This window comes from Paenibacillus oceani (assembly GCF_014705615.1).
GTDB classification, from domain to species: domain Bacteria; phylum Bacillota; class Bacilli; order Paenibacillales; family NBRC-103111; genus Paenibacillus_AB; species Paenibacillus_AB oceani.
The window spans coordinates 1-57,671 of the sequence record NZ_JACXJA010000022.1; the positions used below are offsets into that span (position 1 = coordinate 1).

At 55.2% G+C, this 57,671-nt stretch carries 50 protein-coding genes; 31 read left to right on the top strand and 19 right to left on the bottom strand.

Annotation, left to right across the window (positions count from 1 at the left end; translation table 11 throughout):
* Positions 1-179: 179 nt before the first annotated feature.
* The 4 genes from IDH45_RS17065 (at position 180) to IDH45_RS17080 (ending at position 5,129) form a co-directional block, all read left to right on the top strand.
* A complete protein-coding gene (locus IDH45_RS17065; protein ID WP_190929339.1) occupies positions 180-914 on the top strand; it encodes a DUF2189 domain-containing protein in 735 nt (244 codons plus the stop codon).
* 109 nt (positions 915-1,023) lie between these two features.
* Positions 1,024-2,742: a beta-N-acetylhexosaminidase gene (gene nagZ, locus IDH45_RS17070; RefSeq protein WP_317891227.1), complete on the top strand. Its 1,719-nt coding sequence runs from the start codon at positions 1,024-1,026 to the stop codon at positions 2,740-2,742.
* A complete protein-coding gene (locus tag IDH45_RS17075) occupies positions 2,739-3,929 on the top strand; it encodes an anhydro-N-acetylmuramic acid kinase (RefSeq protein ID WP_190929340.1) in 1,191 nt (396 codons plus the stop codon). The genes nagZ and IDH45_RS17075 overlap by 4 nt, the downstream gene beginning before the upstream one ends.
* 66 nt (positions 3,930-3,995) lie before the next feature.
* Entirely contained in the window at positions 3,996-5,129 is a 1,134-nt protein-coding gene (locus IDH45_RS17080; protein WP_223836742.1) for a serine hydrolase domain-containing protein, read from the top strand.
* Between the two features lie 141 nt (positions 5,130-5,270).
* On the opposite strand, the gene IDH45_RS17085 is transcribed toward IDH45_RS17080, so the two are convergent.
* Positions 5,271-6,158, bottom strand: coding sequence for a hypothetical protein (locus IDH45_RS17085; protein WP_190929341.1), 888 nt, complete (start codon positions 6,156-6,158; stop codon positions 5,271-5,273).
* Between the two features lie 229 nt (positions 6,159-6,387).
* Here IDH45_RS17085 and IDH45_RS17090 point away from each other — a divergent pair, with 229 nt between their 5' ends.
* The gene (locus IDH45_RS17090) at positions 6,388-7,707 is read left to right on the top strand and encodes an AGE family epimerase/isomerase (RefSeq protein WP_190929342.1); all 1,320 of its coding nucleotides are present in this window, start codon (positions 6,388-6,390) and stop codon (positions 7,705-7,707) included.
* A gap of 114 nt (positions 7,708-7,821) precedes the next feature.
* Positions 7,822-8,949, top strand: a complete 1,128-nt coding sequence (locus tag IDH45_RS17095; protein ID WP_190929343.1) for an SGNH/GDSL hydrolase family protein — start codon at positions 7,822-7,824, stop codon at positions 8,947-8,949.
* 187 nt (positions 8,950-9,136) lie between these two features.
* On the opposite strand, the gene IDH45_RS17100 is transcribed toward IDH45_RS17095, so the two are convergent.
* The 3 genes from IDH45_RS17100 to IDH45_RS17110 form a co-directional block, all read right to left on the bottom strand.
* Entirely contained in the window at positions 9,137-9,715 is a 579-nt protein-coding gene (locus tag IDH45_RS17100) for a hypothetical protein (protein WP_190929344.1), read from the bottom strand.
* A gap of 63 nt (positions 9,716-9,778) precedes the next feature.
* Positions 9,779-10,099 carry a quaternary ammonium compound efflux SMR transporter SugE gene (gene sugE / locus IDH45_RS17105; protein ID WP_190929345.1) on the bottom strand — a complete coding sequence of 107 codons (321 nt, stop codon included), beginning with the start codon at positions 10,097-10,099 and terminating at the stop codon, positions 9,779-9,781.
* A gap of 54 nt (positions 10,100-10,153) precedes the next feature.
* Positions 10,154-10,702 (bottom strand): TetR/AcrR family transcriptional regulator, encoded by a 549-nt coding sequence (locus IDH45_RS17110; RefSeq protein WP_190929346.1) that lies wholly within the window; start codon positions 10,700-10,702, stop codon positions 10,154-10,156.
* Positions 10,703-11,029: 327 nt separating this feature from the next.
* Between IDH45_RS17110 and IDH45_RS17115 the strand changes: the two genes are divergently transcribed.
* Entirely contained in the window at positions 11,030-11,599 is a 570-nt protein-coding gene (locus IDH45_RS17115) for a hypothetical protein (RefSeq protein ID WP_190929347.1), read from the top strand.
* Between the two features lie 324 nt (positions 11,600-11,923).
* Here IDH45_RS17115 and IDH45_RS17120 read toward each other — a convergent pair whose 3' ends face one another.
* On the bottom strand, positions 11,924-13,045 hold the full coding sequence (locus IDH45_RS17120) for an SGNH/GDSL hydrolase family protein (RefSeq protein WP_190929348.1): 1,122 nt from the start codon (positions 13,043-13,045) through the stop codon (positions 11,924-11,926).
* Positions 13,046-13,296: 251 nt separating this feature from the next.
* Between IDH45_RS17120 and IDH45_RS17125 the strand changes: the two genes are divergently transcribed.
* Positions 13,297-14,187 (top strand): sugar phosphate isomerase/epimerase, encoded by an 891-nt coding sequence (locus IDH45_RS17125; RefSeq protein ID WP_190929349.1) that lies wholly within the window; start codon positions 13,297-13,299, stop codon positions 14,185-14,187.
* Between the two features lie 84 nt (positions 14,188-14,271).
* Here IDH45_RS17125 and IDH45_RS17130 read toward each other — a convergent pair whose 3' ends face one another.
* Together IDH45_RS17130 and IDH45_RS17135 are read right to left on the bottom strand one after the other, a co-directional pair.
* Entirely contained in the window at positions 14,272-14,676 is a 405-nt protein-coding gene (locus IDH45_RS17130; RefSeq protein WP_190929350.1) for a CBS domain-containing protein, read from the bottom strand.
* Between the two features lie 175 nt (positions 14,677-14,851).
* Entirely contained in the window at positions 14,852-15,670 is an 819-nt protein-coding gene (locus tag IDH45_RS17135) for a helix-turn-helix domain-containing protein (RefSeq protein WP_190929351.1), read from the bottom strand.
* A 126-nt stretch (positions 15,671-15,796) separates the two neighbouring features.
* Here IDH45_RS17135 and IDH45_RS17140 point away from each other — a divergent pair, with 126 nt between their 5' ends.
* A complete protein-coding gene (locus IDH45_RS17140; protein ID WP_190929352.1) occupies positions 15,797-17,122 on the top strand; it encodes an ABC transporter substrate-binding protein in 1,326 nt (441 codons plus the stop codon).
* 267 nt (positions 17,123-17,389) lie between these two features.
* On the opposite strand, the gene cyoE is transcribed toward IDH45_RS17140, so the two are convergent.
* Complete coding sequence (gene cyoE, locus IDH45_RS17145) at positions 17,390-18,349, bottom strand: heme o synthase (protein ID WP_190929353.1); 960 nt, start codon at positions 18,347-18,349, stop codon at positions 17,390-17,392.
* A gap of 274 nt (positions 18,350-18,623) precedes the next feature.
* Between cyoE and IDH45_RS17150 the strand changes: the two genes are divergently transcribed.
* The gene (locus IDH45_RS17150; RefSeq protein ID WP_190929354.1) at positions 18,624-19,613 is read left to right on the top strand and encodes a lipoate--protein ligase; all 990 of its coding nucleotides are present in this window, start codon (positions 18,624-18,626) and stop codon (positions 19,611-19,613) included.
* 438 nt (positions 19,614-20,051) lie between these two features.
* Here the strand turns inward: IDH45_RS17150 and IDH45_RS17155 are convergent, their stop codons facing one another.
* Positions 20,052-20,702 carry a transcriptional regulator gene (locus IDH45_RS17155; RefSeq protein WP_190929355.1) on the bottom strand — a complete coding sequence of 217 codons (651 nt, stop codon included), beginning with the start codon at positions 20,700-20,702 and terminating at the stop codon, positions 20,052-20,054.
* A gap of 586 nt (positions 20,703-21,288) precedes the next feature.
* On the opposite strand from IDH45_RS17155, the gene IDH45_RS17160 reads away from it, so the two are divergent.
* Both IDH45_RS17160 and IDH45_RS17165 read left to right on the top strand, forming a co-directional pair.
* On the top strand, positions 21,289-21,471 hold the full coding sequence (locus IDH45_RS17160; RefSeq protein WP_190929356.1) for a hypothetical protein: 183 nt from the start codon (positions 21,289-21,291) through the stop codon (positions 21,469-21,471).
* A 308-nt stretch (positions 21,472-21,779) separates the two neighbouring features.
* Complete coding sequence (locus IDH45_RS17165) at positions 21,780-23,630, top strand: hypothetical protein (RefSeq protein ID WP_190929357.1); 1,851 nt, start codon at positions 21,780-21,782, stop codon at positions 23,628-23,630.
* 132 nt (positions 23,631-23,762) lie between these two features.
* Here the strand turns inward: IDH45_RS17165 and nagA are convergent, their stop codons facing one another.
* Genes nagA through IDH45_RS17180 form a run of 3 tightly spaced genes read right to left on the bottom strand, consistent with a single transcriptional unit; the run spans position 23,763 to position 26,526 of the window.
* A complete protein-coding gene (nagA, locus tag IDH45_RS17170) occupies positions 23,763-24,932 on the bottom strand; it encodes an N-acetylglucosamine-6-phosphate deacetylase (RefSeq protein ID WP_190929358.1) in 1,170 nt (389 codons plus the stop codon).
* Complete coding sequence (gene nagB / locus IDH45_RS17175; protein WP_190929359.1) at positions 24,929-25,660, bottom strand: glucosamine-6-phosphate deaminase; 732 nt, start codon at positions 25,658-25,660, stop codon at positions 24,929-24,931. The genes nagA and nagB overlap by 4 nt, the downstream gene beginning before the upstream one ends.
* A gap of 8 nt (positions 25,661-25,668) precedes the next feature.
* A complete protein-coding gene (locus tag IDH45_RS17180; protein ID WP_190929360.1) occupies positions 25,669-26,526 on the bottom strand; it encodes a MurR/RpiR family transcriptional regulator in 858 nt (285 codons plus the stop codon).
* A 223-nt stretch (positions 26,527-26,749) separates the two neighbouring features.
* On the opposite strand from IDH45_RS17180, the gene IDH45_RS17185 reads away from it, so the two are divergent.
* On the top strand, positions 26,750-27,415 hold the full coding sequence (locus IDH45_RS17185; protein ID WP_190929361.1) for an HAD family hydrolase: 666 nt from the start codon (positions 26,750-26,752) through the stop codon (positions 27,413-27,415).
* Positions 27,416-27,669: 254 nt separating this feature from the next.
* Here the strand turns inward: IDH45_RS17185 and IDH45_RS17190 are convergent, their stop codons facing one another.
* The 5 genes from IDH45_RS17190 to IDH45_RS17210 form a co-directional block, all read right to left on the bottom strand.
* A complete protein-coding gene (locus IDH45_RS17190; protein ID WP_190929362.1) occupies positions 27,670-28,038 on the bottom strand; it encodes a spore germination protein GerPE in 369 nt (122 codons plus the stop codon).
* Between the two features lie 3 nt (positions 28,039-28,041).
* The gene (locus tag IDH45_RS17195; protein WP_190929363.1) at positions 28,042-28,218 is read right to left on the bottom strand and encodes a spore gernimation protein GerPD; all 177 of its coding nucleotides are present in this window, start codon (positions 28,216-28,218) and stop codon (positions 28,042-28,044) included.
* A 5-nt stretch (positions 28,219-28,223) separates the two neighbouring features.
* Positions 28,224-28,814: a spore germination protein GerPC gene (gerPC, locus tag IDH45_RS17200; protein ID WP_190929364.1), complete on the bottom strand. Its 591-nt coding sequence runs from the start codon at positions 28,812-28,814 to the stop codon at positions 28,224-28,226.
* A 224-nt stretch (positions 28,815-29,038) separates the two neighbouring features.
* Positions 29,039-29,260, bottom strand: a complete 222-nt coding sequence (locus tag IDH45_RS17205) for a spore germination protein GerPB (RefSeq protein WP_190929365.1) — start codon at positions 29,258-29,260, stop codon at positions 29,039-29,041.
* A gap of 12 nt (positions 29,261-29,272) precedes the next feature.
* Positions 29,273-29,494, bottom strand: a complete 222-nt coding sequence (locus tag IDH45_RS17210) for a spore germination protein (protein WP_190929366.1) — start codon at positions 29,492-29,494, stop codon at positions 29,273-29,275.
* 195 nt (positions 29,495-29,689) lie between these two features.
* On the opposite strand from IDH45_RS17210, the gene IDH45_RS17215 reads away from it, so the two are divergent.
* On the top strand, positions 29,690-30,154 hold the full coding sequence (locus IDH45_RS17215; RefSeq protein WP_190929367.1) for an Hsp20/alpha crystallin family protein: 465 nt from the start codon (positions 29,690-29,692) through the stop codon (positions 30,152-30,154).
* Positions 30,155-30,354: 200 nt separating this feature from the next.
* Here the strand turns inward: IDH45_RS17215 and IDH45_RS17220 are convergent, their stop codons facing one another.
* The gene (locus IDH45_RS17220; RefSeq protein ID WP_190929368.1) at positions 30,355-30,573 is read right to left on the bottom strand and encodes a spore germination protein; all 219 of its coding nucleotides are present in this window, start codon (positions 30,571-30,573) and stop codon (positions 30,355-30,357) included.
* Between the two features lie 423 nt (positions 30,574-30,996).
* Positions 30,997-32,526, bottom strand: a complete 1,530-nt coding sequence (locus tag IDH45_RS17225) for an MDR family MFS transporter (RefSeq protein WP_190929369.1) — start codon at positions 32,524-32,526, stop codon at positions 30,997-30,999.
* A 237-nt stretch (positions 32,527-32,763) separates the two neighbouring features.
* Here IDH45_RS17225 and IDH45_RS17230 point away from each other — a divergent pair, with 237 nt between their 5' ends.
* The 17 genes from IDH45_RS17230 to IDH45_RS17310 all read left to right on the top strand — a co-directional run bounded on the left by IDH45_RS17230 (position 32,764) and on the right by IDH45_RS17310 (position 57,152).
* Positions 32,764-33,459, top strand: a complete 696-nt coding sequence (locus IDH45_RS17230; protein ID WP_190929370.1) for a response regulator transcription factor — start codon at positions 32,764-32,766, stop codon at positions 33,457-33,459.
* Complete coding sequence (locus IDH45_RS17235) at positions 33,449-34,561, top strand: sensor histidine kinase (protein WP_190929371.1); 1,113 nt, start codon at positions 33,449-33,451, stop codon at positions 34,559-34,561. Before IDH45_RS17230 ends, IDH45_RS17235 begins: the two co-directional genes overlap by 11 nt.
* 211 nt (positions 34,562-34,772) lie before the next feature.
* A complete protein-coding gene (locus IDH45_RS17240; protein ID WP_190929372.1) occupies positions 34,773-36,056 on the top strand; it encodes a glycosyltransferase family 39 protein in 1,284 nt (427 codons plus the stop codon).
* Positions 36,026-36,736, top strand: coding sequence for a glycosyltransferase family 2 protein (locus IDH45_RS17245; RefSeq protein ID WP_190929373.1), 711 nt, complete (start codon positions 36,026-36,028; stop codon positions 36,734-36,736). The genes IDH45_RS17240 and IDH45_RS17245 overlap by 31 nt, the downstream gene beginning before the upstream one ends.
* 8 nt (positions 36,737-36,744) lie before the next feature.
* Positions 36,745-37,137, top strand: a complete 393-nt coding sequence (locus tag IDH45_RS17250; RefSeq protein WP_190929374.1) for a DUF2304 domain-containing protein — start codon at positions 36,745-36,747, stop codon at positions 37,135-37,137.
* A 20-nt stretch (positions 37,138-37,157) separates the two neighbouring features.
* Positions 37,158-37,475 (top strand): EamA family transporter, encoded by a 318-nt coding sequence (locus IDH45_RS17255; protein ID WP_190929375.1) that lies wholly within the window; start codon positions 37,158-37,160, stop codon positions 37,473-37,475.
* 7 nt (positions 37,476-37,482) lie between these two features.
* Positions 37,483-38,526, top strand: a complete 1,044-nt coding sequence (locus tag IDH45_RS17260) for a GNAT family N-acetyltransferase (RefSeq protein ID WP_190929376.1) — start codon at positions 37,483-37,485, stop codon at positions 38,524-38,526.
* Between the two features lie 280 nt (positions 38,527-38,806).
* Positions 38,807-39,472, top strand: coding sequence for a class I SAM-dependent methyltransferase (locus IDH45_RS17265; protein ID WP_190929377.1), 666 nt, complete (start codon positions 38,807-38,809; stop codon positions 39,470-39,472).
* The gene (locus IDH45_RS17270; RefSeq protein WP_190929378.1) at positions 39,465-40,340 is read left to right on the top strand and encodes a DUF3473 domain-containing protein; all 876 of its coding nucleotides are present in this window, start codon (positions 39,465-39,467) and stop codon (positions 40,338-40,340) included. The genes IDH45_RS17265 and IDH45_RS17270 overlap by 8 nt, the downstream gene beginning before the upstream one ends.
* A 180-nt stretch (positions 40,341-40,520) precedes the next feature.
* Positions 40,521-41,753, top strand: coding sequence for a Gfo/Idh/MocA family protein (locus IDH45_RS17275; RefSeq protein WP_190929379.1), 1,233 nt, complete (start codon positions 40,521-40,523; stop codon positions 41,751-41,753).
* A 49-nt stretch (positions 41,754-41,802) separates the two neighbouring features.
* Entirely contained in the window at positions 41,803-42,816 is a 1,014-nt protein-coding gene (locus IDH45_RS17280; protein WP_190929380.1) for a Gfo/Idh/MocA family protein, read from the top strand.
* A gap of 846 nt (positions 42,817-43,662) precedes the next feature.
* Positions 43,663-46,011, top strand: coding sequence for a helix-turn-helix domain-containing protein (locus IDH45_RS17285; RefSeq protein ID WP_190929381.1), 2,349 nt, complete (start codon positions 43,663-43,665; stop codon positions 46,009-46,011).
* A gap of 268 nt (positions 46,012-46,279) precedes the next feature.
* A complete protein-coding gene (locus IDH45_RS17290) occupies positions 46,280-47,878 on the top strand; it encodes an extracellular solute-binding protein (protein WP_190929382.1) in 1,599 nt (532 codons plus the stop codon).
* Between the two features lie 534 nt (positions 47,879-48,412).
* Positions 48,413-49,375, top strand: coding sequence for an ABC transporter permease (locus IDH45_RS17295; protein ID WP_190929383.1), 963 nt, complete (start codon positions 48,413-48,415; stop codon positions 49,373-49,375).
* Positions 49,369-50,274, top strand: a complete 906-nt coding sequence (locus tag IDH45_RS17300) for a carbohydrate ABC transporter permease (RefSeq protein WP_190929384.1) — start codon at positions 49,369-49,371, stop codon at positions 50,272-50,274. Before IDH45_RS17295 ends, IDH45_RS17300 begins: the two co-directional genes overlap by 7 nt.
* A gap of 18 nt (positions 50,275-50,292) precedes the next feature.
* Complete coding sequence (locus IDH45_RS17305) at positions 50,293-54,846, top strand: X2-like carbohydrate binding domain-containing protein (RefSeq protein WP_190929385.1); 4,554 nt, start codon at positions 50,293-50,295, stop codon at positions 54,844-54,846.
* A gap of 704 nt (positions 54,847-55,550) precedes the next feature.
* Positions 55,551-57,152, top strand: coding sequence for an amidohydrolase family protein (locus IDH45_RS17310; RefSeq protein ID WP_190929386.1), 1,602 nt, complete (start codon positions 55,551-55,553; stop codon positions 57,150-57,152).
* Positions 57,153-57,671: the final 519 nt, after the last annotated feature.

The following is a 57,671-nucleotide window of genomic DNA, read 5'->3' on the forward strand; positions in this document are numbered from 1 at the left end:
GCTCCTATTAAAAAATAGTTCCATTACTTTTCATTACACAAATTTCCCATCATTCAAACCATCTTTTTTGAGGTACCTAAGTAGTTACGGATCTCCACTCTTATTTTCGGTCATCCGGGTGTAAGAACGGGCAACCGGTTTCATCGGAAGCAAGTATACAGGTTCAAGGAGGAATCGAGATGCGCAAATTGAGCGAGATTGTCATCCAATCGGGGAAACGGATCTACCAGGACATTATTTCCGTTGCCCTGTTCAGTATCATGGGGGCGCTTGTGCTCGTTCCGTTCGTCTTTTTTTTACCGGTCGGCATCTCGTTGTTCGTGCTGCCGTTCGTTATCGTTCCGCTATGCGCCGGAGCGCTGCATGCCACCCACCGGATGATGAAGGGGGAGCGGCCGAAGGTGTCCGCGCTGTTCGCCGGCGCCTGGAAGTTCATCCTGCCCTCGTTCGTCATCGCCTTCGCTACCTCGATCTTTATCCTCATCATCGTCTCGACCTGGTGGTATTACGGCGGCAAGCCAGGCATGCTTTATTTTGCGCTTGCCGTGTTCCAGACGTACTTCGTGGCCATGGTGCTCGTCTCGCAGCTGTATGCGCTGCCGCTGATCGTGCAGCAGGGGCTGGGCGTATTTACGGCGATGGGGCGGAGCGTCAAGCTGTTTCTGGCCCATCCGGGCTACACGGTCGGAGCGTTTGTTCAACTGCTCAGCGTCACGGTGCTGCTCGGGTTGACCGTGATCGGGTTTGCCGCGCTTTATTTGGGGATGTATGCGATCTATTCGAATCTGGTGACGGCCAACTTGCTGGCGAAGCCGGAGGAGGACGAAGGCGAAAACGGCAAAACGGAAGACTATGCCGGCTTGCCTCACCGCGCGGGAGAGCGGCTTGACGCCATGTCGTTTCCCGGACAATGACAAATAGAGAAGTTGGACGGAACATCTGCTTGTTATCGGAATGGAGCGGATGTTCATACCCCTTCTATAGAGAGAAACGTGATGCATCGGAAACAGGAGGAGACATACGTTGAACACGAATACGAAACGTGCGCCGGAGCGCGGCGCCGCGGAGCATAGAGAAACGGAAACTTCGCGGGTCGAGGCGGCTGTCTCGGCCATGACGCTGCGCCAAAAGATCGGGCAGATGATACATTGCGGCTTCCACGGATATGAGCCCGGAGCGGATATCGAGCGGATGATCCGGGACCGTTATATCGGCGGAATCATTTTGTTCGCCCGCAATGTGCGGGATACCCGTCAAGTGGCGGCGATGAACGCCGAATTTCAGCGGATCGCCCTGGAATCCGGTCAGCCTCCGCTGACGATCGCGATCGATCAGGAGGGCGGCATGGTCGCCCGGCTGACCGAAGGTGTCGCGCTGATGCCGGGCAATATGGCGATAGCAGCAGGCGGAGAGCCGCAGAACGCTTACGAAGCCGCGCGGATTACCGCCGAGGAGCTGCTTGCGCTGGGCGTGAATCTGAACTATGCGCCGGTGCTCGATGTGAACGTCAACCCGGCGAACCCGGTTATCGGCGTCCGCTCGTACGGCGAGTCGCCGGAGCTTGTGGCCGAGTACGGCGCCATGGCTGTCCGCGGCTTGCAGGAGGCGGGCGTAACGGCAACGGCCAAACATTTTCCGGGTCACGGGGACACGAATGTCGACTCGCATCTGGATCTGCCGACGGTTGGGCATTCGCGGGAGCGGATCAACGAAGTGGAGCTGGTGCCGTTTCGCCGGGCGATTGCGGCCGGTATCGACGCGATTATGTCGTCGCATATTTATTTCCCGTCGTTCGAGACGCAGAAGCTGCCGGTTACGCTGTCGTACAACGTGCTCACCCGGTTGCTGCGTGAGGAGCTCGGGTTCGAGGGCGTCATTATGACCGACTGTATGGAGATGAAAGCGATCGCCGACCATTACGGCACCGTGGATGCGGCTGTTATGGCGGTAGAAGCGGGCGCGGACTGCGTGCTGATCAGCCATCGCCACGATTTGCAGGAGGGAGCGATCGAAGCGCTGGTCGCCGCCGTAGAGTCGGGGCGGATTAGCGAAGCGCGTATCGCCGAATCGGCCCGCCGCCTGCTCGCGATGAAAGCGAAGCGCGGTATTACCGCGGAGTCGGTAGTAACAGCCGCGGACAACGCGTATTACGCGGGCGAGGCTTTCCAATCCGTCGGCAGCCGCACGCATCTGGAGACCGCGCAGCGGATCAGCGAAGCGAGCATGACGCTGATCAAGGACGAAGCGGGATTGATTCCGCTGCGCCGGGGAGAGCGTACGCTCGTCATCAGTGTGCTGGCCGCCGCCGTGTCGGAGGTGGACGAATCGGTCGATCTGCCGGTAACGCTCGGTCAGGCGCTGGCCACGCAAGGATTGGATGTCGAAGAACGCAGCGTGCTGCTGGAAGAGGTCGGTTCGTCGCTAGCTGAGCTCGCGGCGCTGGCCGGATCGTTCGCGCAAGTGGTCGTCGGGACGTACAATGCATCGCTGCGGCCGGAGCAGGCCGCACTTGTACGGGCGATGATCGATGCGGACAGACAGCCGATCGTTGTAGCGCTGCGCAACCCTTACGATATCGCGGCGTTTCCGGACGTGCCGGCTTATGTCGCGGCTTACGAATCGCGCCCGCTGGCGCTGCAATCGGCCGCCAAAGTGCTGGCCGGAACGATAAAGGCTACAGGCCGTACACCGGTTACGATTCATCCGGATGATCCGGCAGGCTGGAGGAGGAACTCGAAATGATCGGAGAGCTGACGAACAAATCGAGCCGGCTCATCGTGGGATTGATGTCCGGCACGTCGCTGGACGGCGTCGACGCCGCAATCGTGCGAGTGGAAGGCAAGGGGCTGCAGACGAAGGCGGAGCTGGTCGGGTATACGGCAGTTCCTTATGACGACAAGCTGCGGGAAAAGCTGAAGGAGCTGTGCAGCGTCGACTACTCCGATGTCGCCAAAGTGTGCGGCATGAACTTCTATATGGCCGATGTGCTGGCCGAAGCCGCGATCCGGGCTGCCACCGAAGCCGGGCTGCCGATGGACGAGATTGACCTGATCAGCTCGCACGGACAGACGGTATGGCATATCCCGGTAGCCGACGAACAGGACTGGTCGCTCGTCCGGTCGACGCTGCAAATCGGCGATATTTCCGTAATCGCCAAACGGGCGGGGAAGCCGGTCATCGGCGATTACCGCACCGCAGACATGGCTGTCGGTGGTCAAGGCGCTCCGCTCGTGCCTTATGCCGATTTTATCTTGTTCCGTGACGAAGCGAAGGGCCGGATCGTGCAAAATATCGGCGGGATCGGCAACTGTGCGGGCATTCCGGCCGGCGGACAGCCGGAGCAGGTGATCGCATTCGACACCGGACCGGGCAATATGCTGATCGATCAGGCCGTGCACACGCTGTCCGGCGGGGAGAAAAGCTATGACGCCGGCGGCGAATGGGCGGCGCAAGGGAAGGCCGACGCCGCCATCGTCGCGGAGATGATGAGCCACCCGTACTTCGCCATGCAGCCGCCTAAGACGACAGGCCGCGAGCTGTTCGGCAAAGCGTATGCACAGCAATGGATGGAACGGATGAGCCGCCAAGGGCTCGGCGATGCGGATATCGTCGCCACGTTTACGGCGTTCACCGCTCATTCGATCGCGCAAGGCTACCGGGAGTTCGTCTTGCCGGCGTGCCCCGCATCCGAAGTGATCGTGTCCGGGGGCGGAGCGCACAACCGGACGCTGATGGCGATGCTGGCCGGTCTGCTGCCCGGCCTGTCGGTAACGACGTCGGACGCGCTGGGTATATCCAGCGATGCGAAGGAAGCGGTGGCGTTTGCGGTGTTCGCGAACAATTTCCTGTTCGGGATTCCGAACAATTTGCCGTCGGCAACCGGAGCGCCGGTACAGACGATTATGGGCAAGCTGGCGCTGCCGGGCTGAATAACGATCGGGCGGCCGTGCGCGGCTTACGGGCAGGGCGCCCCCGCTATAAAGGAGCGATAAGTGATGATGGATCAAACGAACGGAAACGATCTGCCCCCGCATTCCATAGCTTCGATGAATCCGGACAGAATCGCCGATGCTTTCCGGCTGGTGGATGAAGCGGTGGCACGCGGAGATACGCCGGGCGCAGTCGCCGCTGTCGGACGCAGCGGCGCCACACAGGTGATGCATACATGCGGCTCCGCCCATCTGGCGGCGCCGGGCGGCGAAGCTGTCTTGCCGGTCCGTAGCGATACGATATTCGACTGCGCGTCTTTAACGAAGGTTGTCGCGCTGCTCCCGCTTGTGCTGCTGCTGGTCGAACGCGGCCGGTTGCGCCTCGGGGACCCGGTCAAGCAGTATATTCCCGCCTTCGCTGCAGAAGGCAAAGACGCGGTTACCGTCAAGCAATTGCTCACTCATACATCAGGACTTATCGCTCATACGAACTTATATTCACATGGCTGGTCGCCGGAAGAGATCAAAGCGCACATTTTCTCAAGGCCTCTCGAATACGAGCCGGGGACGAAAGTCGTGTACAGCGATCTTGGTTACATTACACTCGGAGAGATCGTTCAGACTTTGCTGGAGGAACGGCTGGATACCGCGGCGCAGCGATATGTATTTCAACCGCTGGGCATGAACGATACATTTTACGCGCCTACGGCGGACCGGCTTCCCCGCATAGCTGCTACGGAATACAGTCAGGAGCTGAGCCGGCACAAGTGGGGGGAAGTGCACGACGAGAATGCAGGCGCGCTCGGAGGGATCAGCGGTCATGCCGGGCTGTTCTCGACTGCCGCGGACTTGGCGAAGTATGCGGCTATGTGGCTGGCGAAGGGGCGGATCGGCGAGAAGGGACGGCTGCTCAGCCGCGCTTCGGTGGAAGCGGCAACGCGTACCCAGACCGGGAATGTGCCGGCGAACCGGGGGCTCGGCTGGGTGCTGAAGGGCGACTCGATGGACGCTTCCGGCGATCTGATGTCGCCGGCGACCTTTGGACATACCGGATTTACCGGAACGAGTCTGACGATCGATCCGGCGGAGGACTGCTTCGCCATTTTGCTGACGAACCGGGTGTATTACGGCAGGGAGAGGTCGGTCGTCCGGCTCAGACATTTGTTTCACAATGCGGTTGCCGCCGCTTGTTCGGAGTAAGGCAATTCTATCGGGACAGCCAAGCTGTAAGAGCAGGGCTGTCTTTTTTGCTGCCGCTTCCAGCAGAAGAGGCCGTCCCGAGCCGGATAACAAGCTCAGAACAGCCTTTTCGCGAAGTCAACGTTTATCCGGTGCTTGGACTTACTCGAAGTACGTATACGTCCACTCTTCCTCGGAAGCGTCCCACGCCGTAGCGTCTGTATATTCAGGTACGCCGGCGAACTCCAGCGTATATTCGATCTCTTCGCCCGGCATCAGATGAACGGATAAGCCGCTAAATACATGATCCGCTGCTTGCTCGGAATCGCCGGCCTCGTTGTACAGCCAAATTTTCACATATACGTTTTCAACGGTTTCGATATTTTTGGAGCCGGTGTTGATGAATTTGCCGGTGGCGATCAACTTGCCGTCCTCAAAGTAAACGCTCGTAATCTGGAAGTCGAGCATAGCCGCTTCGTCCTCAACGGCCGCTTCTTCGTACACCGCTTCGTCCTCATACACGGCAACGGCTTCTTCCTCGTAAACGACTTCTTCTTCGTAGACAACGACTTCTTCCTCATAAACAACTTCTTCCTCATAAACAACTTCTTCCTCATAAACAACTTCTTCCTCATACACGACGACTTCTTCTACCGCTTCATCCAGATAGGTGAACTCCCAGTCGCCTTCCTCGGCGCTCCACTGCGTCGCATCCTCATACTCCGCTACGTCAGGGAATTCCAGCGTATATTCGATCGACTCGCCTGGCGCCAGCTGCACGGCCAAGTCCGTGAAGAAGTGGTTGGCTACTTCCTTCGAATCGCCGTCGTCGTTGTACAAAAAGATTTTTACATCCACTTTGTTAACTTTCTCAATCGCTCTATCCCCGCTGTTTGTAAAGACTCCTGTAGCCTTCAATACTCCGTTTTCGTAACCGACTTCCGTTACTTCGAAGTCGAGAACCGCATCGGCGAAAGCGGTGGCCGATACAACCATCATCGAACAAACCAAAAATAAAGCAGCAATTACGGATTTTAGTGCTTTTTTCATTTTCTCACACTCCTAGTAGATATGAACTAATTCATGTTGATTATAGGGCAAGCCCTGGGCCGTTTCTACTAGTATTTAACATCTGACATCGGTTTTCCGGTATACTCCTGATCTTTGGGTACGGGTAAGCTTCCGGCAAAGAACATGCCGTTGTATAACGAAGCGTTATATGATAGTTTGACTAGTAGACGAAGTGAAACTTGCAGGGAAAGGGTTTGGGTGAGCAGAGATGACCGTATCGTATAGTGCCGGAAACTTGCAAGAGTTGTACGATTTCTATGAGGATCATCTGAAACGGGTGCTGCTGCCGTTCTGGCTGCGTTCTACTGATGAGGAGGACGGGGGCTACTTCAACTGTTACGACAACACGGGGGCGACCCTCGTCTCGACGGACAAGTATACGTGGTCGCAGGGCCGGTTCGTCTGGATGTACGCGAAGCTTGCTTCGATGACTACAGATACGTTCAGCAGGGAAGAGCGGAGCCGGTTTCTGGAGCTGGCGGGACAAGGCGCGCGGTTTCTGATGAACCACTGTCTGCTGGAGAACGGGAATTGTACGTTTGTGATGGACAAGAAAGGCAATCCGAAGCGGAACGCTACGGGTGACCGTTACGACTCCAGCATATTTGCCGATTGTTTCGTCATTGCGGGGTTGTCCAAATACGCAGCGGAGTCGGGGGACGCCGCAAGTCTCGAATTCGCCCGCACGTTGTACGGGTCCGTCATGGAGAGATTCCGCAGCGGCGATTATCAGATGGCTCCGTACCCGACTCCGGAGGGCTATAAGTCCCATAACATTCCGATGATCTTGCTGAACGTGACGCAAGAGCTGCTAGAGGCGGAGGAGTCGCTTCCGGCTGCGGCTGCAGATCAGGCGGGCAGTGGGCGGCTGGAACATTTGCGCGACAATATGAAGATGTTCCTCCATGAAATTACGAATCATTTTATGCGCGAAGACGGTGTGCTGAATGAGATGCTGGCGGCGGACAACAGCCGGGTCGACTCGCTGCTGGGCCGGTACTGCAATCCCGGTCATACGATCGAAGATATGTGGTTCGTCATCCATGCGGCCCGCAAGCTCGGACTGGACGCTTATATCCCGAAAGCGCTGCGCACGACGAAAAAAATGGTGGAGCTGGGCTGGGATTCCGAATACAGCGGACTTTTTCTTTTCGTCGATGAGGACGGAGGTCAGCCGCACGGCGACCTAAGCGGGATCGAGCATACGGCGATGGCCGGCCAAATCCGGCAAAACTGGGACAACAAGCTGTGGTGGCCGCATTCCGAAGCGCTCTATACGACGCTGCTCGGTTACAGCTTAACGCGCGACGACGATTTTCTGCGCGATTACAACCGGCTTCACGATTATACGTTCCGGACGTTTCCGAACCCGGACGAAAGCGTGGGTGAGTGGATTCAGATCCGCAAGCGCGGCGGCGAGCCGATCGACAAAGTCGTCGCTTTGCCAGTCAAGGATCCGTATCATATCATCCGGAACGTCGTCTATATCATCGAACTGCTTCACGGAATGAGGGGCGCGGAGAAGTAGGGAAATCCGTAAAAATTTTTATATTTCCCAACGGTACTTCCTGGACAGGCTGTGGTAAAATCGGGAAGAAAAGGATTACCGGAGCAAATCCGGTTAGAAGGAGGCCGCATACCGATGGCGGAGCAAACGAAGCAAACGAATCAGGTGGATGCGCAAAAGCTGGACCCTAATATGACGCTGGAGCAGACGGGGAATCTGGGGATGATCTGGATGTCACCCAAGGAGAAGCCGTTTCGCTTATCCGGCTTTCCCTGGTTTGAGCAGGATCAAGTGTACCGGAGACTGCCGGTACAACCGAATTATCCGATTCGCCCGGAGGTTCAGCAGTTGTCGAAATCGACGGCCGGAGGCCAGATCGCGTTCCGGACGGACTCGGCCCGACTGGCGATCCGCGTCAAGCTGTCGGGCAAGGCGAATATGTACCATATGCCGTCCACCGGCCAATGCGGATTCGACTTATACTTTGGCGAGACGGGCGATCAGCACTTTTACAGCATATCCCGATACGATCATACGAAATTGGAATATGAAGTAATGATGTACGAGTTCCCGCAAAAGGAACTACGCAGCGTAACGCTGAACTTCCCGCTGTATCAAGGGGTCGAGGAAGTCGAAATCGGGATCGATCCGGGGGCGGAAGTGATTGCGCCAGCGCCTTATGCGAATAACCGTAAGGTGATCATTTACGGAACTTCGATTACGCAGGGTGGCTGCGCTACCCGTCCGGGGATGGCGTATACGAACATTTTGAGCCGCAGAATTCCGATGGAATTTATTAACGAAGGTTTCTCGGGTAACGGCCGCGGTGACCCGGAAGTCGCCCGCGTCTTGAGCGAGATCAGCGATCCGGCCCTGCTCGTGCTTGATTACGAAGCCAATGCGGGCGAATTGGACTTGATGCGCAAGACGCTTCCTGAGTTTATCCGGATTTACCGCGAGGCTCATCCGGACGTGCCGATATTGGTGCTGTCCAAAATCCAGTTCGGCCGCGAGCGGTTCGAGCCGGCGCTGCTCCAGAAAAGAATGGACATGATGCAGATCGAGATGGAGACGGTTGAATCGTACCGCCGGCAAGGGGACGCCAACATTCACTTTTTTGACGGCACGGCGCTTCTCGGCACGGACAGCTACTACGAGTGTACGGTGGACGGGGTGCACCCGACCGATCTCGGCTTCCTGCGGATGGCCGATACGCTTACGCCTGTGCTTCAGGAGCTGCTCGGTTTTAGCCGGCAACCGTAATTCGCAATCTGCGTACGATGCGTGATTGAATCACACAATTGCTGGATTCGGAAACAGCCGCAAGGAGCCGTACCCAGTCAGGGCTTATTTTGTGCTTGTGCTGGAAAGGGACTGACGGATAACCGGAGCCCATTCAGGCGCAGCACGTAAGGTCTGACCTGGCACCAGGTCCCAAGCGGCTGTTTTTCTATTCGCGCTTAGTTGCGGCATTCCAGCGCGCGGCATGCTTGCCGAGATGAGGATGCGGCTGGAACTCGGGGCCTGCGGCGACGACGAGCCGGATTTTGCGGATCCACTCCTCGAAGCCTTGATAAGAGGCAAACCGGTTCGCGGTTCCTTCCGACAAGCCGAGGAAGTAAGGTCCTTTGTACCGCTCCTCCATATAACGCAGCGCGGTGTCCATCGGCGTATACTTTTTGCGCTTCCGCTCCCACGTGTCGATCTCGGTTCGGACTCCCGAGCGGATCGAATCGGCTGCTTCGCGAAGCGCCTCCTCGCGCTTGTACATCGGCGCCGGGAACCGGACGCCCATCCGTTTCAGCGTCTCCTCATGGGGCACGTACCAAACCACGCGTGAAATAAACCGGCGCTCGGCCCATCCGGCGAGCTCGGCAAGTCCTTGCCGGTCCAGCCAATCGCTGGCGACGGACGACGGGCTGCCTTCATCGTCGCCAAGGTCGAAGCTGTCGTAGATCAGCAGCGTGCCTTTTGACGTCTCCTCAGGCGGTTCGTAGCCGAACGGCACCTGGATTCCGGTTCGATCCATTCTCGTTCCTCCCTTTTCGCCAGAAGAGTAAGCTACCCTTAGTATGAGGCCTGTTGATTCGGATTACTCCCCGGACGTTACTTTCAGACCGACGATGCCTGTCACGATAAACAGCAGGAACAAGATTCTCGTCCATTCTCTCGGTTCGCCGAACAGGATCATCCCGACGATGACGGTGCCCAGCGCCCCGATTCCCGTCCAGATAGCGTAGGCCGTACCGATCGGCAGCGACTTCAGCGCAAGCGACAGGAAAAAGAAGCTGACGGCCATCCCCGCGACCGTGATGACGCTCGGGCCGATTCTCGTAAACCCGTGCGAATATTTCAGGCCGAAAGCCCATACCACTTCAAATAAACCGGCAATCACCAAATAAAACCAAGCCATGTCTCCCACTCCACTTCCGTTCTCTAGTTGTAAGATAATCTTCTGATCGAAGCTTCAGCGGGTGATTCCTTCCCAAAATATCGACCAGACGGAACGCAACCGTTGTTGGAATTGAACGGGGCCGTAATAAAACATCTGCACGAACGATCCGTCCAGCAGGCAGTAATAAGCGGCGAGCAAGTCGTCCGCATCCCGGTCCGCGATCGATCCTTCCTCGATAGCCGCTTCGAAAATGCCGCGGTAGACGGCGGTTTGCCTCTTCTCCGCCTCCATAAACCGCTGCTGCAGCTCGTCCTGCAAGGAGGAAGGAGGGAACAGCATCGCCCGTTTCAGAAACGCCGCCTTTTCCTCATCGAGCAAGTAATTGCGGCACGTCTCCGACAATATCGTATACAGCTTCGTCCCGGTATCTTCCTCCCGGACGGATTCGATCAACGCTTCCAGCCTGCGGACGTGCTCGGCCTGTACCTCTTCGTAGACGGCAAAATAAAGCTTCTCCTTGCTCTCGAAATGCGCGTACAGCGACGGAGTTTTAATCCCGACTTCTTTGGCGATCGCGGATAAAGGCGTCCCTTCATAGCCGTGTGCGGAAAACAGTTTCAACGCGGCGGATTTAATAGCGGTAGCGGTTATAAACGATCGCTCCTTCCGTTCTTCTAACTAACGATAGTTAGGTGATCAACGATACTCATGATAGCAGACCCGTCCTGGATTCGCAAGCTCCGAATTTGCGCGGCAGTCCTTATCCGCCCTGTAAATCCTCCTTGACCTGCAACCTATTGAGGATTCCTTCGTCTTATAAGCATGCAGCTATTATCGGGAAATGGAGGGGAGTCTATGCGTCCGATCCGCTGCCTTATGCCGTTTTTTTCTCTCTTGCTCGTTTTTAGCTTATGGTTTCCACCTCGAGCTGATGCGAAGCTCCTTATTTTGCCGCCGGCCCAAATGATCGAAAAGTCGGATGTGATCGTCACGGGCAAAGTGGAGCAATTACAGCCCGCCCAAGAAAAGCAGGAAGTACAGGAAGCCGTCATCCGTATTCATCGGGTGCTGAAGCAACCAGAGTCTTTCGACATGGAGCCGTTCCGCCGCAGCGGTGTGGCTGTAAAAGAGTTTATTTATACAACAGGAGCCGTCATTCAGGCGATCCCGCCCGTCGGAACCGAAGTGATGGTATTGCTGCAGGTGAATAACGGGGAGCTTTCTTTCACCTCGGACAGCAACAATATCGCGGTCATTCAAAACAATCGGGTAACTGAAAGTTATCGGGGAACGAATTCCACGGAACATCCGTACACCGAAACGTACAATCAATTTCTGCAGGATCATCCGCTTGAAGCCGGGGAAGAGAAGGTTGTGAAAGATAGCCAAGCGGTTCCGCCTACGGGGAAGCAGCCGGGGCAGTACGCGGCGGTCGGAGCCGGTTCCCTGCTGCTGGTACTGACCGGAGTCTGGTACAGCATACGACGGAGCCGGAGAAGCAAGCCGCCTCAGACGTAATTCAGCGGCGGCTTTTAAATGTCGTTTTGGGATTAGAGTCAACCCCCTAACGAAGTATGGATCTACCACTGGTTAGTACGAAATCCGAACAGCGATTCTCCAAGTTTAAGACTGGAGTTGAAAAAAATACCGGCGTTACGTATGTGGAAAAAGCAAGAGTATTTTGTCCTCCAAAATCCGGAAAACGTTAACGCGAATGGTCAAGAAAAGAATCGGCTGATTCGAGCGCCGCCTCGAACCGATTTTCCTTGAGAAAAGGACCTCCACCCCCACTTTACCGTGGAAATGGAGGTCCTTTTGTTTGGAAACGGGCAAGTTCCCCGTTTACTCCAAAATAAACCCTTTGAAGTCAACCCGCTCCGACGGTCCTGTGAAAACTTCGAGCTTGTACAGCCCGATATCCAGATCGCCGATTACCGTCTCGGGGCCTTCCAGAGATTTAGTTTCGCCGTTGATCCGAACGTAGGTGCGGCTGTCCGCCGAGCTTCCCCGGTACGCTGACAAGCGAAGCTTCTTCTTGGAGCTCACGAACACCCAAGCGGATAGGATGCCTAGATCGGACGTATCCGCTTTCGTGCGGTCCACATACACTTTGAAGCTGCCGGAAGGGGCATCCGGCATAGTCAGCCAATCCTCCGGCATGCAGTCGAACACCCGCTGGCTCGAATAGTCGATCTTGGTGTAGGAGTCGACGGCGATCGTGCGCGGACAGAAGCGGGAGAACAAATACTCGGCTTCTGCGCGGTGGCCGGCATCTCCAAAGTGCAGCCGGTCCGAGATGATCGCTGCGGTGCTAAGCGGCGAGTAGAGCAGGAAGCTTTCGCCGAACTCGTTCAGATCGATGAGCTGCAAGCCGTATTCGTCCGCTAGCTCGCGCTTCACCTCATTGGCTGCGGAATGAATGTGCTCGCTCGTCCGCATCGGGTATTCGTCCGCATATTGCGTCAGCACCCCCGGTTCTACGGTCGCTTGGGTCGTCAGCAGAAAAGGCTGGATGCCTCGCGAATAACACCAGTCGATCAGCGTCACGATTGATTGCTTGAAGCCTTCGCGGTATGCCTTTTCGTTCGGATAGCCGAGCCGGTCGTTAATCCCGAAGCCGATTCCGATCATTTTGACGTCGCTATAGGCGGAAGCTTCGCCGAACTCCTCGCTGATGGCCTTCTCTGCCCATCTGGCCGTCTGACCGCTGAAGCCGGCATTGTAGATGCGCAAGCTGTCGTTGCCGGTCGCCTGCCGGAGCAGCTCCTCCAGCTTTTTCGAGAATGCGTTCGGGGATTGGTTGTCGGCGCCGATCGTATTGCGGACCCAATCGGTTGTATTGGCACCGTCAAACGTACTGTCGCCAAAAAATGCGACCGGGAATTTGCCGCCGCCCAGCCACTCAAGCCAAGCTTCCGTAAACGTATGGATTCTGTGCGACACCGATTTTGTTAGCTGGTTCATAAGAAACTAGAACACCTCCAGTAAAAAACTATTCGTTGCCCGCCGGGGAAACCCTTCCGGCCAAACGACGGAGCAGGGATTTGCCGCCCCACCCGCGCCGTCTGCCGTCTTGCCCTGAACAGGAAGTGCGGCCCGGTGCCGATGAAGCGTCGGAACATCCAGCAGCCGAAGCGCGCAACCAAATCGGTTGCCGGACCGTCTAATGTAGGAGATTATTAGTACTGGACGTATAGCTGATTAGGGGGACTCGGATGAGACGATTGCAGATGGGCATGTGGGACAAGCTCGACCCGGTCAAGTGGCAGCAGGTACAGCTGGATATGCTGAACGGACTTGAGATTTGTCGTTATGCCGATGAGAAAAGCTTGCGGGAGGTACAATTATTTTGCGAGCGGAGCGGAATCCGCTACGGCGTACACGGGCCGATTCTCGGCGATAACGGCTACGAACTGCCGCTGTTGAACGCCCCGGACGCCGAGGAACGACGCGAGGCCATGAGGGAGGTCGAGGCCCAAACCGGGATTGCCTCCCGCTACGGGGCCGATTACATTTTGTTTCACTATCCGTACCTCCCCGTCTTTCAGCCGCCGATTCGCAAGCTGTACCGCCGCTTGCCTGGAGAGCGGCAGCGATATGCCTCCGACCGGCTTCCGCGGGCCGAATTCCGCGACATCTCCGAGCGGATGTTCCACGAGCTTGCCGAGCTGCAGCATCGCTATAAGCAGCGGATTTTGCTGGAGCACGACTTTTTTGGCGATTACGAGGATATTTTCACCGACATGTTTTTGCAATTTCGCGAGATTGGGCTTGTCGTCGACACCGCCAGGCTCGATATCACGCGGCGGTGTTTCCACGGTTTCGATCCGTACGCTTGGATCGACCGGCTCGCCTCCTGCGTCTATCTGGTGCATTACAGCAACGTCCGGTATGAGGAAGACACGTTCAGGCATCACTTGCCTGTACGGGAATGTGATGGCAGGGACGACAGCTGCGGAGATGCTTACTTGTATTTGCGTCATTTGGCCGAGCGGAGTTCGGCGTTCCACCTGACGTTCGAGCATAACCATACGCTTGTCGGCACGGAGGAGCTGCGGGACATATACCGGAGGGCCGCTCAAGTGTGCGGCATCCGTACCCTTTGATTTGCACCGGACGGGATAATGAAAAGCAAAAAAGCTGCCGGTTGAACGGCAGCCTGCATGATCCGCAAGATCAGGTCTTTCCAACTAATCTACAATATTCCGGGTATAGTATGCGATTATATCTTTGCGGCGAATAATGCCGAGGAAGACGCGATCGGCGTCTACGACCGGAACGAAGTTCTGATCGGCTGCCAGCGCCAGCATATCGTCCAAATCGGCGTTGATCGCAACGCATTCGACTTTCAGCCGTTTCTTGATGGAGGTAACGGGGATTTCGTGCATCGTATCGAAACTGAGACCGGGTGTTGCTTTCAGCTTCCATAACAAATCTCCCTCAGACAGGGTTCCGAAGTATAGGCCATGGTCGTCCAAGATCGGAATCGCTGTATAGTGGCTCGCCTCTAATTTATCCATGGCTTCCTTCATATTAGAGGATGTCGTGAGGTAAGAGACCTCATTTTTGGGATATAAAAACGATTTGATATCCATTGCATCACGCTCCTTTGGTATATTAAATCATATTTCGTTTCGGAACGCATGTAAAAGTGACTGAAGCATGTTCTGATGCTGAAAGGGATGTCGACTGACAAAAACATAATCCGAATCGAGTCCGTGCATGTAGCGGGCTTTTTCCGTTTTGCGGAAGCGCAGCAAGTGACCGAGTTTACAAGCGATGGGCCGTCCTGAACTCAGACGGTGTCTTCTGCAGTTTTTTGACAAACAGCCGGCTTATGTACGAGCCGTTGCGGTATCCGCATTTTTCTGCGATGTCCTCCAGGTTCAATGTCGTTTCCTGCAGCAGCTTGCAGGCTCGTTCCAGTCGCAAGGTCGTCAAATAGTCAAGCGCAGTCATGTTAAAGGCCGCCGAAAAGCGCCGGGAAAATTGCACGGGAGTTAAGCCGTAGGCAGAAGCGACCCTGTGCAGGTTCAGCTCTTCGAAAGCCTGCTGACGAATGGTCAGCGCCGCTTGATCCATAAGCGGATCTGTGGTGGGCCTGTCGAGATGAAGAGGGACAAGATGGCGCTCCGTCATAAACATAAACAGCAAATCGTCCACCAGGTGCTCGACCCATCGAAGCACGGGTTTCTGGGCGCTGGCGTGCGGGAACGAACGCAAGTAACCGAAGACGGATTGCAGGCGGTTCGTACGTGCCAGTGGCAGACGGCAAGGCAGCAAATGCCGTTCGGCCAGCGCCGCAGATACTATTTCTCCCGTATCGCGGTGAACCCAATCGAAATGAAAATAATGAAACGACAGCGGCATCCTGATGCGGCGCTGAAACGAAGTCTCCGGCGGGCACAACACCAGATCTCCGGCGGAACCGATTCCCTCCTCGTCCCCAATGCGATAGGAGAATTCCCCTTCCTCTACGGCAAACATGCACCATTTCGGATAGGAGGTGCTTTCGATTTCGAAAGTTGTTTTGCGGTTCCAGTAAATGTAGGCGAACATCTGGGCGCGCACCTGCCATAATTCGATCATTTTTATCACCTGCTTTATTGAAAGAATGTCTACACTCTATTATAAGTTTGTGCATGTTCATGTAAAGCTTTCGGATTTACACTTGAAACATCGTATACGAATCTATTCAAATGGGAGGGCAATACAATGACTCAACCAATGGCGCACGGCAGAGGGAGAAAACAGACATTAATCGCGATTTCAGCAGCAGTTGTTTTGCTGTCGGCAGGATGCGGCTCGGCGGCGGACCCCGGTGAAGGCGCAGGCGCAAAAAAACTTTCAAACGAACTGAAACCGGTTACGATTCGTGCCGCACTGGACAACACGAACATTGATGCTTACACGGAGCAAACGATCAAAGACGCGCTTAAGGTAAAATATCCGCATATTACTTTAGACTTGATCCGTCCGGGAAAGGGCACTACGTTGGCTGAGCTGATTACGGCGGGAATGACGCCTGACCTCATTTTTACTTTTAATGGGAACCTGGCTCAGTACCGGACAAAACAGCTGGAGTTTGACCATCGGGAACTGGCAAAAACGCAAAATTTCGATCTAAGCCGGTTTGACGAGACGATGATCCGGGACACTCGGGTGAGCTCCCCCGGAGACGAGTTGTACGGCATTCCGATCAGCCGCAGCTTCCATGCCCTCTATTATAACAAAGATTTGTTCGACAAATTCGGAAGCGCTTACCCGAAAGAAGGGATGCTGTGGAGTGAAGTGGTGGAGCTGGCCAAAAAGGTTACGCGCCTGGAAGGCGGCGTACAGTATCGGGGCATCGATCCGGGGGCGGGCATTATTTGGATTTCCCAGCCGTTGTCGGCTGCCGCGGTAGACTACAAGACCGAGAAAGCTTCCGTCCGCACAGATCAGTGGAAACAAGTGTTTGAGCTGGTGAAATCGATGTACAAGATACCCGGAAATATGATTCAGCCGGGTCATACGCCGAACAATGACTTTATGCAGGAAAAGAATCTGGCGATGCTTGCGAGCATGAATTTGTTTTCTACATTGGAAACGCCGACAAAGGAAGGTCTGAACTGGGATGTGACGCAGTATCCGAGCTATCCCGAGCGGAGAAACATATTTGCCAACGCCAGTGTACAAGTCATGGCGATTACGCCGACAAGCAAAAACAAGGAGGATGCGCTGCGCGTGATTGAGGTTGCGGTATCCGATGAGGTGCAAAAGGAGTTGTCTGCCGACGGTCAAATCACGTCATTGAAAAGCGATGAGGTTAAGGCGGCTTTCGGCCGCAGCAAGCCGTACCTGAAAGATAAGAATATTCAAAGCATTTTCAAAAGCTCCCCGGTCCCCTATCCGATCGCTTCGCAGTACCGCAGCAAGGCGGAGGATATCGTGAACAAGAAGTTCGTCTTGTTCCGCGATGAACAGCTGGATGTGAATACCGCCTTGTTGCAAGCGGAGGAAGAAATCAACAAGATGATCGAGACGGAACGACTCAAATAAAAAATGATGGGATGGATGCAGGCCTGCTCGTTGCCATCCGGATCATTCCTGGCATAACGACGAAGCATTTTCGTACATCTTACCCATCGTCCACGGCCGCTGCAGTTTACGTTATGCCGATGACGTGCATAGAAGGGGATGCCTCATACTGTACACGCTAAAATACGGATGTGTACCAAGGCATCCCCGTCTGCTATTCAGCTCGATCAGGTTGTCGGCGACAAGTGCAAGTAACGTTTTCAAGACAAGGGCATATATCTATTGCCTTTAATGAAACAACGGGACGATAAGCGAATACCCGATAATGCCCAGCATCAGAACCGTAATGTGGAGCAGCGAGAAACCGAACATGGAGTTCGCCCATTTGTTCTCCGGTTTGCGGCGGTAGCCTGACACGCTAAGAACGATCCACCAAAGGCTAAGCGCGGCATTCGTCAACGCGATAATCGGATGAAGCGACCAGAATAACACGCTGGATACCAGCAACGCCACCAAATATGCGTTCATTTGCACGTACGTTCTGTGAATGCCTTTCACGACAGGCAGCATCGGAATGTTAGCTGCCCGGTACTCTTCCATGCGCCGAATCGCGATGGCGTAAAAGTGAGGCATCTGCCAAATAAGCATCATCAGAAAAATAGCCAACGCTGCCGGATGAGTGATGTCGTCCGAGATAGCCGCCCAACCGATCAGCGGCGGCATAGCGCCCGATAAGCTTCCGACCTCCGTGTTATAAATCGTTCTGCGCTTCGTCCACATCGTATAAGGAAAAACGTAAAAAAACAGTCCGAGAAAGCCGAATACAGCGGCTAGCGGCGAAGCCAAATACAAGACGATCGTCCCGAGAAATGCGGTCGAGAAACCGATAATCAAGCCGCTTTTCGTGCCGACCTGTCCGGTTACGGTCGGTCTCGTTCTCGTTCTCTCCATAATGGCGTCTATATCCCGGTCATACAAATTGTTGAAAACGCCTGCCGAACCGATCACCAAGGAAGAACCGATCAAGGCAAACAGGATGGGACCGATCTGATCAAATATGGACAATTGTTCGACATAAAGGGCCATACACAGACCCGCGAACATCGCAATTAAGTTCGATTTCACAATGCCGATCTTAATTGTATCGAATACAACTTTAGTGAACGATCTCGTCCGTATGTCGAGACTTAATGTCTGTTTTTGTACGCGCTCCACGAGATGCCCGCCCCTTCCTATATTTCTCTCCATCTAATGTTACCATAAATCGCGTTCATATTTCCGGTTTGCCAGTAAGGAATCATTATTTTGTCAAATTGTTATGGCGCAAACGTGTCCGTAACGGTTATTTGCTTTAGGATTTAGAGAGGAAGCGCTCGGGACGGATAGCCGCCGTACTGGAGGCGGATAGGGAAGCGGCGGCGGTCGGGTGGAACGAACCTGCAGGTTGCGGTATAGTGAGAGAGAAGGCCGGTTTCCGGACGAAGGCCTTCCGACTACCGTAACGGAACAAGGAGAAGACGCCATGCTGTTCATCGATAACCGCGGCATTACCGACCCGGCGCTTAACCTGGCGCTGGAAGAATATGCTCTGAAAACATTCCCGGCCGACGAGGACTATTTGCTCTTTTATATCAACGAGCCGTCCATCATTATCGGCAAAAACCAAAATACAGTCGAAGAAATAAACGCCGCATATGTGAAGGACAACGGCATTCACGTCGTTCGCCGGTTGTCCGGCGGTGGAGCCGTCTATCACGATCTCGGCAATCTGAACTTCAGCTTTATCACGAACGACGACGGCAAGTCGTTTCACAATTACCGCAAATTTACGGAGCCGGTTGTGCAGGCGCTGCGGGGGCTCGGGGTCGAGGCGGAACTGACCGGGCGCAACGATATCCAGGTCGGAGAGCGCAAAATATCCGGCAACGCCCAATATTCCACCAAAGGGCGGATGTTCAGCCACGGTACGCTGATGTTCGAATCGCAAATCGACAACGTCGTATCGGCGCTGAATGTAAATCCGGAGAAGATCAAATCGAAGGGCGTCAAATCGATTCGCAGCCGGGTGGCGAACATCTCCGAATTTCTGCGCGAGCCGATCGTGATCGGGGAATTCCGGCAACGGCTGCTGGGGTCGATATTCGGCGGTACGGACATTCCCGAGTACAAGCTTGCGGAGGCGGACTGGGAAGCCGTCCGGAAGCTGGCGGACGAGCGGTACCGCAACTGGGATTGGAACTACGGCAGATCCCCTTCGTTTAACGTCCGCAAGACGCTGCGGATCGAGGGGGCAGGCACGTTCGACGTCCGCCTGAACGTGGAGGGCGGCAAAATCGCCGAGGCCGCCGTATTCGGCGACTTCTTCGGAGCCTGGGACGTGCAGGAATTCGCGGACAAGCTCGTAGGCGTCAAGTACGACGAAGAAGCGGTCCGGGCGCTGCTGGACGAGGTGGATTTGACCCGGTACTTCGGGGCGGTCACGAAGGAGCAGTGGCTGGAGTTGATGTTTTAGCATCATCGCCATCAAGCGTTCGATAGAGAGGCCGGTTGCTGTGAATAGCGGCCGGCTTCTCTATTTAGTTTGCTTTGGGGGCAGCCGTGACTCTGCCGAGGGCGCCACAGCCTTGGACGGGGGTGTCATAGCCTTGGCGAGGGGTGTCTCGGCTTTGCTGAAGGTGTATCGGTTTTGGCCGAAGGTGTCCCAGCCTGCTGAGGGTGACTCAGCCAGTCGATGGTGTCCCAGCTTAGCCGAAGGTGACTCAGCCAGTCGATGGTGTCCCAGCTAACGAACTCAATCGCGCTTATTGCCGAGAAAATGGCTTCTTTTTTGATGTAACGAACTCCAGCAGCCTTATGGACGAGTAAATAGACGGGAATGAAATCGCATCATTGAAATAACGCTTGTGTAGTTCGTAACAATTCAGATCGCTACAACCGGACCCAATAAGAGTTACTGGGTTCGTAAGCCGTACGTACGATAACGCTGCTTGCCGCTAACCACTAGCAGAAGCTGAAGTTCGACCAACTTATGAAGAACCCGCCTCGCATGCTGATCCGTGATCCGCAAATGAATGGCCAACTCCGAAGGTGTAAACGGTCGAAGCAGCCGCCTCGCATAACGAACGGTTTCCGCCTCCAGCCAAGTCAAAGGTTCGGGCACATCCATAGCAACAAACTTCCCGATAAAGGAAAGGACAAGCTGCTGGCAACGTTTGGGTTCATCGGTAATGGACCCGTAAGGGATGGAAAGAAACATCCACTCGTCCAGTGTCAACAAGCAATGCCGCCAGCATAAGTCCTTAAAGCGTCTCACATCGAGATCTCTTGCATGCGATCCGTAGCCTTGAATCTCGATGCCTCCTTTTACGCCGCCGGGCATATAAGCCAGATCCAGATAGCGATAACCGTTGTGGAAGTCGCGTACTTCCCATTCCGGATACAGATGGTTAAAGTTTTTCACAGCCGGAAACCAGACGGAGCGTAGAAACTCGTGAGTACCGTGGCCGAGTCCCTTCTCCAGTAGTTCGACTCTTCTATGATTTTTTTCATGGGCAATGGCCGACCGTACCCATTCCTCGTAGGCTTGTTCAAATCTTGACATCGAATCCCACCTCTCTCTACTTAGGCTAAAAATAAAGAAGCCACTTTGACACAAACCCACCAGTCAAGGTGCAGCGTGTATCAAAGCGGCGTGTGCTTCACAACCGAACGTATATTTCAAGTATACCCGGATTCATAGAAAATTCAATTACCGATTGTGCTCTGAATGGGGCACGGCGTTTAGGAGGGAGAACGGCTATCCGGTCCGTTTCGGTTCGGTTCGAGATTGGTCGGCCGTTTCGAGGGAAACCGGAGCTAACTGACAGCAGCTTTTGGAGGCTTTCCAGAGGACAGTTGAGGCCGAATAAGCGTTGGAAGGACAAGCTGCTCCCAGGCCGCGCCGCTCGCGATCCCGGCGTACGGCGCCCGGTCACGCGTCGGCTGTCCTGCTGGCGACGCTTGGGTTCATCGGCAATCCAACGAAGGGCTAGTTAGAAACCCGATGAAAGGCTCTTTAGAAACTACCATTTCTGAAAAATTGGTTTCCGTCCCGCCGTCCATCTCCTACCAATCGGTGCACTTGTCCAAGCGCGTTGAGAGATTGCTGCATATACTGGCAGCATATGACGTACGGGAGGTGGAGGTACATGGAAAAACTTCTCACTCATGCAGGAGGAGTTCTGGCCGGATATGTGCTGACCGAGCTGCCGCTCGACGGTACGATGATATCCAGCCTGGAACCCGTATTAGACGGCGTTGGCATCGTCTCTATGGTCCTATTCTCGGGAACGTTGATCTACAAAGCCGTGAAAACGTTGATGGGCAAATAATTATGGATACGCGCTGCGCGCTGTAAGGCGCAGCTGCGAAGGACCGGGGACCAATTGGCCCCGGTTCTTTTTAACGTTAAAGAATGTTTAAGTTTACTAAAGCGTTAAAGTGGTAAAATGAAACATTCTTTACCCGCCGATCAGGTTCGGCTCACCGAAGCACTGTCTTGCCTGCATAACGAGCACCGCTCCTTGGAATGCGCAACGAATAAAGCTTTTCCTATTTTTCGTCCAATTAGGAACTCGAGCGTTGGCTGAGTAACCTGTATAATGGTTGTATTCAGGTTAAAGTTTAGGAGGCAACCATCATGCCGGAACAAAAGGAAACGTTAGCAGCGTTTACCGACCACGGCGTTCCCGTACCAGCCAATGAAGGGCGTACGGCGGCCATCTGCACGAATCGCGAAGGAGAGACGCGTCTGGTTATAGCGGCACGCGGTTATGCCGTTATTGTAAACCCGCAGGAGAGGACCAGTCTGCAGGTGCCGTTCCCGGAGCAGCATGTCGATTACCCGTTTGCTTCCTATAGCAGCGAGGACGGGATGTTTTATGTCGGAGCGGGCGGGATGTTCATGGTGCTGGACCCGTTCCGGGGACGGTTTACCGATTACGCCCGGCCCGGGCTGACCGGAGAAATCGTCGGCTTCTGCTTCGCGGAAGACGGCCGGGGGACGATCTATACAGCCTCTTATCCGCAATGCCGTCTAATGAAATATGAGCCGGAGCGCAAAACGCTGACGGTGATCGGACAGCTGGACGCGGAGGAGAAATATCCGTTCAGCCTGGCCGTGGACGCCTATGGCTGGATCTACGGCGGGATCGGAACCGAGCGCAAAACGATCGCGGCCGTAGACCCGGTGACGCTGCAAGCCCGCTCCCTGGTGCCGGACGGCGAGCGGCGGAAAGGTCAAGGGAAGGTGCATCGGGGCGCGGACGGCCGCGTGTACGGTTATTATGATACCGAGTCTGGCGGGTCTGAACCGCGGTGGTACCGGCTGGAGCAAGGGCGGATGAGTCCCGTAACGGCCGAGCAAGTCGCGAAGAGCGCCTATAGCGGAACCGGGTTTGAGACGGTCCATCGCGCCTTCCCGCATCCGTGGGTGCTGCTGGAGATGAGTCTGGCGGAGAAGGAAGTCGTCCTGCTGGACCAGTCTTCGGGCCAAAGCTTCCCGGTCCGGCTGTCGTACGAGACGGACGGCGCCGACTTGTCGCCGCTCGTGGCGGGTCCCGACGGCCGCATCTACGACACTTCGAACCACCCGCTCCAGCTGTACCGGTACGATCCGCACTTCGGTGCCGTAGAGAACTTCGGCGGCAAGGCGATTGAGAAAGGCGGCGGCGGCAACATCTGCGCCTATGCGGTGCTGGGCGGCCGGATTGCAGGAGCGGCTTATGCGGGAGGTCACGTCCATCTTATCGATACAACCCGGCCTATCGTCACCGATGCGGCGGCGGAGGGGCGGAATCCGCAGCTGGTCACATCGCAGGAAGCGATCTACCGCCCGCGCTGCGCGCTGGCGCATCCAGACGGAGAGCACGCCGTATTTGGCGGCTATGCGGGATACGGTGCGATCGGCGGCGGCTTGTACATACGCAATGTGACAACCGGCGAAGACGAACTGCTGCCCAACGAGCGTCTTGTTCCTTACCACAGCACCGTTTGTATGGTCGCGCTGCCGGGCGGCGATTTATTGTGCGGCACGAGCGTGGAAGCTCCGGGTGGAGGCAAGCCCAAAGAAACGGAGGGGAGGCTGTACCGGCTCGATTGGCAGGCGAAACGGGTCGTCTACAGCGAAGTGCCGGTGCAAGGGGAGCCGGAAGTAGCTTTGATGGAAATCGACGGGCAGGGCAAGGTCCATGCGTTCACGGCGAAACATTATTTCGTATATGACCCGATGACGAGACAAGTGATCCATACCGAGAATATCGAGGAAATGGGCGGTGTCGTACGCAACGGCCTTGTGAAGGATGAGGCGGGGCGTATATACGGAGTCCGAACCCGATCGGTTTTCCGGATCGACACCGGCTCCTTCAAGCTTGTGCCGCTGCATGCGGAACCGCCGGCCATTACGGCCGGGTTGGCTTATGTGGACGGCCGGCTGTACTTTGCGTCGGGCAAAAGGTTGTGGAGCATGGCGATCCCCGGCTATCAGCGCTGATGTCCGAGTTGATTTGCTTCTTAGGCGATGGCGAGTGAAATTGGGAATATAATTAAAGAAAGCCTGCGAATGATTTGCAGGCTTTCTTTCGTAGGTACGCCTATTTGGTTAACACCTATTTGGTGCAAATGCTTATCTCCCGAACGTTTCCTGCTCCTTGCCCTTCACCCAGATGCGCTGAAGCTGAAGCTCCGGACCAACGATCAGCACGTCGGCTTGCTTGCCCGGGGCGAGACTGCCCGTCCGGTCGAAGAGACCGAGCTGGCGCGCCGGATTGCCGCTCATATAACGGCTTGCCTGCGGGACGGTGACGCCGACTTTGCCAACGACGTACTGCAGCGCTCCGATCATCGTCAGCGTGCTGCCCGCGAGACTGTTGCCTTCCTTCAGCGTAGCGACTCCGCCGGAGACGATAACCGCCAGCCCGCCGAGATCGTACTCGCCGTCCTCTAGTCCGGCCGCCGACATGGCGTCCGTAATCATGAGGAGGTTGTCCTCGGTTTTCGTTTTGGTCAGCAGCCGGATGCAGGCCGGATGGACGTGATGGCCGTCCGCGATAATCTCCGCCCGGATGCGGTCGTCGGTCAGAACGGCGCCGACAGTGCCCGGGTTGCGATGGTGAAGCCCAGTCATCGCGTTATACGTATGCACCGCCTGGTTCAGCCCGGCGTCGGCAGCCGCGATCACCTGATCGTAAGTGGCGTCGGTGTGCGCCGCAGCCGCGTTGATTCCGTTCGCGCGCAGCCACGAGATCAGCTCGAGCGCGCCTTCCGTTTCAGGTGCAAGCGACAGCTGCAGGATGAGACCGGGATGTTTCGCGGTCCATTCCTCGAGCCACGCTTTTTGCGGAGGGACGATGTAGGCCGGATTTTGCGCGCCTTTCCATTTGAGGTTAATGAAAGGTCCTTCCAGATGAACGCCGACAACCTGGGCGTAGGGCATGTCCTTCGACCGGTAGTCGCCGACGACGTCCAGCACTTGGGAGAGATGATCCTTAGGTCCCGTCAGCGTCGTAGCGACGATGGAAGTCGTCCCGTGGCCGGCGTGGAACCGGGTGATCGTGTCGATCGACTCCTTCGTCGCGTCCATCCAGTCGGCGCCGTAGCCTCCGTGAACGTGAACGTCCACGAAGCCCGGAAGCACCCAGCCGCCTTGCGCGTCGACCGTCTCCGCATCGCCGCCGGCGTACAGAGAAGCGCTGATCGACTCGATGATTCCTCCATTCAGAACGATGGTGCCGCCGTCGATAACTTCTTGCTCGGTGACGATTTTTGCATTGGTGATCGCGATTTTTCCGCTCATGCGTTCAGCAGCCTCCCTGCTTCGGTGTCGAGCAGAACGACGACATGCGGGTGCGTTTGCAGCAGCGACGCCGGGCACTCGGTCGTAATCGGGCCTTGCAGCGCTTTTTGGACGATTTCCGCTTTGTCCGCGCCGCGTACGACGAGCAGAATCATTTTCGCTTTCAAAATCGCCCCGACTCCCATCGTAAGCGCATGAGTCGGCACCTGGTCGATCGAATCGAAGAAGCGGGCGTTCGCCTGGCGGGTCTCGTCCTTCAGCTTGACGATATGAGTGCCGCTGACGAGCGAATGGTCCGGCTCGTTGAACCCGATATGTCCGTTATGGCCGAGGCCGAGAAGCTGCAGGTCGATCTGCTTCGCGTCTTCGAGCAATTGGTTGTACCGGGCGCATTCCTGTTCCAGGTTTTCCGCGTTGCCGTTCGGAAGATAGGTGCGTTCCGCAGCAAAGTCGACATGGCCGAACAGGTGATGCTTCATATAAGCATGGTAGCTTTCCGGATGATCCTCGGCAATGCCTACATATTCGTCGAGGTTAAACGAGGTGGCCGATTTGAAGCTGACCATCCCTTTGTTGTACGACTTGACGATCTCCTCATAGATTCCGACCGGGGTTCCGCCGGTAGCAAGACCGAGCACCGCCCGCGGGTTAGTCTGTACGAGTCCGGTGATGATGCCTGCGCCCGCTTCGTTTAATTCCTCGTTAGAGCGGAAAGTTAAAATGTTCATCGTGTGTGTTATCTCCCTTTTTCTTTGCGGTATTTTTTGACCATCTGAAACGACTGCTCCAGCTTGGGCACATATTCGTCGAACGATTCCGTGACCAGTCCGGTAAACAAAATATCGACGACATGCAGCTGCGCGATTCTCGAAGCCATATCCCCCCGGCGCATTCCTTCTTCCAGCGAAGAGGTGTATAGCGGAATATCGGCAAGCGACGACAAGGTGTTCGGCCCGTACTTCGTCAGCGATACGGTTGCGGCTCCGCGCTCCTTCGCGCACCGGAGCGCATCGATCGTCTCCGGCGTTTCACCCGAATACGAGATGGCGAATGCGGTATCTCCTTCGCCAAGGATGGATGCCGACGTAATCTGCATGTGCGGGTCGGAAAACGCGGTCGCCCTGCGGCCGATCCGGACGAGCTTCTGGTAAAAATCTTGAGCGACGACTCCGGATGTAGCGACGCCGTAGATATCGATCTGACCGGCGTTTCGCAGCACGTCCAGCGCGCGTGCGAGCTGCTTCGGGTCCAGCAGGCGGGACGTATCGGAGATCGAGCGGATATGGTTCGCTTCCATGGCGGTCACGATGCTTTCCAGCGTATTGCCCGCGACGATGTCCTGATACGAGTCGGCCGCCGGCTGCAGGGCGAGCTCGGTGGCGAGCTGCAGCTTCAGCCCGGCGAAACCTCCCGCATGAAAGTTTTTGCAGAACCGGGAAACCGTAGCCGCGCTCGTCTGCGACTGGTCCGCCAGCTCCGTTATGCCGAGCCGTACGACGAGCTGGGGATGCTCGGTTATAAACGCGGCGATCGTCTGCTCCTTCGGATTCAGCTCGGGCATTTGCTCGCGGATCGATCTTAACAAATCGGACATGCGAGCATGTCACCTCTTTCGGAATGCGGCTTAAACGGGATGTTTGATCTGGGGTGTGAAAATTTTTTTTGTATGATTTTATCATACACGAAAATCATTTTCTTAGCTACCGTCATTTCCTTTACATTCTTTTTGTCCCGGTCATTTGACAATCCGTCTGCAAACATGGTTTGATTAGTATTATTTCCTCAAATCTACCGTTGCAAAAGGGGACCGACAAAAGATGAAACGAACTTGCCCGGAAGCGATGCTGTTCGACCTGGACGGAACGCTGTTCCAGACGGAAACGCTGCTGCTGCCCGCTTATGAGGCCGCTTTCGAGGAACTGAGACAAGAAGGCACCTACACGCTCGGCACGCCACCGAAGGAACTTATCTTGAGCAGTCTCGGCATGCTCCTGGAACATATATGGGCGAGAGTGCTGCCCGACAGCGACGAAGCGGTTCGCCGCCGTGCGGACGAACTGCTGCTCCGCCATCAGACGGAAGGGCTCCTTCGCGGAGAAGGGGTTATGTACGACGGTGTGGAAGAAACGTTAAGAGCGCTGCATACCAAAGGTGTCAAGCTATTCGTTGCCAGCAACGGGCTGGAAGGTTACGTGAAGGAAGTTATCCGGCTGAAAGGATTGAACGATCTGTTCACCGGCCTATACAGTGCGGGCGAATACGAGACCCGCTCCAAGGTGGATCTGGTCAGGCTGCTGCTGGAGCATCACGGGGTCCGTTCGGCCTGGATGGTCGGCGACCGTTCGTCCGACGTGGAAGCGGGGAAGGAGAACGGCTTGCCGGTCGTCGGCTGCCGTTACGCCCAGTTCGGGAAAGACAGCGAGCTGGATGGCGCCGATATGATCATTACCCAATTCAGTCAGCTGCTCGATCTTGTCGAGTAGACGCACGAAATTGCAGCACACAAAGGATTGTCCCCAAAATGCTCGCATGACATGGAGCGCCGCCCTTTCCAAACGAAAAGACCTCAAATTCCACTGAACGTGGAGACTGAGGTCCTTTTTTTGAGGAAAACCGGTTCTAAGCAGGGCTCGCATAATCGAAAAAATTTTTGGAGACAGCCCCTTTTTGGTTGTATTTGACAAAACAGAGCTACATCCACTTGACCTGACAACCTGGCTGCTAGGTTGCGAGCCTCTCACGGGCTGCCCTTTAACTGCCGGATATGTTTGATGCGCGACTCGGCTCTTATCGATTGATTGGAGCCGACCTGCAGCAGGGCTGAAGTCGAGATGCCAATGACGTCCACATCTCCAACTTTAATATACGGACTGCGGTTCACAACGTTAAAGTCGACCTGTTCGTACACGTCCGGCTGGGGGATTGGCTTGGTAAAAATCCGGTAGTCGTCAAAATTCCCTTCCTTTGAATGGTAAAAAGAAACTTCGCGCTGCACCGCCAGCGCCTTATTGTGCAAATTGACGTCGACGATATCGCCGATAAGAATAGTGGAACTTAGCACAACGTCGTTGATATGGATGTTCCGGACGATCGAGATTCTTGCCATTTCTTACTCCAATGTCAGTGGCACGATGGGACCGACTATCAGCGATTCCGGGGGCGTATCGAATATGGAGGACAACGTGACGACTTTCGTATCGCCGATCAATAAGACGGACGAGCTGGCAACGCCGGTAATTTGAATGGAGCCTACCGTCAATTCCTTGTTCTCGACGCTAAACTTCATGTCCCTCATCCCTTCTTCTTATGATGCTGAATATGCCGGTCGATCGCGACCTCGATATCGGATTTCAGCTTTTCGTAGATCGCCTGCTCCTTCCGGTTCGGGTCTTCGTCCTGGCCGCTGCCGAGCGGCATCGACTTGATGTAATTTTCGATGCGGTTGTCGACTTGTCCCCGGATGTCCCGGATCATCGTACTCCGGTAATCGTGCCCGATAATCATCTGATACTTCTCTTCCATGCTGCGGATGTAGGCCGGGCATTCATCCGAGAGGTATTGTTCAATCCGGCGGTTTACGCATTGGTACAAATCTTTATTGTATGTGACCGTCTCCACAGGATCTCCATCGACAGTCAAATCTTCAATCGTTTTGTCTCCGCCCGGCGACACCCCGATATGAAGCGTGCCTTCGAGCTTTTCGATTTTGAGCTGATCGAATTTATATTCGATTTTCTCCACGTTCATCGGCCGCTGCTTGCTTAATCGCTCCATGTCATTTTCTAATTGCTTGACTTTGTATTCGAGCTCCTGCAGCTTCTGATATTGCCATTGCAGCATGTCTTGCAGCTGCTGAAAAGGATACGGAGGTAGACAGCTCATTGTTTTCCATCCCCATAAGACGTAATAGAGGTAGTTCAAAAAGTCCACTTTTGATCACGAGGCCGATCCGAAAGCCTACTCGACATCGAATATGGAATTCAGCCGGAACTTCCGGTGCTTACAAAAGCTTCCACTACGCTCCGCTCCTCATTTCCCAGCTTCATCCCATCTTCTCGGTGCTGAAAACCGGACTTTTGAACTCGCACTTATAAGTATCGACCGGATTACAGCGAATCCCTGCCCGAAGGGTTGGGCAAAGGAACAAGCGGCGCTTCCGGGGCGATCTGTCCGATCGTAGGAGCGGGCTCTGTGAATCCGCCGGTGTTGTACAGCTTGGACAAGCTTTTGATGATGCCGGCGCTCCCGATCTGCAGCACGGAAGAGTTTTGGACGGCCTCCACTTTCAACTGATGGATGACTATGCTTTGGTGCACGACCAAGTTCATCACAACACCCGCCTACCATAAGGAAATGGTGTTCGAATCCGCAATTGCGGCGTCCAGCGTATTGGTGTTATTGACACCGTTGAACGTTTTGATATTGACACCCGTATTGAACGAGCCGGCACCCGCAAATGTTTTGGAGGTGCTGGTCGGCGACAGTTGAAGAGAGTCCCCTATATGTACGATGGAGCTGTTCCCTACGCTTAAAATTTTAATATTCCCTACGATCGCCGGCATAGTTAACACCCTTAACGATGGATTGTTTCATTCTTATGCATGATTCTTCGAGACTATGATTAGGAATAAAAAAGTGGAGCGAATCCTTGCCATTCGCTTATAGAGTCGGATCAGAAATTAGGATACCGGACTTGACCGAAGCTCATTTATTTGGAAAACGTTCATATAATGGTTGTTAAGTAAGGAGAGGTGGCCATGGACGATCCCAAAAAAAACTTTTTGCAAAATTTCGACTGGAAAAGCTTCGAGCAATTTTTTGGCGCCAGGTTGCCTCAAATCTCGGCTGACCGATTAAAGGATACGAATTGGATCGAGAGCTACGTCCAGGATGCCATCAAACAGGCATTTCCGCAAAATAGCGAGCTGAATCTATCGTCAAAAAAATACAGCACGGAAGTATTCGAGACGCATAACAGTGTGATCGTAAAAATTTCGATTCCGGACCAGACACAAGCCAAAAATGTATGCGTAAAGGTCGGCGCAAATGTGGTGAAACTGGAAGGGCTGCCCGGCAAAGGCAGCCAAATAATCAAACTGGGCAACCAAGTTATAGAGTCCAGCTGCAAGGCGGTATACAAGGACGGAGTGCTGCAGCTGCATATGCGGAAAAAAGCGGACGGCGATTTTTTTCACGAAGCTCCTATCCGGTTTCGGGATTAAGGGAGCGGTTTCTTGGATCGGGATCGGCTCAGAGGGCGAATGCGGAGTCTGCAGCCTGTAGGTTTGACAAAGTTACGAGCGGCATCAGCCAGGTCGGGCAGACGCAGCCGGTATGGCGTTGTCGAAGCAGACTCCGCTCGGATGGATCGCCTCCGGCGGGTCCCGAACGCTCTTGAAAACGAAACGGGCCGACAGGCCGGTCAGTTGTTCAGGGCAGTCAGGCTGTCCAGAACATCCGGGTCGCTCGTATTCGTGTTGCTGATTAAGGAATTGGTCTGCAAGAAATCTCCCGTATTGCCTCCTCCGGAACCCGAATACGATTTCGATGTACTCTTGGGCGAGATTTGGATCACATCGCCGAACGTGACGGTGCCGGAAACGCTGGTAATCCGAATCGGCGACAAGATGACAGACGGCATATCGCTCACACTCCTTCCGAAAAACATCTTTACTAACGATATGACATCCGGAACCGAATCATGCAGTAGCGACGCAATAATTATGTGCATAAGCAGCTTATGCGGGGCGAGAGGCAAACGAGAAAAAGATAGTCGTGTACGCCTAAACATCGATATGCGGCCCGTGTCTCCTGCGATCAGCAACCAAGCGATCCGGCTCCTTCCAAGCGACAAAACGAGGTTGTTCCTAAAGTCACTTCCCATCTTTCAAGCTTCTCTTGGACCTTTCTCCCTAGAGAAAAAGAGAAAAAGGACCTCAACCTCCACTTGTATAGTGGAATTTGAGGTCCTTTCGTTTGGAGATGGGGACGTTCCCGTGTCCTGTGAGCCTTTTATATGTTCAGCCGAGCAGGACTCTGCTGCCTATAGTGCCGTTTTGGAGCCTCAGTGGCCGATCGGCCCCGGCTCCATCGTTTTCGGGTCCCCGGACGACAGCTCCATACGGGCGCGACCGAGCAGCATAACGAAGACGAAGCCTACGACGGTGATCAGGATCGAGATCAGAAACAGATACGAGATCGAGCCGGCCAGCGCTTTCGTCGCGCTCTGGACGACTTCCTGCGGCAACGCCTCCCGCACCTGCGGAATCAGCAGCGCCTTCGGATCGGAGAACTGCGCGGCCTGGTCGGGCGGGAACGAGGCTTCGATGCCCGACTTGTAATTCACTTTCTGCAGGACGCCCAGCACCGTTACGCCGAGCGCGGAACCGATCGTACGGAAAAACGTGATGAGCGAGATCGCCGCGCCTTTGTATTGCCCGGGCAATCCGTGAAGCACCGAGATGTTCAGCACGACGAAGTTGACGCCGATTCCGAGTCCGACGAACACCATGTACAGCGTAACGGTCCATCTCGGAGTGTCGACCGTCATCGTGCCGAGCAGCGCCATCGATACCGCAAGAATAATCGTAGAGATCAGCATAATGCTGCGATACGACATTTTGTTGATGAGCGGACCGCCCAGCATGCTGCTGGCGACGACGGCGAGCATCATCGGGGTGAGCGTCTGGCCGGCCGCGCTGGCCGATTCGCCGTACACGCCTTGGATGAACAGCGGGATATAGGTTGCGCCCGAAACCATGATGATGCCGTACAAAAATCCGATCGCCTGGCTGGCGGTGAACAGTCTGCTTTTGAACAGCTTCAGCTCTACAATCGGATCGGACACTTTGCGCTCGGTCGCGATAAACAGCAAAAAGCTGGCCGCGAACAGAACGAACAGACCGATAATTTGCCACGATCCCCAAGCGAACGTATCGGAGCCGGCCAGCTCGATCGCGAACATGAAGCTGAGGATGGCGACGACCAGCGAAGTAGCGCCGGTCCAGTCGATTTTCTGCTTGCGGAGGGAAGCTTTCTCCCGGTAGCCGAAATGCATAAGCGCTAGTGCGACGGCGCCGATCGGCAGGTTAATGTAAAACACCCAGCGCCAGTCGATATAATCGGTAATATACGCGCCGAGCGCCGGTCCGAATACGCTCGACAGCCCGAATACGGCGCCGAACAGCCCGTTCATCTTGCCCCGCTTCTCCGGCGGGAAAATATCGAAGATAACGGCGAAGGCGATCGGCATCAGCGCGCCGCCCCCGATCCCTTGGACCGCCCGGTAAACGATCAGCTCCGTCATGCTGCCGGCGATGCCGCATAGCACCGACCCGACCAGGAAGATCACGAGCCCGAGCTGGAAAAACAGCTTGCGTCCGTACAGGTCGGACAGCTTGCCGAAGATCGGCGTGGCGACCACGGTGGCGATCATGTAGGCGGAGAACACCCACACGTAATGCTCGAAGCCGCCGAGCTCCGTTATGACCGTAGGCATCGCCGTCGAGACGATCGTCTGGTCCAGCGCGCCGACGAACATGCCGAGCAGCAGGCCGGCGACGACCCAGTTAATTTTGGTTTGCTTGTGGTCCATCATACACCTCTTTTGGTAGTGGAAGGAAACGTGTTCCGTTCCGGATTCTCCTATAATAAAGCAATCGGCTTTCCGAATCAAAATAAAAATGCGTAAAAACGATTCTTTACTTGGCGCAATCGAACGCAGGTATGACTGTCCGGGTACTCCCGTTTGCCGGCCGCGTTCCATTTGGCGTATGATAGCAGGAGATGCCTGCTGGGTTAGCAGATGGAAGAAAGAAAGGAAGTTTTTAGGATGAGCGAAACGATACTCATTGTCGATGACGATCCGGCGATTGCCAATCTGATTGAAATTTATTTGCATAACGAAGGCTATACGGTTATGAAGGCGAATAACGGTCATGACGCGCTGGAGCTGATGAAGCGCAAGGAGCCGAAGCTCGTCATTCTCGATATTATGATGCCCGGCATGAGCGGGCTGGAGGTATGCCGTCACATTCGCGCCGACAAGGCGGTGCCGATTCTGATGGTAAGCGCGAAAGCGGAAGATATGGATAAAATATTGGGACTGATGACCGGCGCTGACGACTACCTGGTGAAGCCGTTTAATCCGCTGGAGCTGCTGGCGAGAGTCCGCTCGTTGCTCCGCCGCGCGTACGGCTTGAATGTCAGATCGAACAAAGAGCGGAGCGCCGACGTGATGGCGTTCGAGAACCTCGAGATCGACAAGGCGACTCACACGGTCACGGCCGACGGCAAGCCGGTTCATCTGACCTCGATCGAATTCGGCATCCTGCATCTGCTGGCCAGCCATCCCGGACGCGTCTTCAGCGCTGAAGCGATCTACGAGCACGTCTGGAACGAGCCGTACTCTCCCACCTATACGACGGTTATGGTACATATCAGCAAGCTGAGGGACAAGCTGGAGACAGAGTCCGGCCACAAATGGATTCATACGGTATGGGGGGTCGGCTATAAATTTGATCGGTAAACTGCTCTACAGCATACGCTGGAAACTCATCGCACTTTTTGTAGCCAGTATCGCTCTTTCCGTACTTAGTCTGGCCGGCGTCTGGGCCGCGCTCGCCCTAATGTATGAATTCGGGATTCGCGCGCCCGCCAGGCTTGCCGTCGACTTGGCGGATATGTTCGGCGTTGTGGCGTTGTTCGTCGTCGCCGGGGTGTTTTTCTTTATCATCCACATTTTCCTGCTGAGCCGGAAGCAGATCTTGTACCTGCACCGGATTACGCAGGCCGTCCAGCGGATAGCGGGGGGGCAATTCGACGAGCGGATTCCGGTCCGTTACAAGGACGAGATGGGGGATCTTGCGGTCAATCTGAACAAAATGTCCGAGCAGCTCAAAACGTCGATCGAAGACGAACGCCGGGCGGAACGGACGAAGTCGGAGCTGATAACGAACGTCTCCCACGACCTGCGGACGCCGCTGACGTCGATTACCGGTTACCTGGGACTGATCGAGCAGGATCGGTACCGCGACGAGGTGGAGCTGAGACATTACGTTCATATTGCATATGAGAAAGCCAAACGGCTTCATGTGCTGATCGACGATTTGTTCGAGTATACGAGGTTAAGCGGAGGCGGGCTGCCGCTTCGATTATCCGAGGTCGATCTGGTGGAGATGATCGGACAGCTGACCGCCCAGTTCCAATACGAGATGCGGCAGGCGGGCATGGATATCCGGCTGTCGTTTCCGGAGCGCAAAGTGATGATAACGGCGGACGGCGACAAGCTGGCCCGCGTATTCGACAATCTGCTGGCCAATGCGGTCAATTACGGCAAGGACGGCGTATATCTCGATGTATTCGTGCGCGTGGACGGGACCGAAGCGGTCGTCGAGGTGGTGAACTACGGGGACCCGATTCCTCCGCAAGATTTGCCCCACATCTTCGAACGGTTTTATCGGGTCGAGAAATCAAGGACGGAAGATATGGGCGGCTCCGGATTGGGGCTGGCGATCTCCAAGCAGATCGTCGAGCTGCACGGCGGAACCATTCAAGCGGCCAGCGATAAGAGCCGTACGGCGTTCGAGGTAAGGCTTCCTTTGCCTGATAGGCGAAAGAAGGAGAAATAACGAGAAATGAGGAGGAAATACACCTTTACACAATTCTTAAAAAATTATTAAAAAAAGAGTTGCCGAAAGCGGGGATTCCGTGCAAAATGAGAGGAGGAACAATCGTCCATTTGTACCATAGCGATTCCCCATACAGCGGCTTAAGTACCGGTTGTGCTTGTCGCTGGCGCCGGAACCGATAAGCAGTAAGACTACTTCGCGGAGTGGAGCGGTGCTTAACGTGCAAACCGTGTACAAATTGTACCAGAAGTGTATCGCCAGAGATTTCATATTTCTGATCCCGCTCGTGCCGCTTTCTCTGTATGTGAGATTGCGCTATTATTTTTATTTGCGGTCATCCGGCGTTGGATTTCCACAGGCTGCCGACTCCAAGTGGTACTTGGATTACGCGCACAATCTGATGGCTAACTTTACGATCGGCACGCATATGAACGATATTTTGTATATCGGTTACAATTTGCTGCTGACGGTGCTGCTCGCCATCTTTAAGGACCCCGCTACGATTCTGTTCATTCAAGCGGTTACGGCCAGCTTATGCGTCATTCTCGTCTACAAGATTACGAGAATGCTGTTTAACCGGACCGCCGCTTTTATCGCCGCCCTTTTTTATTCGTATTTATGGGACATTACGCTTTGGGCGACTTATATTTTAACGGACAGCTTTTTTATCAGTCTCCTGCTCTTGTGCGTGTATCTCCTCCTCAAATGTTATGAATCCGATAATAGAATCGTGAAAGTGCTGTTTGCCGTTTCCTTGGTTTATTTGGCGTTTTTCCGTCCGGCGGGTATATTGTCCGTCGCCTTCATCCTGCTTTATATTGTGCTTCGTCTGCCGAGAAAGTCCGTATTCGCCTTCCTGAACAAACATAAGCTGGCGCTCGGCGGCGCGGCGGCGGCCGTAGTGATGGTGCTTGTGTACCTGATAGCCGGTCATAAGCTGAATGCGCTAATTACATCGATGCAGTTCAACGCCAAGATGGTCTTGTACAATATATACGCCAAAGGCTGGATCTACGATCATCCGACGCCGTACGATTACAAGTATAAGCCGGATTATACGATTGACGTGTGGAATAGTTTGGTTCTTAGCTTTATTATTAATAACTGGGAACATATTCTGCACATTTATGGGAAAAGAACGGTTGCCTTTCTCGGAAGATGGGTTTGGCAAACCGATCTGAGCAGTCTTCTCGGCATTAAGCTTTTTCTCAAAAACATGCTTCCCGTTCTTTTATTTATGCTGGGGACGATTGCCGCGATGTGGAACGGAACATTTCGGAAAGCCGCGGTTATCTGGTATGTCATTTTGGCGGTATTTGTGTTTTGCATCATCTTTTTTATCGACGGCATGTACAGGTATAAGGCGCCCAGTTCGCCCTTCATCGCGATTGCGGCAGGGTACGGATTGGAACGGATCATTCGCGGTACGATTATCATCGCCAAAAAAATGACGGGGAAGTTGCTATGGAACAACAAGGGAAAATTCTCATCGTAATTCCGGCTTATAACGAGCAGAACAACATTTTGAAGGTGATCCGGGACGTTCGGGAGCATGTCCGGGATTGCGATATTCTCGTCATTAACGATTGTTCCTTGGACGGAACCTCCCCGGCGGCGAAGAAGGCCGAAGGGGTGAAAGTCGTCGATCTCCCGTACAATCTCGGGATCGGCGGCGCGGTACAGACCGGCTTCAAGTATGCCGCGGCTCACGGATACGAATATGCGGTCCAGATCGACGGGGACGGACAGCATCTGTCCAAAGAGGTCGACACGTTGTACAATACGATGATCCGGACGGGCAGCGATGTGGTAATCGGCTCCCGGTTTCTCGACGTTCAGTCGTTCCGGACGTCCTGGTCCAGAAGACTCGGCATCAAAGTGTTCTACTATTTGTTCCGGATGCTGATCCGCACCAAGGTTACGGACGGCACCTCGGGTTTCCGGATGTACAACCGCAAGAGCATCCAGCTTCTCTCGAGGCATTATTCCGACGACTATCCGGAGCCGGACGCGATCATCATGCTCAAAAAGCATGGCCTGCGCATAAGCGAGGTAGGCGTTGAAATGAGGCAGCGCGAGCATGGCTCCTCGTCCATCACGATGATCAAAAGCCCGTACTATATGGCGAAGGTAATCGTATCGATTTTCTTCTCCTTTATCAGGACTAGGTGGTGAAAGGACAAATGGACGGCGCTCATTTGTACAGCGTTCAATTGATGGGGATTGCGTTCAGTCTGTTTTTGATCATATCCGTCTTTTTGATGGTCAGAGCCAGGATGATCCGGGAAAAATATTCGCTCATCTGGTTTGCGATCGGTATCTTTACGCTCGTCATGTCCGTATTTAAAGATATGATGGACTGGTTCTCGAATCTCATCGGAATAGACTATGCGCCCTCGGCGTTCTTTGCTATTCTTATTGCATGCGCTTATTTGCTGCTCTTGAATATGAGCGTCAGCATCTCGGGCATGAAGATGCATAACAAGGCGTTGACGCAGGAACTGGGATTAACGAAGCTGAGGCTCGACGAGCTGGAGAAGAAATTAAGCGAGGGTGAATCCAAATCAAGTATTTGATGCTTTTCGGGAGCGTTTTGATGACGGTGACGGGCAGCACGCTGCTCAAAATCGGCAGCAGAACGTTAAGTTTTGACGGTGCGATATTCGGTGTCATTATGAGTTATATCACGTCGCCTGCTTTATTGGCCGGCTTTGCGGCTTATGCGGTAGGTGCGGTGCTGTGGGTATATTGTTTGTCCCAGTTCGACCTGAGCTACGTTACTTTCGTATCCAGCTTCCAATATATTTTGCTGCTGGCCGCGTCTATCCTGATCTTTCAGGAGCATATCAGTATGATGAAGTGGATCGGCTGTATCATCATTATGATCGGCGTAATTTTCTGGCTGAAAGGATAAACGGCTGATGTTCAGGTGTGTTGCGTATACCGACGCCATGAAGGAACAGTGGGACAAGTTCGCATGGTCGAAGGGGACGGTATTTCATACGATTGCGTTCAGACATATATTGACGGGAACTTTCGGATACAGCTGCATCTACCAGGCGATTGTAGACATGGATGACCGGGTCCGGGCGATTATGCCGCTTGTCACAGGCCGCAATCTCGGGCTCAAGAAGGTCGGAGTTTCGCTTCCGTTCGTGAATTATATGGATATTTGCGCCGACAGCGAAGAGGCGCTCCACTATGCGATCGATTCGATTCCGGAGCTGAAATCCCGCCACGGCCTCGGCTATATTGAGTTAAGGCTGAAGGAGCAGACGTTGGACGGCTCCGGCTGGAACGTGCAGGATCATAATTATACATTCGAGCTTTCTTTAGCGGATGAGGAGGACCGGGTACTGGCGCTGTCTTCGGGCAGCAACCGGAATCATGTCCGTAAAGTGTACAAAAACGACTGGTTCGGAGTTTCGTTCGATCCGGGGCATCTGGACGACTTTTATAACGTATACGTAAGACGGATGAAGCAGCTCGGTTCTCCGTCGCCGGACATCAGCTTTTTTCGAAAGTTTTTCGAATTTCTGCCGGACCACACCCACCTGCTCACTGTATTGGACAAGCAGTCCGGGGCGGTTGTAGGCGGCATGCTGCTGCTTACAAGCCCTTCGAATTCGACGTTATATTACCCGTATGGGGCGAATTTGACGGAGTACAACAACAAGTACCTAAACAACTTTATGTACTGGGAAGCGGTCCGCTTCGGTATTCGGCATGGCATGAGCCGCCTTGACCTGGGCCGGTCACCGGCCGGCTCCGGAACGTACAAGTACAAGGAGCAATGGGGGGCGAAGCCCGAGCAGCTCCGTTATTACGTCTACGACGGCGGGGCCGGACAGTCGGGACCTCCGGACAAACAAAGCTTGAGCCTGTTCGTAGAGCTGTGGAAAAAAACGCCCGATTTCGTTACAAGCCCAGTCGGCAAACGATTGATCAAATATGTTTTTCCTTAAACTTTAAAAGTTGAGCTAAATATACTTCATGGTTAAGCTGAATGTAGTGGAGAAAAGAAATTAGCTTGAAAGCGAGTTTTGGCTTAAGAGCTTTCGTTAGAAAGCTGCTTCGGAAGGATAAGCTTTGAGTGTCAACCGTCCGAAGGCCAATCCAATCCGAGACACTCCAAACAAGATGTCTGAAGCTTCAAGCAATTTTTTTCGGAATGGAATGGCTTCAATTTCATTAGTTCAACTTATCTACTCATAAACGTTTCTATAATCGGAGGATGCACATACGATGAGCCATACCAACTGGAAGCAGTACTTTGATAAAAGGGCCGAAACTCATGGAGCGGCTGTCCAATCATCCGACTATTTCAATGAAGAAAGCTTTTTTATGCAAAGGGACAATACGCTTCGCTGGTTGGGCGACTGCAAGGACAAAACCATACTCGACGCGGGCTGCGGCGTAGGCGCGTTCAGCGAGCCGCTCGTCAAAAACAATACCGTATACGGCGTAGACTTCTCCGAGAAAAGTCTGGAATTCGCGGCGGCACGCGGATTAAAGACGATGCCCGGAGATTTGACGGCGCTCACGTTCGAGGACGGCAAGTTTGACGCGGTATTGTGCATCGGCGTTATCCAACTGATCGAACAATACGAAGCCGTTATCAAAGAGCTGGCCCGCGTGACGAAGCCCGGCGGCACCCTCCTGATTCAGACGCTGAACAAAGGCTCCGTACAGCGGAAGCTACTCAAGCTGATGGAGAAAAGCAAGAAGTTCGACCGGATGTATACGATGGATGAGCTGAAGAAAGTGTTCAACAAATACGGCTTTGATCATATCGAGTTTCTTCACATGTATCATCCGTTCAAATTCGTTACGAACGGCAGATCGGCGGGAGCGTTCTCGAACATGCTCGCCACTTCGTTTGCGATAAAAGGGAGAAAGAACATTGACTAACCTGGAGAAACCGGTCGGCGGAGCGGTTAATATGCTGACCTTCGATATAGAGGAATGGTTTCACGCCAACTACGACGACATCGCGCCTCCCACCGGCAAAGGGTCGAATTTCCGGGCCAATATGGATACGCTACTGCAGATGTGCCGGGAGACGAACAGCAAAGCTACCTTTTTCGTACTGGGCTGTATCGGGGAGGATTATCCGGACGTGGTCAAGGCGATCGCCCGTGACGGTCATGACGTCGCCTCGCACGGCTACGGCCATCAGCTCGCCTACTCGCAGACGATTGATGAGTTTCGCGACGACGTGAAGAAATCGGTCGATATTTTGGAGAACCTTACCGGCACGAAGGTCCTCGGTTACCGCGCACCTTCCTGGTCGATCGTGGAACGGAATCTGCACTACCTGGAGGCGCTTGAGGAGCTTGGCTTAAAGTACGATGCGAGCATTTTTCCGGTGAAAACGTTTCTGTACGGCATTCCGGGCGCGCCTACCGTGATCCATAAGCCGCGGGTGAACGGCAGGGAACTGGACCTGTATGAGGTGCCGATGTCGGTGATGAAGCTGGCCGGCAGAAACATCGGTTATTCCGGAGGGTTTTACTTCCGGTTTTTCCCCAAGCTTTTTATCGACTACGCGATCCGTTCGGCGAACCGCCAAGGGAACAGTTCGATCGTTTATTTGCATCCGAGGGAGATCGATACGACCGAGCACAAGCTGAGCCTTCCGCCGAAGGAACGGTTCATTCATTACTACAACGTAGGCGGAACCCGGTCGAAGCTGGAGCAGATTATGCGAAGCTTCCACTTTACTTCGATCTCGGATCATTTGTTGCGGAACTTCAAGCTGGAGCTTGCGGATCGGTAAGCGAACGCAGGGCAGGCGAGCGAACATTGGACGGATCAACGGAGGCGTTTAACCGCTGCTGCAGCGGTTGAGCGCTTCTTTTTTACGCCGTTTTATGGACAGCCGCTCCGAACGATTGTCTGGTATAATCAGGATGGATATCGATTTCTTAGTTAATAGTCGGAAGAGGGCGGGCCGAATATGGGGAAATTACATAAAGTTTTGCTGATTGGAGTAAACGGATTCGGCGCAAGGCATCTGAACGAGCTTACGCGCCAGCAGGACGAGGGAATGCTGGAGCTCGCAGCGGTAAGCGATCTGCGATTGTCGGAGGATGCGTCCGCCATCGTTACGGAGCGGGGCATCCGTCATTATACGGACTACCGCGAGATGCTGGCTCGGGAGAAGGACGCCAGCTTCGTCGTCATCTCGACGCCGATTCAGCTCCATGCTCCGATGGCCATCGAAGCAATGGAGGCGGGGTATCATGTCTTGCTCGAAAAGCCGCCGGCCGCGGTCATTCAGGATGCGCTGCGGATAACGGATACTGCAAAAAGATGCGGCAAGCTGTGCGCCGTCAATTTTTTCACTCCTTCGAGGAAAGCGCTGTCGATGTTGACCGGCATCGCCGCTTCGGGCGAGATCGGGCCGATTCAAGCGCTCAAGGGCATCTCGCTGCTGAACCGGCCTGCAACTTATTTCACAAGGACCGCTTGGGCGGGCAAGCTGTCGGTTCAGGGCGTTACCGTGCTGGACGGCACGTTCCACAATCCCGCTGCGCATCTGTTTTACAGCATGCTGAACTTGTCGGAGAGGTTATCCTCACTGACGGGACAACCGTCCGGCTTGTCGAGCGTGACCGCCGAGTTGTATCATGCGAATCCGATCGAAAGCGACGATACTTCATGCGTACGAGTGGTTACGGAGGGCGGCCTCCGGCTGCACTTGTATATCACGCTGTGTGCCCGGTACGGAGAGACGCAGCGGATTCGTCTGGAAGGCACCGGAGGGGCCGTGGAATGGAGCTATGATAATAAGGTCACGTTATGGAAAGGCGACGAATCGGTCGTGTACGATTGTCAGGACGAAGGCTTTATTCCTGCCCGTTACCGGAACTTGATTGCCGTAATCGAAGGCCGCGAGGAGAAGCTCGACGTCTCGCTGGAATCGGCGATCCGCTTTACGGTTGCGGCGAACGGCGCTTTTGAATCGTCCGGCAGCGTAACGGACATTCCGCGGCAGTTTGCGGAGCCGGGCACACAGCAGGGAGATCCCGGCATGTATATCGGCGGAATTGAAGAGACCGTACGCGCCGCATTCCGCGAAGGCAAGCTGTTCTCGGAGCTCGGAGGCATCCCGTGGGCGAAAGCGTCGGAGCCTTTCGAAGTGACCGGATACAGCCGGTTTCCGCAGCAATTCCGGATCGGGGAATAACTCCGTTTCGGCTGAAGGCCGAAACGGAATACAAGGGAGCGATGTCGCAATGGAACGAATGTTTTCCGTGATCGGCTGTCAACACGGCCATATCGGTTCATTTATCGGGGAAATGATTGCCCTGGGGTACAGCTGCAAAGGCATCTACGAATCCGGCGACAGGAAGCTGGCGGTAGGGATTGCGGAGCGTTACGGCGTTCCGTTTCTGGACGATATGGAGGAGGCGCTTGCGCCGGAGATCGGCATCGTCGGCTCGGCCGCGCTGAATAACGAGAAAATAAACGTCATCGAGCTGTGCGAAAGCCGCGGCAAGCACATTATGGTAGATAAGCCGGCGGTGACGGACCGGGACGGGCTGAGCCGGCTCGAAGCCGTGATCGGACGCGGGCGCATCCAGGTCGGGATGATGCTGACGGAGCGGTTCCGTCCGGTGACGGTGACGCTGAAGCGGGCGATCGATTCCGGCGAGCTTGGCGATATCGTCAGCTTGTCGTTTCGCAAGCCTCACCGGCTGGCGGGGGGCGCCAGAGCTCCGTTGTTTTTCAACAAAGAAAATAACGGCGGCTTGATTGTAGATATTTTGGTGCACGACTTCGACTTACTCCGGTGGCTGACTGGCAAGGAGGTAACCTCCATGCAAAGCGTCATGACGAAAACGATGATGCCTGAGCATCCGACCTTTTACGATGTGGCGGTCGCCCAGGTCGTCATGGAGGATGCCGCTCTGGCCCAGCTGTACGCGGACTGGCATACCCCCGACAAAAGCTGGACGTACGGCGATTCCCGCTTGTTCGTCTGCGGGACGAAAGGCTCCGCGGAGCTGCGGCTGAACGGGGACCCGGCGCTTGCCAAGGAAGAGCTGATGTTTACCGTGACCGGACGGGAACCGCTGGCCCGCAAGGAGCTGCAGCCGGTGCCGCATAAGCTGTGCGAAGATTTCTTGGGCGGGATCGAAGGCAAGCCGTCCGTCCTGACGCCGCACGATGTGCTGATGGTCAGCCGATTGACGGTAGAAGCGGACGAACAGGCGCAACTCATCGACAAGACGGCGGCGGTTGTATAGGAGGTTGTTCAAAAAGTCCACTTTTGATCACGAAGCCGATCAGAAAGCCTGCTCGACATCGAATATGGAATTCAGCCCGAACTTCCGGTGCTCACGTAGCCCCACGACGCTCCGCTCCTCACTTCCTAGCTTCATTCCATCTTCTCGGTGCTGATAACCGGACTTTTGAACTCGCACTATAAGCTGCTGCTGCAAATCTGATAGACGCTAGTAGGAGAAGGCTGCCGGTGAGGCGGCCTTTTATTAGTTTTGCTTACATCGTGCCGGGATAAGGCGTAGGCCGTTCCTCGTGACGGCTCGGCTCCGTGCCCTGTCTGTAGGCTGACAAGAAGGAATGGGCCGACCGACCGCCCTCACGCCGCGGATAGGAGTGGTTTGTAGCTTTTATTTCGTCCGAAAACCCGTTTGGACACGGAATAAGAGCGGTTTGGAACCGCTAAAATGCGCGGAAAGGGTGCAGACCCCATCCGTTGGCTGAAATAAGGGGTGCAAACCGCCTCTATTCGTCGCTGTTATCCCGTTAGGCCGAAAATAGAGGGTGCCGGAGACTCTTATTTTGCGATTTAAGCCGCACGCGGTACGTCAAGAAAAGTTCAGCAAAAGCCGCACGCTTCAGCAAATCCGCCCCCCTCCAGCAAAGTGTACCCTTTCAACAAATCCGCGTGCCCTTTCAGCTCGCAAAAAGCTGTTTACGTCGCCGCTAGAAGCAACCGCTTACGCAAGGGCCTTTCTCGAGGAAAGGCTCCAGGTGGAGTTCGGGATAAATCTCTTCTCTCTCTTATCGGAGTTTTATATAATGAAGTTGCCTAGTTACATTATCGTCTAAGGGAACGGATGGAGAATGCTATGAACTGGCTGCGAAACTACACTGGCAAGTCGTATTGGTTCAAGATGCTTATCTCGATTGGCTTGCTGTCGATCGTCGTTGTAATTTTGTCCTCGGCCGTGTTGTTTTACAAATCGCGCAATACGATGCTGGACATGCAGCACGAATCCAACCGGAAAATGCTGGAGCAAGTCAGCTACAACCTCAGCTTTACCGACCGGATGCTGACGAACCTGATCACTTCCACCTATATGGACCTGCGTACCGCTTACCTGCTGGATTCGGCGCAGCCCGAGGAGTTCAAGCTGTATTCGAGCATCATGTCGTTCGAGAAGCTGCAAAGTTCGGTTCCGCTGCTGCATTCCGTCGCCGTCTACAATTCCCGCAACGGCTGCTATTATTACTATTCCGAGACGAAGGTGCTGAATTGCCGGGATGACGGGATGGATGGACGGGTGGACCGGTACTTAATGAAGGCGGACCATGTGCCGAAGCTGCAGCTCGTGCCGATTTATTACAGCGATTCGGACCGCAGAATCAGCCACTTTTCGTTTTTTATGTACAACAGCTCCTCCGGCAATCTAATCGGGACGGACAACGGAGCGCTAATTTTCAACATTAAGCCGGAATGGCTGTTCTCCAACGTCTCGGAAATGAACCGGCTCACCGAATATTCGGACAGCCATCTGCTGATCATCGACGGCAGCGGCAATATCGTCAACGATTTGTCCGGGAACGGCTCCTGGGACCGGCTTCGCGACCGGATGGAGACCAGACGGCTGGACGACGGAGGAACCCATTCGTTTATCGATGACAGCGACGGCATCGCCAGTCTGGTTACCTATGTGTCGGCCCCCCAAAACAATTGGACGCTCGTGAGCGTACAGCCCTATGATGCGGTGTTTCAGGTTATTCAAGAAATGAAGGCGTTTACATTATTCGCCGTTGCGGTTATTTTACTGCTGGTTGCGGTCAGCTCGACGCTGCTCGCCTCGCGTCTGTACAACCCGGTGTCCGGGGTGCTGCGGCTGATCCGCAAAGATCCCGACCTTCACGAGCCGGCAGGGTCTGCCAGGAGAGATGAATTCGGGGTCATCTCGACGGTGCTGGAGAAAACGATGAACGAGATGCGCTCGCTGAAGCAGATGCAGGACTCGCAGAGCGGCATATTGCGCGGGTATTATGTGAGGCAGCTGCTGATGGACAACCCGCACGTATCGCCCTTTGACGCCGCCGACAAGCTGTATGCCGGTTCCGGACACGGACAGCGACGTTATTCCATCTGCTTGTTCATGCTGGACGACTATGCGGCATTCCTGAACAGCCATAGCCCGGAGGACCGGCGGTTGTATACGTTCTCGATCGTTAACATTGTGCAGGAGATGATCTCCCGCTCGATGCATGGCGATGTGGTCGAAGTAGGCGGGGACCGGTTCGTCGCGCTTCTGTATGACGATAACTCCGGGCAGAGCGAGCCGCAGCTCGCCGAACGGATGCACCGGTTTTCCGCTGAGGTGCAGCAGACGATCATGACCTATTACAAGCTGTCGCTTACTGCCGTATTCGGCGCTCCTGCGCCGGATGATGCCCAGATCGCCCGGTTGTACAGGACGGTGGACCATTATGCGAAGTACCGGTTTGTCCATGGCAAACAGTCCGTCATCCATCCTGCGCTTGTCCGGCAAAGTGAGGAGAACCAGATGGAGAGCGCCGCGATCGAGCTGGAGAAGAGCTGGCTTCTGTCGATCCGGACCCGTAGTGAGGAAGAAAGCGCGCGTTTGCTGCAAGAGCTGTTCTCGCTTATCGCCAAGTGCCGCTACGAAGAGATGATCAATACGCTGCTTTCGCTGGCGGCCGGCGCCGCGCATGAGCTCCGGATGGCCAAGGGGGAAGGCGGAGCGCCCGATCTGCGTTCCGTGTACAAGCTCATCCTGGAAAAAGAAACGATTGATGACGTCCGTGGACTGTTCGCGCAGCTGTTCCACCTTTCGTGGGAAGATGGCATCGACGCGGCCAGCTCGGAGACGACGAAGCGGCAGTTGCTTGTCGCTACGATCCGGGATATCGTGGAATCGCGGTATACGGACTCCTCCTTATGCCTGCAAAGCATCGCCGACATGGTCCACTTGTCGTCTTCTTACGTGGGCAAGCAGTTCCGGGACGAGACGGGGCTATCAGTCGCCAAATATATTACACAGGTCCGGATGAACCATGCGGCCGACCTGCTGTCGCAATCGGAGGCCAGCGTCAATACGGTAATGGAACGTGTCGGGTTCGTCAACCAAAGCTATTTCTTCAAGCTGTTCAAGCAGCATTTCGGATTGACGCCCAACGAATATAAAATTCAGTATGCAGGCAAACACGAATAGACGGGCAGACGGGTCGGCATCGGCGCGTAAGCCCGTCTTTTCGCCTTTGGGGCCGTATCCGGACTGCATGCTCAGCTGGCACAGGGAGCGGCACGGTGAAAGTACAGTCCGTTTTTACAGTCGCACGGCTTCGTTTTTTACAGGGAAAAGCCGGTTTTTGCAGTTTTCAGGCAAAGGTTGCCCCGTTTAAGATGAAAGCGTGTTCACCATAATGGAAGATCCGCTCGCGGATATCCGTTCACAGTAAAAAAGGAGGGGACGAATTCTCATGAACAAACGAGAAAAGGTTTGGCTGACGTCCGTGCTTGCGGCGGCCATGCTGGCCGGAGGCTGCACGAAGACGGACGGCGGGGAGAAGGCCGGGCCGGATCAGGGAAGCGGCGCGGAGCAGGCGCTGGAAATCTCCTGGTTTATCGACGGAGATGCGGGCAGCTTGCTTCCGGATAAGCCGGACGACGATTTCGTCAAGAAAACGATCGAAGAGAAGTTTCACGTGCGCCTGAAGATTCAGAGCTATCCGGCGGGAGCCGATTACGACAACAAGCTGACCGTGGCGCTGGCCAGCGGCAATAGTCCGGATATGTTCATCACGAGCGGGACCTTGTCGCAGAAGCTCATTCAGGACGGACTGATCGCCAAGATGACGCCTTACGTATCGAAGGAAACGATGCCGAACTACTACAAGTATTGGAACACGAACGAGCTGGAAATGAAATCGTATCAGGTGGAAGGCGACTTTTACCGGGCGCCGCTTCCGTACAAGAAAAAACTCGATCTCGCGTATTACATTCGCAAAGACTGGCTCGACAAATTTTCGCTGCCGGTTCCGAAAACATACGACGAGATGCTGGAAGCGATGCGCAGGTTCTCGCACAACGACCCGGACGGCAACGGCAAGAAGGATACGTTCGGTTTTACGACGAACGGCAACGGCAAGTCGCTGTCGCTTTCGTTTCCGCAGTGGCGGCAGCACGGTCTCTATGCCGGGTATTACGTCGAGAACGACGAGTTTTTCGATACGCAAACCGATCCGCGCGTAGCCAAGGTAGTCGACGATACGCTTCAGATGATTAAGGACGGCCTCGTCGATCCGGACTGGTTTTTGAATAAGGCGGAACAAGTGACGGATAAAGCGGTCCAGGGCAAAGCGGGTATCGTGTATAGCCCTGACATTAATTTTGCGCTGGACAGCAGCCCGAGCAGCGTGCAGAACAAAGCGAAGGCGCTGAATCCGAAGGCCGACTGGGTGCCGTTTAATCCGTATCCGGATAAGCCGTTCTGGACCGAGAACGAAGCGGGTTACCCGTTCCTGTTCAGCAAGAAGACAGCCGATCAGAATCCGGCGAAAATTCGCAAAACCGTCGAGATTTTGGACTGGCTGGCGGGCGAGGAAGGTTTCCTGCTGACGCGTTACGGGCAAAGCGGCAAGCATTATACGAAGGAAGGCACGAAAATCACGATCCAGAAAGAAGCGTATTTGAAGGACATCGTCCAAAAAGGAAACTTCCTGTCGATCTACGACTTCTTCTCGCCGCCGTCGCCGGAGACGTTCGGGCTGACTGTCAAAGATCCGGACCAGACGCCGCGCGACGAGTCGATTCTCGCCTTCCTGCGCACCGGCTACAAATATGTGCCGAGCGTAGGCGCCAGTACGACTCCGCCTCCGGGGGTCAACCTGGGAGAGATGCGGACCAAAATGTCGGAATATCATGCCAGAATGCTGTTCGAGGACAAGTCGAGCGCGAACTGGCCGAAATACCGCGAGGAGATCATGATCAAGTACAAAGCCAAGGACATCTTCGAAGCGTATGCCAGCCAAATCAGCGAGGCGCGCGGCAAAAAAATTACGTTTAAAGCCGCTAACTGATTTGCATTATGAAAAGCGGTGTTGGCCGCTGGCGGCTGGCATCCCCCTTATCTGTATAGATAAGTTCTGAAATTGAATTAGCTTGCTGGCGGCACAAGCGGGCGCTCGTCCTGCCGGAAGGCGGGACGGGTGTATCCGAGGGGGTAAGACTTAAAGTGCGAGTTCAAAAAGTCCGGTTTTCAGCACCGAGAAGATGGGATGAAGCAAGGAAATGAGGAGCGGAGCGTAGTGAAAGCTACGTGAGCACCGGAAGTTCCGGCTGAATTCCATATTCGATGTCGAGTAGGCTTTCGGATCTGCTTCGTGATCAAAAGTGGACTTTTTGAACTACCTCTATATAAACGAGTTCAAAAAGTCCGGTTTTCAGCACCGAGAAGATGGGATGAAGCAAGGAAATGAGGAGCGGAGCGTAGTGGTAGCTACGTGAGCACCGGAAGTTCCGGCTGAATTCCATATTCGATGTCGAGTAGGCTTTCGGATCTGCTTCGTGATCAAAAGTGGACTTTTTGAACTACCTCTTAAAGGAGCGGGCCGATGGATAATCAAACGACGATCAAGACGAACTTCTCCCCTGCGGATTCAAGCAAGCGGCGTTCGCAGCTGTGGAGAAGCATCGCGCGCAGCCGCTGGTTTTATGTGATGATGCTGCCGGGAGTGCTGTATTACGTTTTATTTTGTTATTTGCCGATGGGCGGTTTGCTCGTAGCTTTTAAAGACTACAACCTGTTTAAGGGAATCTGGGACAGTCCGTGGGTCGGCTTCGACCATTTCCGGACGGTGTTCCAGTCGCCCGATTTTCCGGTTATTTTCCGGAACACGCTGGTGATCAGCCTCTACCGGATTTTGTTTAATATGATTCCGGATGTGGCGCTGGCGATTATGTTTAACGAAATCCGGATCGTCTGGTTTAAACGGCTGGTGCAGACGATTACGTATGGGCCGCACTTTTTGTCATGGGTTATCGTATACGGGCTCGTATTCGCTTTTTTTGCCCCAGGGTCCGGGCTTGTCACGACTTTTATCCGCGATACGTGGGGGTTCAGCCCGAATGTGCTGACCGAGCCCGGACTATTCCGTCCGCTGCTGCTCGTAAGCGATCTGTGGAAAAACACCGGCTTCGGCGCAATTATTTATTTGGCGGCGATGGCCAGCATCAACCCGGAGCTGTACGAGGCGGCGGAAGCGGACGGGGCGGGACGCTGGCGCAAAATGTGGCATATTACGCTGCCCGGCATTCGTTCCGTCTTCGTGCTGCTGCTCATTCTCAGACTCGGTCATATTCTCGACGCCGGCTTCGAGCAGGTATACATCTTCCTCAATTCCCGCGTCTACCAGGTCGGAGATATTATCGATACGTGGGTGTTCCGGCGGGGATTGGAGCAGCTCGATTACAGCGTGGCCGCCGCTACCGGCTTTTTCAAATCGGTGATCGGACTGGTGCTCGTGCTGGGAGCGAACAAGCTGGCCAAAAAGCTGGGAGGTGACGGAATATGGTAACCAAGCCGGGGACGGTGGCGATCCGGAAATCGAAAAGCGACAGAATCGTCGACGCCGTTATGTACGGGTTCCTCACTTTGTTCGCGCTGAGCACGTTATTTCCGCTGTATTACGTCGTCGTCATGTCGATTACGCCGTATACGGAGGTGATGCGAAGCGGCGGCTTCGTCCTGCTTCCGCAGCAGGTGACGTTTGACGCTTACAAGGAAATCTTCACGAGCGGACGCATCCCGCAGGCATTGAAAATTACGGTGACGGTGACGGTAGTCGGCACGTTTCTCAACCTGCTCGTCACTTCGCTGCTCGCCTACGCGCTGTCGAAAAAGACGGTGCCCGGGCGCAGCGGCCTGCTGCTCGGCATCGTGTTCACGATGCTGTTCAGCGGAGGGATGATCCCGACCTATCTGGTCGTCCGGTCGCTCGGGCTCGTCGATACGATATGGGCGCTTATTCTTCCGGGGCTCGTGTCGACATTTAATCTGCTGATCATGAAGACGTATTTCGAAGGGCTGCCGCACGAGCTGGAGGAGGCGGCCAAGGTAGACGGCTGCGGCGACTGGCGGACGCTGCTGCGCATCGTGCTGCCGCTGTCGACGCCGATCTTCGCCACGATGGGGCTGTTCTACGGCGTCGGCCATTGGAACGCTTATTTTGCCGGCATTATGTATTTGAACGATAAGAGGCTGTACCCGCTGCAGGTTGTGCTGCAAAACATGATTCGTTCCCCGGACGTCAGTCAGGAGCTCGAAATCCGCAACCCGATGCTAGTCGCCCAGCTTCCTCCCGAGACTGTCAAGATGGCGACTGTTGTGGTGGCGATCGTGCCGATCCTGCTCGTCTACCCGTTCCTGCAAAAGTACTTTATTAAAGGCATGCTGATCGGCGCGGTCAAAGGTTAACAATCGGGAGGGATTCTCTTGACGGAGCGGAAAGATCGGAAGGATCGGAACAGCGAATATCGGAAAGGCGTTCTCTGCAGGCTGCACCAAATCGGCACATGGCGGGGGCGCGGCGGGGCCAGCGGGATACTGCGCGAATCATGGCGATCGGGCCGGGGCCGGGCTGCGGTTACTCGGACAGCGATCGCGGCATTGCTGGTTGTGTGCATGGTATTGGAGATCCTGGCGATTAACGGATTTGTGGCAGCAGCGGAGCCGGTTAATCTGGTGAAAAATGCAAGCTTCGAAATCGGCGCCGCCGCGCCAGACGATTGGTCGCGCGGCGCGGCCGGCACGTGGGAATGGGACGCGGCGGTCAGCCATACCGGCTCGCGGTCGGCCAAGCTGATCACGCAGGGCAGCACAGAGATTGCCTTCTTCTCCCAATCGTACATTCCGGTTCAGCCGGGCAAGCTGTACGAATTCAGCAGCTACTTCAACCCGCAAAACGTAACCGGGCGCGCCTTCATCCTGCTGGCCTGGTATTCGGCTCCGAATGCCGCAGGGTTTCTATCGCAGAAAGTTCTCGATGTGGACCGTTCCGCAGCCGGCTGGTCGCGGGCGGCGATGCAGGAAACCGCTCCGGCTGGCGCCCAGTACGCCCACGTGGCCGTACATATGAGGGGCGGAGCCGGGACGATCTGGTACGATGACGTTTCCTTGACCCGGGTGATCCGCAACTCTGTCGTCGAGCCAACCGCCGCCCAGTTCGATAAAAACGCGGCACGGCAGCAAGATATTTCGCTCCGGGTGACGGCGAACGGCAACAGCTTGCTGCAGATCCGCAATGGCGGCTACGTTTTGCAGCCGGGAGGAGATTACACAGCGACAACGGGCGAGATCGTCCTGAAGAAGGAATATTTGGCCGGGCAGCCGGCTGGAACCGCAGTTTTGACGTTTGTGTTCGATGAAGGGGAGGAACGTCAAGTGGAGCTGAACGTTACCGATTCGACCGGCTTGAGCGTACCGTCGCTGATGTATTACAAGCAAGCGTCCGCTCCGCAGCCTTTAACCGTCACGGTGTCCGCTTATGCAGGCACGATGGGCGGGCTGCGCATCGGAGGCTCGCCGCTTCCGGAGGGCGAGGCGTATACGGTGTCCGGCTTAGATGTGACGTTTCGGGAGCCGTACTTGAACTCTTTACCGCCGCAAACCTACATCGTCCATTTTGATTTCACAGGCGGCGAGGCTTCGTCGATTACGATTGACATTAAGGCAATCACAAGCAGCAAAACGCGCAGCACGATCTATACGCCTGCCAAAGTGCAAGCGGCCCGAAGCAACGTGATGGCTTACGGCTGGGCAAGTCAACTGCGCAATGCCGCGGTGACGAGAGCGGAGACGTACTTCCAGTCGGACGGATTTGCGCAGGATGGCTACGACTTTTTCTGGAAGGCGGTCCCGCCGCAGACGCTTCCCCGCAGCTACGCGGTGAACGAAAAGATGGGCAGTCCCGTTACCGGACGCGACATCGACCGGTTCGGCGCTTATCCGTATCAGGGAGATCCGATCAACGAGCCTTGGAAGATCGTCGATCCGAGCAGCGGCTACAAATTCCCGACGAACGATTTCGGCGCCTACTACGAGAGCGGTCTGGACGGCAAGGGGATATTCCGGCCGGAGCTTGCCGACCGCAGCCTGCTTGTGAATACGCTGTATCCGGAGAAGGGGCCCGGCTGGGGCGTCGACGACGGCTTCGGCTGGGTGGACGGCAGCGGCAACCGGTATCCGTTCATCGCTTATTACGTGCACCGGTTCGTCTGGTACGGGGAGAGAAACGCCTTCCTCGTCGATGCGCTGAAATCGATGAGAGACGCTTACTTGTACACGGGAGACGCGAAATATGCGCGGGCCGGCCTCGTAATGCTCGACCGGATCGCCGACGTATACCCGGAGCTCGATACGTCCGTCTATAAAGCGCCCTATCTCCATAACGGGGCGGAAGGCAAAGGCAAAGCGGTAGGGGCGATCTGGGAAACGTTTTTGATCAAGGAGCTGCTGAGCGCTTACGACGCGTTTTTCCCGGAACGCGAGGATGGTTTGCTGATTGCGTTTTTGCATCAAAAGGCGGGCGAGCTCGGACTGGACAATCCGAAAATAAACGGAGCGGCGATCTCGCGCAATATTGAGGACCGGATCGTCAGCCAAGTGTACCCGGCGGTCCGAAACGGCGATATTCTCGGCAATACCGGCATGCATCAGAGCGCGCTGGCGATGGCGGCGGTCGTGTACGATACGCTGCCGCAGACGAAGGAATGGCTGGACTTTACGTTCCAGGCGGGCGGCGCGCTGTACAATCCGGCCCGCGTCACGGGCGGCAACGTGCTTCCTTCGCTCGTGAATAGGGTCGACCGGGACGGTCATCCGGACGAAGCTTCCCCGGAATACAATTCGTATTGGCTGAACCAGTTCCGCACGACGGCGGATATTTTGCAGGGCTACGATTTGTACCCGGGTGCGGATTTGTACGGCAATTTGAAATTGAAAACACTGTTCAGCGGTTTGTCCCCGCTTGTCCTAAGCGACAACTATATGCCGACGATCGGCGATTCGGGCAGGACGGGCAATCCGGCCGTATGGCTCAGTCTCGACCATTACGTTAAAGCGTTCCAGACGTTCGGCGATCCCGGGTTTGCGCAGATGGCCTACTTTCTGAACGGAAACAGCACCGCCGGCATTCACGGGGACATTTTCTCGTCCGATCCGGAAGGCGTCGCCGTACAGATCGGTTCCGTAATCGCCGCGCACGGACCGCTGAAGCAGGAGAGCACGAATTTGACCGGCTACGGCTTTACGGCGCTTCGCGACGGCACGGCGTCGGAAGAGACGCTGCGCGATTTGTGGATGTATTACGGGCGGACGATCTATCATGGGCACCGGGATGCGCTGAATATCGGTCTGCACGCTTTCGGGCTGGATTTGTCGCCGGATCTCGGGTATCCGGAATTTACGGACAGCCGGGATATGCACCGGTTTCATTTCGTCCGCAATACGGTGAGCCATAATACGGTCGTCGTGGACCGCTCGCAGCAGCAGCCCCAATGGGTGTCGACGCCGCTTCATTTCGACGACGGGGAGCGTGTCAAACTGATCGATGTGGAAGCAGACGATGTGTATCCGCAGACGGAGACGTACCGGCGGACGACGGCGTCGATCCGGGTGGATGACGCGAACTCGTACATCGTCGATCTGTTCCGGGTGAAGGGCGGCAGCGAGCATCATTTCAGCTTTCACGGGGCGGAAGGCGGGGTTACGACGGACGGATTGAATCTGACGGCACAGCCGGCCGGCACGTATGCGGGACCGAACGTCGAGTACGGCCAGCGCGTGGACAGCGTGGAAGGCACCGGGTATATGGGCAGCGGCTTCCACTACTTGAAGCGGGTCGAGCGGGACGATTCGCCAGCGAACGCATTCAGCGTCGACTGGGGCGTCGAAGATACATGGAACGTATACGGGTTAGGGATGGGAGCGCCGACCGATGTGCGTCTTCGGCTGACGATGATGGGCACGTTCGACGAGGTTGCGCTGGCGGACGGCATCCCGCCGCAGAACAAGCCGGGTAATCCCGAGAGCTTGCGTTACGTCCTTGCCAGACGCGCCGGACAAAACCTGGACTCCTTGTTCGCCTCCGTTATCGAGCCTTACCGGGGCAGCCGGTACATCCAATCGATAGCTCCGGTTCAGGTAAAGGCGGGCGCGGCTGTCGTCACCGGCTCGGAGGCCGCTGCGATCAAGGTGGTGCTTGCCGACGGCCGAACCGACTATATCGTGAACGCTCTGAACCCGGACATCGTCTACACAGTCGACGACAAGCTGACGTTCCAGGGGTTTTTCGGGGTAGTCTCGGAGCGCGGCGGCCAGCCGGAGTACGGCTATATGCATGACGGAACCGTATTGCAGGCTAACGGTCAATCGCTGATCGCCACTTCCCTGGCCGCTGTGGAAGGCAGCATTGCCGGATTTACGAAGCAGCTAGTTTTGGAGAATGAGATCGTCGTCGCGGCAGACGCACCTTTGTCGCCGGGCGTGCTTCCGGAGCGGGCGCATATCTATGTAGAGAACGACGGAACGCGGAACGCCGCGTATGAGATCAAGTCGGTGCAGGAGCGTGCAGGAGGCGGCTATGCGCTTTCGATCGGCGACAAAACGCTGATCCGCCAATATGCGAACGATGCGGATATGGCTGCGGGGTATGCGTACGATATCGCGGAAGGGGCGGCTTTCCGGATTCCGCTGACGGCAACCTGGGAATCGGCGGCGCTTCTCTTGGAGGAGTTGCGCGGGCGGATCGAGGGGGAAGCGTCTTCGGGACGGATGTCGGCTGTGTTATCCGGCCAGCTCCTGTACCGGCTGAGTATAATCGGGCTGTTGGCCGGGCAAGGCCAGCAGGCGACGGCAGCCGACTACATGCGGGATATGCTGGCGTATATCGGCGCTCCGTCGGTGCTCCAGCAAGGGCTTCTGACAGAGGCCGCTTATGCGGCGATCGGCGCGGATGCCGGAGTCATCCTGGCGAAGTGGGGAGGCTGAGCGGTGTAGGGCGACAGGGTGCAAGCATCTAGCGTTAGGAGCCTTATTGGGTGTGAGCCTCGCAGTGGCAGATGCCCCAAAACATCGCGTAAGGAGTGCCGGAAGATCATCATTGACCTTCGTTTAGGTGATCAAATGCCGGTTTCTCGTGCAATGCAGGATTTTAGGGTGAGTGAGCCTGAGCCTGACCCTGAGCTTTGGCGGTACGCTGATCCATTTCAAGATGTGGTATCGTCGTTCTGACCGTACCGGATGTTAAGCACCCGGCAGTTTCGCCCGTATGTTGCTGGATCTTCTCGGTTACCGGAAGTTTAACTTCCGCGAATCTGTGAAATGAGTCGTTCGGTCCGAATACCGGAAGAAACGTTTCCTCTATTTCGCTGAAAATCAACGTTTAGGCGCGGTTTTGCTGAAATAGCGGAAACGAAATTTCCGTTAAGTACAGGGTTAGGCGTATCAGGCTGCGTTAGCGGAAGTTTTATTTCCGGAACAGGGCACAAGCGCACGGGAGACCGTGTAGTCAGGAACGGCATGTGGACTGCATGGAGGAAGAGCGGCTCACGGCCCATACGGCGGGAACAGCTGCCCTGAAAGCCTCTTTACATGTATGGAAATGAATGTCCCGAGATAACCCATACAGGATAAACGATAACCATCAAATACCCGGAATAACCGGACCAACCGATCGGAAGGCGGAGAAAACGATGACTGGAGAACAGCAGCAATTGCACTATTTCGATTGTAATGCCAATGTCGGGAAAATCGGCTACAAGCACCGTCTGCAAATGTGGCGCACGGAAGAGTTGCTCGCGGAGATGAAGCGGTGCGGAATCGCCGGGGCGCTCGTCTACCACGGGATGGCCAAATCGCATTCGCCGGTATACGGCAACCGGCTGCTCCCGGAAGAGCTTGCCAAAAGTCCGCGGCTGTTCGGCTGTCTGGCGGCGATGCCCGACCATTTGGGCGACTTTCCGGCGCCCGCGGAATTTCTGGAGGAGTTGCGGCATAGCGGGATGCGCGCCGTCAAGCTGTTTCCGAAGAGCCACCACTACGATCCGGACCAGAGGACGATCGGCAAGCTGCTCGGTGTGCTGGAGCAGGAGCGGATTCCGCTGCTGGTCGATGCAGCGGAAGTCTCTTTATCCGCCGTTGCCGGCATTGCCGGCAGCCATCCCGATCTGGCCGTCGTGCTGTTGGGGATGAGCTGGAGCCAGGAACGCCGGCTGTTCCCGATGCTCGATGAACATCCGAACGTACGGATCGAGTTCTCGGCATTGCAAAGCAATGCGATTATTGAGACCGCCTACGAGCGATTCGGCGCCGAGCGGCTGCTGTTCGGCAGCGGTATGCCGTTCAAAAGCCCCGGCGCGGCCCGTGCGCTGATCGATTACGCGCGGATTCCGGAAGAGGCGAAGCGGCTTATCGCAGGCGGCAATCTGGCGAAGCTGCTCGGTACGGCTCCTCCCGAAGCGGCGCTTCCGGAACAGGACGAGGTCACGTCAGCCGCCTCCCGTGGGCTGCCGATCACCATCCCGGTGTACGACTCCCATACCCATCTGATCGAAGACGGCGGCGGCACGGGCAGCGGTTTTCCGATGCTGCAAGGGGGTATCGACGCGATGATCGCGCTGTACCGCCGGATCGGCATCCGGAAAATGTCGATCGCTCCGTGGGCCGGTATCAACGGCGGCGATTCGGAGGCGGGCAACCGGATCGCCGAGCTGGCTATCGGCCAATATCCCGAGGAGGTCGAGGGGTATGCCGTGATCGATCCGAATTATGTGGAGGACGTCGAAGCGGAAGCGCGGAGATGGCATCTCGAGAAACGGTTCAGAGGAATGAAGCCGTACTTTTACTTGTCGCATATTCCTTACACCGACCCGGTATTCGCGCCTTGGTGGAAACTGGGCAATGAACGCAAGCTGTACGCCCTCGTCGATCCGGCGGGCCAAAGCGACGGGGAGTACGTCGGACAGATTGAGGAACTGGCGAGTCGTTATCCGGAGGTAGCGATCTTTATGGATCACGGGGCGAGGAACTTCGAGATTGCCGAGCTGTATGCAAAAACGGCGAAGGCGCACAAGAACGTTTATCTCCAGCTCACGTACACGTCCGTTACACTTGGCGCAATCGAATATTTGGTTCGCGAAACCGGCGCGGACAAGGTGCTGTTCGGCACCGATTCCCCGATGCGCGACCCCCGGCCCCAGGTCGGCTGGCTGGCTTACGCCAATTTGCCGATCGAGGACAAGAAGGCGCTGTTCGGCGGCAATATGAAACGTCTGTGGGACCGCTGCCTCGTGTAGCTTATAGCTAAGCGCGCATTAATACCGCGGCGTCGGCAGCGCGCGCTTCGGCAGGGCTGTCTTCAAGATCATTTTACGATTTTGCGATATTGCGAGCCCCCTCAAACTGATTTTGCTCAAGAAAAAGGACCTCAGCTTCCACTGTATAGTGGAGTTTGAGGTCCTTCGTTTTGGAAATCGGGACGCTCCATGTTACGTGAGTACTTTTGGGACACCCCCTGTTGCGGTTAAATGATCAGAATGTTCAAGTTCGTAGAAGTGTTAAAGCCAACCGGGATACTCTGAACGAAGAAAAGCTGCCGTTAACGCTAACGGAAGGTCTTCGTCGCGGTCGACTGAGGGCAGCGCTTCGATTGGAAGCTTACTAGATGAGCCTGAAAGTGTTGCAGGCCGTGCCTCGTGTCAGCTCGTTCGTATGTCCCTTTGCATATGGGCATGGAAAGGAACAAGAATAAGCATGGTTTGTACCTTCTATTTTGTCCAAATACTGGCGTTGGCACGGAATAAGAGCGATTGGAG

Coding starts and splice junctions, on each gene's coding strand:
- IDH45_RS17065 (WP_190929339.1), top strand. CDS start 180: ATGCGCAAATTGAGCGAGATTGTCATCCAATCGGGGAAACGGATCTAC.
- IDH45_RS17075 (WP_190929340.1), top strand. CDS start 2,739: ATGATCGGAGAGCTGACGAACAAATCGAGCCGGCTCATCGTGGGATTG.
- IDH45_RS17080 (WP_223836742.1), top strand. CDS start 3,996: ATGATGGATCAAACGAACGGAAACGATCTGCCCCCGCATTCCATAGCT.
- IDH45_RS17085 (WP_190929341.1), bottom strand. CDS start 6,158: ATGAAAAAAGCACTAAAATCCGTAATTGCTGCTTTATTTTTGGTTTGT.
- IDH45_RS17090 (WP_190929342.1), top strand. CDS start 6,388: ATGACCGTATCGTATAGTGCCGGAAACTTGCAAGAGTTGTACGATTTC.
- IDH45_RS17095 (WP_190929343.1), top strand. CDS start 7,822: ATGGCGGAGCAAACGAAGCAAACGAATCAGGTGGATGCGCAAAAGCTG.
- IDH45_RS17100 (WP_190929344.1), bottom strand. CDS start 9,715: ATGGATCGAACCGGAATCCAGGTGCCGTTCGGCTACGAACCGCCTGAG.
- sugE (WP_190929345.1), bottom strand. CDS start 10,099: ATGGCTTGGTTTTATTTGGTGATTGCCGGTTTATTTGAAGTGGTATGG.
- IDH45_RS17120 (WP_190929348.1), bottom strand. CDS start 13,045: ATGAACCAGCTAACAAAATCGGTGTCGCACAGAATCCATACGTTTACG.
- IDH45_RS17125 (WP_190929349.1), top strand. CDS start 13,297: ATGAGACGATTGCAGATGGGCATGTGGGACAAGCTCGACCCGGTCAAG.
- IDH45_RS17130 (WP_190929350.1), bottom strand. CDS start 14,676: ATGGATATCAAATCGTTTTTATATCCCAAAAATGAGGTCTCTTACCTC.
- IDH45_RS17135 (WP_190929351.1), bottom strand. CDS start 15,670: ATGATCGAATTATGGCAGGTGCGCGCCCAGATGTTCGCCTACATTTAC.
- IDH45_RS17140 (WP_190929352.1), top strand. CDS start 15,797: ATGACTCAACCAATGGCGCACGGCAGAGGGAGAAAACAGACATTAATC.
- cyoE (WP_190929353.1), bottom strand. CDS start 18,349: ATGGAGAGAAATATAGGAAGGGGCGGGCATCTCGTGGAGCGCGTACAA.
- IDH45_RS17150 (WP_190929354.1), top strand. CDS start 18,624: ATGCTGTTCATCGATAACCGCGGCATTACCGACCCGGCGCTTAACCTG.
- IDH45_RS17155 (WP_190929355.1), bottom strand. CDS start 20,702: ATGTCAAGATTTGAACAAGCCTACGAGGAATGGGTACGGTCGGCCATT.
- IDH45_RS17160 (WP_190929356.1), top strand. CDS start 21,289: ATGGAAAAACTTCTCACTCATGCAGGAGGAGTTCTGGCCGGATATGTG.
- IDH45_RS17165 (WP_190929357.1), top strand. CDS start 21,780: ATGCCGGAACAAAAGGAAACGTTAGCAGCGTTTACCGACCACGGCGTT.
- nagA (WP_190929358.1), bottom strand. CDS start 24,932: ATGAGCGGAAAAATCGCGATCACCAATGCAAAAATCGTCACCGAGCAA.
- nagB (WP_190929359.1), bottom strand. CDS start 25,660: ATGAACATTTTAACTTTCCGCTCTAACGAGGAATTAAACGAAGCGGGC.
- IDH45_RS17180 (WP_190929360.1), bottom strand. CDS start 26,526: ATGTCCGATTTGTTAAGATCGATCCGCGAGCAAATGCCCGAGCTGAAT.
- IDH45_RS17185 (WP_190929361.1), top strand. CDS start 26,750: ATGAAACGAACTTGCCCGGAAGCGATGCTGTTCGACCTGGACGGAACG.
- IDH45_RS17190 (WP_190929362.1), bottom strand. CDS start 28,038: ATGGCAAGAATCTCGATCGTCCGGAACATCCATATCAACGACGTTGTG.
- IDH45_RS17195 (WP_190929363.1), bottom strand. CDS start 28,218: ATGAAGTTTAGCGTCGAGAACAAGGAATTGACGGTAGGCTCCATTCAA.
- gerPC (WP_190929364.1), bottom strand. CDS start 28,814: ATGAGCTGTCTACCTCCGTATCCTTTTCAGCAGCTGCAAGACATGCTG.
- IDH45_RS17205 (WP_190929365.1), bottom strand. CDS start 29,260: ATGAACTTGGTCGTGCACCAAAGCATAGTCATCCATCAGTTGAAAGTG.
- IDH45_RS17210 (WP_190929366.1), bottom strand. CDS start 29,494: ATGCCGGCGATCGTAGGGAATATTAAAATTTTAAGCGTAGGGAACAGC.
- IDH45_RS17215 (WP_190929367.1), top strand. CDS start 29,690: ATGGACGATCCCAAAAAAAACTTTTTGCAAAATTTCGACTGGAAAAGC.
- IDH45_RS17220 (WP_190929368.1), bottom strand. CDS start 30,573: ATGCCGTCTGTCATCTTGTCGCCGATTCGGATTACCAGCGTTTCCGGC.
- IDH45_RS17225 (WP_190929369.1), bottom strand. CDS start 32,526: ATGGACCACAAGCAAACCAAAATTAACTGGGTCGTCGCCGGCCTGCTG.
- IDH45_RS17230 (WP_190929370.1), top strand. CDS start 32,764: ATGAGCGAAACGATACTCATTGTCGATGACGATCCGGCGATTGCCAAT.
- IDH45_RS17245 (WP_190929373.1), top strand. CDS start 36,026: ATGGAACAACAAGGGAAAATTCTCATCGTAATTCCGGCTTATAACGAG.
- IDH45_RS17250 (WP_190929374.1), top strand. CDS start 36,745: ATGGACGGCGCTCATTTGTACAGCGTTCAATTGATGGGGATTGCGTTC.
- IDH45_RS17255 (WP_190929375.1), top strand. CDS start 37,158: ATGACGGTGACGGGCAGCACGCTGCTCAAAATCGGCAGCAGAACGTTA.
- IDH45_RS17260 (WP_190929376.1), top strand. CDS start 37,483: ATGTTCAGGTGTGTTGCGTATACCGACGCCATGAAGGAACAGTGGGAC.
- IDH45_RS17265 (WP_190929377.1), top strand. CDS start 38,807: ATGAGCCATACCAACTGGAAGCAGTACTTTGATAAAAGGGCCGAAACT.
- IDH45_RS17275 (WP_190929379.1), top strand. CDS start 40,521: ATGGGGAAATTACATAAAGTTTTGCTGATTGGAGTAAACGGATTCGGC.
- IDH45_RS17280 (WP_190929380.1), top strand. CDS start 41,803: ATGGAACGAATGTTTTCCGTGATCGGCTGTCAACACGGCCATATCGGT.
- IDH45_RS17285 (WP_190929381.1), top strand. CDS start 43,663: ATGAACTGGCTGCGAAACTACACTGGCAAGTCGTATTGGTTCAAGATG.
- IDH45_RS17290 (WP_190929382.1), top strand. CDS start 46,280: ATGAACAAACGAGAAAAGGTTTGGCTGACGTCCGTGCTTGCGGCGGCC.
- IDH45_RS17295 (WP_190929383.1), top strand. CDS start 48,413: ATGGATAATCAAACGACGATCAAGACGAACTTCTCCCCTGCGGATTCA.
- IDH45_RS17300 (WP_190929384.1), top strand. CDS start 49,369: ATGGTAACCAAGCCGGGGACGGTGGCGATCCGGAAATCGAAAAGCGAC.
- IDH45_RS17310 (WP_190929386.1), top strand. CDS start 55,551: ATGACTGGAGAACAGCAGCAATTGCACTATTTCGATTGTAATGCCAAT.